General features: G+C 71.2%; 46 protein-coding genes and 1 pseudogene (2 of these 47 running past the window's edge). 18 read left to right on the forward strand and 29 right to left on the reverse strand.

The genetic code is table 11. The annotated features are described in order from the left end of the window. A protein-coding gene (locus HCJ94_RS07875) for a phage tail protein (RefSeq protein WP_168000302.1) crosses the window boundary here: on the forward strand, positions 1-761 show its 3' portion. 1303 nt of this gene lie to the left of the window's left edge; 761 of the gene's 2064 nt are visible here — the last part of the coding sequence; its start codon lies beyond the left edge, outside the window; the stop codon is at positions 759-761. Between the two features lies 1 nt (position 762). Continuing rightward, positions 763-3321, forward strand: a complete 2559-nt coding sequence (locus tag HCJ94_RS07880) for a DUF6519 domain-containing protein (RefSeq protein WP_168000303.1) — start codon at positions 763-765, stop codon at positions 3319-3321. Between the two features lie 164 nt (positions 3322-3485). Here the strand turns inward: HCJ94_RS07880 and HCJ94_RS29565 are convergent, their stop codons facing one another. Next, positions 3486-6479, reverse strand: coding sequence for an eCIS core domain-containing protein (locus tag HCJ94_RS29565; RefSeq protein WP_205800881.1), 2994 nt, complete (start codon positions 6477-6479; stop codon positions 3486-3488). A 591-nt stretch (positions 6480-7070) separates the two neighbouring features. On the opposite strand from HCJ94_RS29565, the gene HCJ94_RS07890 reads away from it, so the two are divergent. Next, positions 7071-8849 (forward strand): hypothetical protein, encoded by a 1779-nt coding sequence (locus tag HCJ94_RS07890; protein ID WP_168000304.1) that lies wholly within the window; start codon positions 7071-7073, stop codon positions 8847-8849. On the opposite strand, the gene HCJ94_RS07895 is transcribed toward HCJ94_RS07890, so the two are convergent. From HCJ94_RS07895 to HCJ94_RS07925, 7 genes are all read right to left on the reverse strand, one after another. Continuing rightward, complete coding sequence (locus HCJ94_RS07895) at positions 8814-9878, reverse strand: MFS transporter (RefSeq protein ID WP_168000305.1); 1065 nt, start codon at positions 9876-9878, stop codon at positions 8814-8816. The genes HCJ94_RS07890 and HCJ94_RS07895 overlap by 36 nt on opposite strands. Further along, positions 9878-11293: an NAD(P)-binding domain-containing protein gene (locus HCJ94_RS07900; protein WP_168000306.1), complete on the reverse strand. Its 1416-nt coding sequence runs from the start codon at positions 11291-11293 to the stop codon at positions 9878-9880. Before HCJ94_RS07900 ends, HCJ94_RS07895 begins: the two co-directional genes overlap by 1 nt. A 76-nt stretch (positions 11294-11369) precedes the next feature. Further along, positions 11370-11864, reverse strand: a complete 495-nt coding sequence (locus HCJ94_RS07905) for a GNAT family N-acetyltransferase (protein ID WP_168000307.1) — start codon at positions 11862-11864, stop codon at positions 11370-11372. Next, positions 11864-12190, reverse strand: coding sequence for an ArsR/SmtB family transcription factor (locus HCJ94_RS07910; RefSeq protein ID WP_373684213.1), 327 nt, complete (start codon positions 12188-12190; stop codon positions 11864-11866). Before HCJ94_RS07910 ends, HCJ94_RS07905 begins: the two co-directional genes overlap by 1 nt. A gap of 11 nt (positions 12191-12201) precedes the next feature. Continuing rightward, entirely contained in the window at positions 12202-12486 is a 285-nt protein-coding gene (locus tag HCJ94_RS29570) for a hypothetical protein (RefSeq protein ID WP_205800882.1), read from the reverse strand. Further along, the gene (locus HCJ94_RS07920; protein WP_168000308.1) at positions 12483-12731 is read right to left on the reverse strand and encodes a hypothetical protein; all 249 of its coding nucleotides are present in this window, start codon (positions 12729-12731) and stop codon (positions 12483-12485) included. The genes HCJ94_RS29570 and HCJ94_RS07920 overlap by 4 nt, the downstream gene beginning before the upstream one ends. Before the next feature lie 14 nt (positions 12732-12745). Beyond that, positions 12746-12895, reverse strand: coding sequence for a hypothetical protein (locus HCJ94_RS07925; protein WP_168000309.1), 150 nt, complete (start codon positions 12893-12895; stop codon positions 12746-12748). 85 nt (positions 12896-12980) lie between these two features. Here HCJ94_RS07925 and HCJ94_RS07930 point away from each other — a divergent pair, with 85 nt between their 5' ends. Further along, the gene (locus HCJ94_RS07930) at positions 12981-13364 is read left to right on the forward strand and encodes an ArsR/SmtB family transcription factor (RefSeq protein WP_168000310.1); all 384 of its coding nucleotides are present in this window, start codon (positions 12981-12983) and stop codon (positions 13362-13364) included. Between the two features lie 283 nt (positions 13365-13647). Here HCJ94_RS07930 and HCJ94_RS07940 read toward each other — a convergent pair whose 3' ends face one another. The 5 genes from HCJ94_RS07940 to HCJ94_RS07960 all read right to left on the reverse strand — a co-directional run bounded on the left by HCJ94_RS07940 (position 13648) and on the right by HCJ94_RS07960 (position 19455). Next, positions 13648-14625, reverse strand: coding sequence for an SCO6745 family protein (locus HCJ94_RS07940; protein ID WP_309227184.1), 978 nt, complete (start codon positions 14623-14625; stop codon positions 13648-13650). 86 nt (positions 14626-14711) lie between these two features. Continuing rightward, positions 14712-15005, reverse strand: a complete 294-nt coding sequence (locus HCJ94_RS07945; protein WP_168000365.1) for a GNAT family N-acetyltransferase — start codon at positions 15003-15005, stop codon at positions 14712-14714. Positions 15006-15998: 993 nt separating this feature from the next. Further along, positions 15999-17756: an acyl-CoA dehydrogenase family protein gene (locus tag HCJ94_RS07950; RefSeq protein WP_168000311.1), complete on the reverse strand. Its 1758-nt coding sequence runs from the start codon at positions 17754-17756 to the stop codon at positions 15999-16001. Between the two features lie 23 nt (positions 17757-17779). Beyond that, positions 17780-18331: a PadR family transcriptional regulator gene (locus HCJ94_RS07955; RefSeq protein WP_168000312.1), complete on the reverse strand. Its 552-nt coding sequence runs from the start codon at positions 18329-18331 to the stop codon at positions 17780-17782. A gap of 365 nt (positions 18332-18696) precedes the next feature. After that, entirely contained in the window at positions 18697-19455 is a 759-nt protein-coding gene (locus tag HCJ94_RS07960; RefSeq protein WP_240944036.1) for a (2Fe-2S)-binding protein, read from the reverse strand. Positions 19456-19750: 295 nt separating this feature from the next. Here HCJ94_RS07960 and HCJ94_RS07965 point away from each other — a divergent pair, with 295 nt between their 5' ends. Next, positions 19751-19966, forward strand: a complete 216-nt coding sequence (locus tag HCJ94_RS07965; RefSeq protein WP_168000314.1) for a CbtB domain-containing protein — start codon at positions 19751-19753, stop codon at positions 19964-19966. A gap of 16 nt (positions 19967-19982) precedes the next feature. Continuing rightward, the gene (locus tag HCJ94_RS07970; protein ID WP_168000315.1) at positions 19983-20732 is read left to right on the forward strand and encodes a CbtA family protein; all 750 of its coding nucleotides are present in this window, start codon (positions 19983-19985) and stop codon (positions 20730-20732) included. 168 nt (positions 20733-20900) lie between these two features. On the opposite strand, the gene HCJ94_RS07975 is transcribed toward HCJ94_RS07970, so the two are convergent. Next, the gene (locus HCJ94_RS07975; RefSeq protein ID WP_168000316.1) at positions 20901-21743 is read right to left on the reverse strand and encodes an alpha/beta fold hydrolase; all 843 of its coding nucleotides are present in this window, start codon (positions 21741-21743) and stop codon (positions 20901-20903) included. A 4-nt stretch (positions 21744-21747) separates the two neighbouring features. Then, a complete protein-coding gene (locus HCJ94_RS07980) occupies positions 21748-22029 on the reverse strand; it encodes a dihydrofolate reductase family protein (RefSeq protein WP_168000317.1) in 282 nt (93 codons plus the stop codon). 379 nt (positions 22030-22408) lie between these two features. On the opposite strand from HCJ94_RS07980, the gene HCJ94_RS07985 reads away from it, so the two are divergent. After that, a complete protein-coding gene (locus HCJ94_RS07985; RefSeq protein ID WP_309227185.1) occupies positions 22409-23023 on the forward strand; it encodes a C39 family peptidase in 615 nt (204 codons plus the stop codon). Positions 23024-23200: 177 nt separating this feature from the next. Here HCJ94_RS07985 and HCJ94_RS30735 read toward each other — a convergent pair. Continuing rightward, positions 23201-23512 (reverse strand): annotated as a pseudogene (locus HCJ94_RS30735) (ImmA/IrrE family metallo-endopeptidase); the annotation flags it as partial. 331 nt (positions 23513-23843) lie between these two features. On the opposite strand from HCJ94_RS30735, the gene HCJ94_RS07995 reads away from it, so the two are divergent. From HCJ94_RS07995 to HCJ94_RS08010, 4 genes are all read left to right on the forward strand, one after another. Beyond that, on the forward strand, positions 23844-24299 hold the full coding sequence (locus HCJ94_RS07995) for an ASCH domain-containing protein (protein WP_168000319.1): 456 nt from the start codon (positions 23844-23846) through the stop codon (positions 24297-24299). Between the two features lie 96 nt (positions 24300-24395). Then, entirely contained in the window at positions 24396-25583 is a 1188-nt protein-coding gene (locus tag HCJ94_RS08000; protein ID WP_205800884.1) for an AAA family ATPase, read from the forward strand. Positions 25584-25615: 32 nt separating this feature from the next. After that, positions 25616-26230, forward strand: a complete 615-nt coding sequence (locus tag HCJ94_RS08005) for a hypothetical protein (protein WP_168000321.1) — start codon at positions 25616-25618, stop codon at positions 26228-26230. A gap of 782 nt (positions 26231-27012) precedes the next feature. Continuing rightward, positions 27013-29178 (forward strand): hypothetical protein, encoded by a 2166-nt coding sequence (locus tag HCJ94_RS08010; RefSeq protein WP_168000322.1) that lies wholly within the window; start codon positions 27013-27015, stop codon positions 29176-29178. 199 nt (positions 29179-29377) lie between these two features. On the opposite strand, the gene HCJ94_RS08015 is transcribed toward HCJ94_RS08010, so the two are convergent. From HCJ94_RS08015 to HCJ94_RS08035, 5 genes are all read right to left on the reverse strand, one after another. Continuing rightward, positions 29378-30523: an LLM class flavin-dependent oxidoreductase gene (locus tag HCJ94_RS08015; RefSeq protein ID WP_168000323.1), complete on the reverse strand. Its 1146-nt coding sequence runs from the start codon at positions 30521-30523 to the stop codon at positions 29378-29380. Positions 30524-30898: 375 nt separating this feature from the next. Next, on the reverse strand, positions 30899-33637 hold the full coding sequence (locus HCJ94_RS08020) for an AAA family ATPase (RefSeq protein WP_168000324.1): 2739 nt from the start codon (positions 33635-33637) through the stop codon (positions 30899-30901). Between the two features lie 5 nt (positions 33638-33642). Next, positions 33643-36369 carry an AAA family ATPase gene (locus HCJ94_RS08025; protein ID WP_168000325.1) on the reverse strand — a complete coding sequence of 909 codons (2727 nt, stop codon included), beginning with the start codon at positions 36367-36369 and terminating at the stop codon, positions 33643-33645. Between the two features lie 110 nt (positions 36370-36479). Then, positions 36480-39338: an ATP-binding protein gene (locus HCJ94_RS08030; protein WP_168000326.1), complete on the reverse strand. Its 2859-nt coding sequence runs from the start codon at positions 39336-39338 to the stop codon at positions 36480-36482. 196 nt (positions 39339-39534) lie between these two features. After that, positions 39535-41601 carry an ATP-binding protein gene (locus tag HCJ94_RS08035; RefSeq protein WP_168000327.1) on the reverse strand — a complete coding sequence of 689 codons (2067 nt, stop codon included), beginning with the start codon at positions 41599-41601 and terminating at the stop codon, positions 39535-39537. A 194-nt stretch (positions 41602-41795) separates the two neighbouring features. Here HCJ94_RS08035 and HCJ94_RS08040 point away from each other — a divergent pair, with 194 nt between their 5' ends. From HCJ94_RS08040 to HCJ94_RS08060, 5 genes are all read left to right on the forward strand, one after another. Continuing rightward, the gene (locus HCJ94_RS08040; RefSeq protein ID WP_168000328.1) at positions 41796-42620 is read left to right on the forward strand and encodes an SGNH/GDSL hydrolase family protein; all 825 of its coding nucleotides are present in this window, start codon (positions 41796-41798) and stop codon (positions 42618-42620) included. A 238-nt stretch (positions 42621-42858) separates the two neighbouring features. Further along, complete coding sequence (locus HCJ94_RS08045) at positions 42859-43692, forward strand: alpha/beta fold hydrolase (protein WP_168000329.1); 834 nt, start codon at positions 42859-42861, stop codon at positions 43690-43692. A 44-nt stretch (positions 43693-43736) separates the two neighbouring features. Next, the gene (locus HCJ94_RS08050) at positions 43737-44546 is read left to right on the forward strand and encodes an alpha/beta fold hydrolase (RefSeq protein ID WP_168000330.1); all 810 of its coding nucleotides are present in this window, start codon (positions 43737-43739) and stop codon (positions 44544-44546) included. Between the two features lie 242 nt (positions 44547-44788). Further along, entirely contained in the window at positions 44789-46828 is a 2040-nt protein-coding gene (locus tag HCJ94_RS08055) for an ATP-binding protein (RefSeq protein ID WP_168000331.1), read from the forward strand. Further along, entirely contained in the window at positions 46828-48780 is a 1953-nt protein-coding gene (locus HCJ94_RS08060) for an ATP-binding protein (RefSeq protein WP_168000332.1), read from the forward strand. The genes HCJ94_RS08055 and HCJ94_RS08060 overlap by 1 nt, the downstream gene beginning before the upstream one ends. Before the next feature lie 134 nt (positions 48781-48914). Here the strand turns inward: HCJ94_RS08060 and HCJ94_RS08065 are convergent, their stop codons facing one another. After that, the gene (locus tag HCJ94_RS08065; RefSeq protein ID WP_168000333.1) at positions 48915-49616 is read right to left on the reverse strand and encodes an alpha/beta fold hydrolase; all 702 of its coding nucleotides are present in this window, start codon (positions 49614-49616) and stop codon (positions 48915-48917) included. 589 nt (positions 49617-50205) lie between these two features. On the opposite strand from HCJ94_RS08065, the gene bla reads away from it, so the two are divergent. Together bla and HCJ94_RS08075 are read left to right on the forward strand one after the other, a co-directional pair. Continuing rightward, positions 50206-51045, forward strand: a complete 840-nt coding sequence (gene bla / locus HCJ94_RS08070) for a class A beta-lactamase (RefSeq protein ID WP_255480985.1) — start codon at positions 50206-50208, stop codon at positions 51043-51045. Between the two features lie 162 nt (positions 51046-51207). Further along, complete coding sequence (locus tag HCJ94_RS08075; protein ID WP_168000335.1) at positions 51208-51486, forward strand: SCO0607 family lipoprotein; 279 nt, start codon at positions 51208-51210, stop codon at positions 51484-51486. A gap of 104 nt (positions 51487-51590) precedes the next feature. Here the strand turns inward: HCJ94_RS08075 and HCJ94_RS08080 are convergent, their stop codons facing one another. The 7 genes from HCJ94_RS08080 to HCJ94_RS08110 all read right to left on the reverse strand — a co-directional run. Continuing rightward, positions 51591-52136: a hypothetical protein gene (locus HCJ94_RS08080; protein WP_168000336.1), complete on the reverse strand. Its 546-nt coding sequence runs from the start codon at positions 52134-52136 to the stop codon at positions 51591-51593. A 47-nt stretch (positions 52137-52183) separates the two neighbouring features. After that, positions 52184-53485: a hypothetical protein gene (locus HCJ94_RS08085; protein WP_168000337.1), complete on the reverse strand. Its 1302-nt coding sequence runs from the start codon at positions 53483-53485 to the stop codon at positions 52184-52186. Next, a complete protein-coding gene (locus HCJ94_RS08090; protein ID WP_168000366.1) occupies positions 53482-54309 on the reverse strand; it encodes an ATP-binding cassette domain-containing protein in 828 nt (275 codons plus the stop codon). Before HCJ94_RS08090 ends, HCJ94_RS08085 begins: the two co-directional genes overlap by 4 nt. Then, positions 54299-55201, reverse strand: coding sequence for a hypothetical protein (locus HCJ94_RS08095; RefSeq protein ID WP_168000338.1), 903 nt, complete (start codon positions 55199-55201; stop codon positions 54299-54301). Before HCJ94_RS08095 ends, HCJ94_RS08090 begins: the two co-directional genes overlap by 11 nt. Next, positions 55198-55737, reverse strand: a complete 540-nt coding sequence (locus HCJ94_RS08100; RefSeq protein WP_168000367.1) for an RNA polymerase sigma factor — start codon at positions 55735-55737, stop codon at positions 55198-55200. Before HCJ94_RS08100 ends, HCJ94_RS08095 begins: the two co-directional genes overlap by 4 nt. A 169-nt stretch (positions 55738-55906) precedes the next feature. Further along, positions 55907-57034 carry an alpha/beta hydrolase gene (locus tag HCJ94_RS08105; RefSeq protein WP_168000339.1) on the reverse strand — a complete coding sequence of 376 codons (1128 nt, stop codon included), beginning with the start codon at positions 57032-57034 and terminating at the stop codon, positions 55907-55909. 141 nt (positions 57035-57175) lie between these two features. After that, positions 57176-57671 carry the 3' portion of an alpha/beta fold hydrolase gene (locus HCJ94_RS08110; protein WP_168000340.1) on the reverse strand. 251 nt of this gene lie beyond the right edge of the window, so only the last 496 of its 747 coding nucleotides appear in the window; the start codon falls outside the window, past its right edge; its stop codon occupies positions 57176-57178.

Raw genomic sequence — 57671 nt, forward strand, 5'->3', positions numbered from 1 at the left:
CCCTGCAGCTGACCGACGTGCAGATCGAACTCTCCGGGTTTCTCCTCGCGGGCGCGCTGCGGATCGGCGCGCAGCTCGCCGGCGTCGACCTGATCGGGATGACCGGCGACCCGACGTCCGGGCACGGGATCGACGTGGATCCGACCGCGTGGACGGTCCGGCTGACCGCGACGCGCTGCCTGCTCGGCCCGATCCGCGCCGACCTGTCCGCGTACCCGGTCCAGCTGACCGACTGCGTCGTCGACGGGCGGGGCGCGGCGCTGATGCCGTGCGGCGGCGATCCGGGCGGCGACCCGACCCGCGCCGCGGTCGCCGCCGCCGACCGGTTCCCACCCGACCTCGTGGCAACCGGGGTCACCTTCGTCGGGCCGGTCGGGGCCGACGAGGTGTGGGTGACCGACTGCCTGTTCACCGGCGGGCTGCGCACCACCGTCACGTCCACCGGCTGCGTGCGCTACTGCCACCTGGGCGAGCACGACTCGCCGCAGGCTCACCCGCCCGCGTACCACTGCCTGACCGGGCCGTTGCCGCGCTTCGGCGGGATCGGCTTCGACTCGGCCGGCTACTACGCGCCCGTGGTCGACGCCCCGTCGGCCCGCCCGACGCCGGCACTGCTCACCGGCGCGAGCGACGGCGGCGAGATCGGCGCCTACCACCACGCCCGTCGCGGGCCAGTGGCCGTCCGGCTGGCGCAGCGCCTGCCCGAGATGACCCCGTTGACCGTGCATCCGCACCTGAGCGTCGCGCACCCGGAGGAATGACATGACCGGAGACGTCACCAGCGTCCCGTTGCGCGCCACCGACCGGTGGACCGCGGCGCTCATGCAGCAGGGCCGGGTGCTGCTCGACACCGACTGGAACCTGGTCGTCGGCGGCCCCGCCCGGGACGCCCGGCAGCTCGCCCACGACGCGATCGGCCCGGCCGGCGTGCCGGTCGGCAGCACCGCCTTCAAGGCGGAGTTCGTGGGCGGGGCGTTGACGGTCCGCGCCGGGACGATGTGGATCGGCGGGCTGCTCGCCCGCAACCCCACCGACCTGGCGTACGCGGCACAGCCGGAGATCGCCGCGCTGCCCGCGTCCGGCCTGGTGAACGTCTACCTCGACGCGTTCGTCGAGGAGGTGCAGGCGGCGGAGGACCCGAGCCTGCTCGACCCGGCCCTCGCCGGGGTGGACACCACCACCCGCACCCGGGTGGGCTGGCGGGTGCGGGTCGCCCCCACGACGTCCGCCACGTGCTCGGCCGCCGGCCTGCCCGCACCGGTGTCGACCGGGCGACTGGACGTCTCGCGGACCGCCGCGCCGGTGTCGCCGGACCCGTGCGCGCCCCCGGACGACCCGCGCAGCAAGCTGCCCGACGGGCTGCTGCGCATCGAGGTGCTCGACGCGGGCACGGAGAAGACGGCCCGGTTCGCCTGGTCGTACGCGAACGGCAGCGACGCGGTGGCGGCGAAGGTGGCCGGCACGGCGGTGGACCTCGCCCCGTCGCCCGCCGTGACGTTCGCCCCCGGCGACCTGGTCGAGGTGTCGACGCTGGGGCGGCGGGCCGACCGGCGCGACCACGGCGCGCTGTTCACCGTGGCGGCGGTGGCGCCGTCGGCCGGCGGCGACACGGTCACCCTCGGCACGGCCAGCCCGCTGGCCGGCGACCCGCCGGGCACCTGCCTGCGGCGCTGGGACGGGCAGGTCGTCGGCGCGGCAACCGCGGTCCCGCTGACCCTCGGCGGGGCCGACGTCGGCATCGCGTTCACCGCCCGCCCCGGCGCGTACCAGGTCGGCGACTGGTGGGGGGTGCGGGTACGCGGCAGCGCCGCGGACGCGGTGGAGACACTGACCAACGCCCCGCCCGACGGCGTCGTGCACACCGCCGCGCCGCTGGCCGTGGTGGACCTGACGAACAAGACGGTGCTCACCGACTGCCGGCCGACCTTCCCGCCGCTGACCGGCCTGCGCGGCGGGACCTGCACGGTGACCGCGTTCCCGGGTGACGACCTGCAGGCCGCCCTGGACGCGTTGCCCGCCACCGGCGGCGAGCTGTGCCTGGCCGCCGGCACGTTCCGGGTCGCCGCCCCGCTGACCGTCAAGGGCAAGCAGCGGGTGGTGATCACCGGGGTCGGACCGGCCACCGTGCTGGTCGGCGAGAAGCACGAGGCGGTGCTGGTCGCGACCCGCTGCCCGGACATCGAGGTCACCCGCCTGCGGGTGGAGTCCGGCCGGGCCCCCGGCACCCCGCCCGGCGAGGAGCACCTGCTCGGCGCGTTGACGTTCCTGGGCTGCGACGGGGTGCGGGTGCGCGACTGCGAGGTGTGGTGCCCGGACTCGTCCGGACGGGCGCAGTCGGGCATCTACGCGGCGCCCGACCCGGAGGGCAGGCGTCCCGGCGTGGTGGAGGTGCGGGGCAACCGGTTGGAGATCGGCGACCACCAGGCGGGCGTCATCGTCGCGTCGGCGACCGAGAGCACGGTGGTGGACAACACCGTCGTGCTGTCGGCCGGCAAGGCGACCGTGGCGATGACCCGCCTGGTGGCCCGCGAGCTGGGCCGGTTCGTCGCCGGCCACCTGGCCGTCGACCCGGCGGCTGGCGGCGGCGCGGCGGTCAAGCTGGCCGACGAGCGCACGGTACGGATGGGCGGCCAGGCCGCGCTGCGCCGGGTGGCCGCCGACTGGGCGAAGGCCACCTCGGCCCGGCGGCTGACGTCCGCTGCCTCGCTGCACCAGGGGCTCGCGCGGTTCGTCACGGCCAGCGCCACCGAACCGCACCAGGCGGCGGTCGGCTCGGTCAGCGCCCGGTTCCTCGCGGCGGCGCTGAAGGACACCCGGGCGGTCGGGCAGGGCATCGTGGTGGCCGGCGACCGGGCGAACCTGGTCCGGGTCGAGGGCAACGAGGTGACCGGGGCGCTGCAGGGCGTCCACGTGGCGCTGCGGGCGGCCGGCGGGGGCCGGCGGGTGCTCGGCCAGGTGGTGATCGGCAACAACACGGTGTCCTGCGCGGTGCCGTTCTTCTGGGGCCGCCAGCGGCACGCCTTCTACGTGGGCAGCTTCAGCAGCCTGACCATGCTGGACAACCATGCCCGGTTGCAGCGTACGGGCGACCAGACCGACGGCACGCCGGTCGACGCGGTGCGGGTGACCGGCCAGCTCGGCGCGTTCCTGCAACTGCGCGGCCTCGACGCGTCCGGCCCGTTCCGGGCCGGCGTGGTGCTGCGCGACGAGGGGGCTGCCCAGCGGGTGTCGCTGCGCTACGTCAGTGACGTGCTCAACCCGCTGGGCGTCGGGGTGCACGTCGAGTCGGGCTCGTTCCTCATGGACCGTTGCATACCCTGACCAAGGGGGATATTCTCGGAGGTCCAGGCATGCGCCAACCCGCGGTAGGGGCAGCCGAGGCCTTGCGTCACGGATGAGGGGTTCGACACCCCGTATGGCTGGACAGCGCGGATGAGAAGGCGCCGACGAGGTCGGCGCCTTTCGTCTGCCCCTGGTCAACCGGCTCACCAGCCGGTGATGGTGCCCCCGCCGGTCGGCGAGTAGTCGGCGTTGAGCTGGCGGATGCGTACCCGACCGGCGGCGAACGCGGCCCGGATCGCGGCCTCCAGCGCGGGGTCGCCCAGGTTGAGCCGACCCGGTGCGATGGCCGCCTGCAGCTCGGCCATCCAGGTGGGCTTGATGGTGGTCGCCGGCGTCGGGAAGCTGCCCACGGTGGACAGCTTCACGTCGGTCGCGATCAGAGTCACCTGGCCGTTGGCGTCGATCTCGGCGGTGTAGAAGTCGCCGCCGGGCACATTCGAGCCGGTCGGTCCCTGCAATCCGATCTCGCCGCGAGCGAGGGCCTGCCGCCAGGCCGCCGCCTCCCCCTCGTCCGCCCGGATGCCGGTGATCAGCGAGCGGGCCGTCTGCGCCGACGCGGACCGCTGCCCGAGCACCGTGCCGGAGAACGGGTCGACGACCTGCCGGGCCGGGTTGGGGATGAACGCCCCGGTGGAGACCCGGATGGTCACCGCCTGCTGCGGTTGCTGCGCCGGGGCGGGCGCCTGCTGCTGAACCGGCGCCGGGGCCTGTTGCTGGACGGGGGCCTGCTGCACCGGGGCCTGCTGCTGCGCCGCGGCCTGGCCCTGCTGGACGACCCCGCCCTCGATGTCCCGCACGGTGATCGTGGTCGGGGCGGAGGACTCGCCCACCCGCAGCGACGGCCCGACGTTGCCCAGGCCGATCATCGCCGCGCCCGCGTACGCCCGCACGCCGCCCATGAACTGCCGGCCGAGCTGGAAGGCGCGCTGCTGGGTGGGGGTGACCGTGGTCGGCTGGCGGCCGGCGAGCCCGCCGACGGTGAGCCCCAACGCGCCGGCCTGCAACGTCTGGCTCCAGTCGCCCCCCGACTGCAGGTACGTCCCGCCGGCGCCGGCCAGGCTGGGCAGCCCCACGCCGACGCCGAACCGGGCGGCCGGGTTGGTCAGCCACTGGGAGCCGGTGCCGGCCGCACCGCCGAACATGCCGAGCCCGGCGCCCCAGGCTCCGGAGCGCAGCACGAACCCGGCCCGACTCTCGCCCTGCGGCACGTCGCTGAGCGCCGCGCCGGTCATCGAGCCGATCGCGTTGCCGCCGCCACCGGCGAGCGCACCGCGCCACAACTGCCCGCCGCGGGTCAGCCCGGCCGCGCCCACCCCGAGGTTGCGGGCCAGCCCCAGGCTCGCCCCGCCGCCGACGCCGATCGCGAAGCCCTGCTCGCCGACCCGTCGCCCCTCGCTCAGGCCGGTCCGCAGCGCCGCCTCCCCACCGTGGCCGGCGGCCAGCTCACCGCCCGCCCCACCGGCGAACCCGAGCAGGAAGCCCTCGCCCCCGACGACCGCCCCGGTGCCCACCGCGGTCATGCCGGTGGCGAGCAGGCCGGTCGCGCCGGTCCCGGCGACGCCGGCCGCGACCACCGGGGCGGCGAGGATCGCGCCGATGGACAGCGCCACCGCGAACGCCAGGTTCCGGGTGATGGTCAGCCCGGTGACGATCGAACCGGCCGCCGCGATCGCCCGGTCGATGCCCTCGAGCACGACGGTCTGCGCCTGGTCGGCCTTCTCCACGGCGGTGAAGACGGCGTCCGCCATCTCGGTCAGCGAGCCGCGTTGCTGGGCGTTGCGGTAGCGGCTGAGCGCGATGTTGGAGTCCGCCATCGGGTCGAGCATGCGCCGCTGGACGTCGACCGGCTCCTCGCCGCTGACCACGCTGACGAAGAAGCCGACGACGTACTGGTCCTCATAGTTCAGTCGCATGTGCTCGCGCATGCGGTACTCGGTGCTGTCGTTCATGTCGCGCGCCCGGCGCGCCGCCTCCTGCAGGGCGGCGGTGACCTCGGCGCGGACCCGGTCGGCGAGTTCCTGCGGGAAGACGAGCATCTCGCCGTCGTGCATGACGTACGCCATGCCCGGCTGCTCCTGGTAGGGCCGGATCGACTCGATCAGCCGGATGTTCGCGAGCACGCCGGACCGGTCCGCGCCGGCCGCCGGGGACAGGGCGCGGGCCAGTCGCTGCTGCTGCCGCTGGGCGCTCGCCCGGCCGAGTTCCGCGCCGAGGCCGGGCTCCAGCGTGGCGAGCTCCTGCCGCAGGATCGACCGGGTGTCCCGGCTCAGGTCCGGGCGCTGCAACCAGGCGGTGATCAGGTCCACCTCGGCCCGGATCTCGGCCGGGTCGGTGAGCTGTCTGCTGTTCCGCTCCCGCAGGATGCGCGGCATCTCGGCCTGCTCGGGCAGCTCCGGCTGGGCGGGCGTCTGCCCCGCCCGGCCGCGGCCACGGCGTCGCGGTGGCGGCCGGTCGGCGGCCCGGATGGCGGCCTGCCGGCGGGCGAGTTCCGCCTGCAGGGCCTCCTTGGCCTCCATCATCCGGTCGGTCTCCTGCGAGCCCACGATCTGCCGGTTGAGCCATTCGTCGACGGCGCGCAGCTCGTCCACCAGCTCGGTGAACCCGTAGTGCCGAACATCCGGGGTCGTGTGCAGCCAGTCCTCGGGCGCGAACGCGACGTACGCCGTGCCGGTGGTGCGCAGCGGCCCGAGCGCGTCGAGGTCGCGTGCGGCGTGGTGCGCCTGCGCCTCCGCGTCGTCGGGTGCGGCATCCCCGTCGCCGGACTGCTGGGCGGCGTGGATCAGCTCGTGGGTGAGTAACGCGTCGGGGACCGCCTGCCCCGGCCCGACCGCGATCCCGATGTCCCGCCCGACGGTGAACGCGGCGGCGCGGGCGGCCCGGGCCGCCGTCCGCACGTGCGGACCGGTGTGCACCCGTACGCCGGCCAGCGACACGCCGGTCGCGGCCTCGACGGACGCGCGGACCCCGCCGTGGACGGGCCGGGCCGGGTCGGCGAACGCCCGCTCGATCGCGACCCGGCCGAACTCCGACCCGGCGACCGGACGAGGCGACGCGGACGGGCGCTGGTCGGTGGTCGGAACGGTCTTCGCCGCGGGCGGTGCGGCGCTCGGGGCGGCAATGGCATGGGCTTGGCTCACCGCAACTCCATCCGTCCCTGCCCATCATGCCGGCGCGCCGACGGTCGAACAAGGACCGTTCGGGCTGGTGAGCATCACCGCGCCAGCGGACCCGGCGGGACGTACACGCGGCTCGAAAGCGGGGCCTGTGGCGCCGGGTGCAGGGGGTTCACCGCACCCGGCCGATGATCCGGCGATGGCCGACGCCGCGGCGACTCCGGGTGCGCCTCCGGACTCCGGGTTCCCACGGACTACGGCCGTGCTGGCTTCTCGCTGCCTCGCTGCTGGCAGCTGGCACTTGCGGTCGACGGGACGAAAGCAGCCGATGTCAGCTTCGAAGTGACCGGTCGGCGTCGCCGCCTGGAGTCGACGGTGCCGTTACCGGTTGTGGCCATGCCGCCGCGGGCATCGCCCTATGGGGACTCGAAGCCGTCCCGAAAGGTGCGCGGCCAACAAGGGCGAGGTTGACTTTCATGCTCGTGCACGAAGCATTCCCAGGCGGCCTTCTGCTGGAGGGACGCTCAATTCGGCACCGTCCTGAGAGCGGGCGGTCCGACGTAGAATCCGGCATTCCGGTGGCAACTAGCCCATAAGGTACGTAACCTGCCCGACATGGTCTTTCGCACCTGGCGTAACCTGCTGCTCACAGCGGTCGGGATGGGCATGCTCGCCGGTGCCGGTCAGCTCGGCATCGCGTTCGGCTTCGGCATCGTCCAGCTCACCGGCGCCACCGTCAACCAGTGGCCGGCCCAGCTCGTCTGGGTGGGCTGGTTCGCGGCGCACGCCGCCGTAGCCGGCACCGTCGTCACCGCACGCCTGGCCCGCCGGTACGGCGTGTCGGCGAGCACGGGCAGCCTGGTGGCCGTCGCCGCCGCCGCCGCGCTGGGCGCCACCGTCGTGGCGCCGCTCTGCATCCGGCCGGCTCAGGCCGCCGAGCGGTTCTCTGTGGACCCGATCTTGGCCGTCGGCATCTGCACGCTCCTCGGTGCGCTGGTCGGCGCGGGTGCCGCGATCGCCGTACTGGTGAAGCCGCCGCTGGGCTGGAACATGGCGGCGGTGGGTGGCGCGATCTGGCTGCTGGCGCTGGTCTCGGTCGCCCCGTCGCTCGCAACCGCCGGCCCGTTGCCCGCCGTACGGCTCGGTGTGCTGGAGCCGGCCGGGCTCGACGCCGACGTGGCGCAGCGGCAGGCGATCCTGATTCTGCCGGCGGTGGCCCTGCTCATCGGCGCGGCAACCGGCGGGCTGGCCCGCTGGCGCGGGCATCCGCCGCTGGTCAACGGCGCGACCGGCACGGTCGGCACGGTGCTGGTCGCGTTCGCCTACCTGACCGCCGGTCCCGGCGACGCCGTCGACCGGTACCAGATCACGCCGTACTACGGCGCGCTGATCGCTGTCGCCACCGGTGTGCTCGGTTCGGTCGCCGCCGCGTTGTTCCGCTGGCCGCTCCTGCCGGGCACCGCCGAGGCGCGGGTCATCGAGCCGACCGACATCCTCCGTCCGCTGTCCGCCGGCCCCGCCGGGCCGCACGCCATGACGCCGGCCGCCGGTGGTACGAGCGACGAGCCGGAGCCCGTCGCGCTGGCCGGCACGGGGCCGGTCGCCGGCGCGACCGCAGCGAAGCCCCGGCACTCAGCCGAACCGCCGGGCTTCGGTGCGCCGGCTGGCGACCGGGACGTCGCCGCCGTACCGGCCGACCTCGACGACACCCCAGAGACATCGGCCGATCTCGACGACACGCCGCAGGCACCGGACACGGCCCCCGCGACGGCGGCCCACCTTCCCGCAGGACCCGGCGGGGACGGCTCCGGGACGGCGGAGGCGGAGGCGGACAGCACCGAACCCGACGGAGCGCCGCCCGACGGGGCACTCGCCGCCCCGGGGACCCGCCGGATGTACCAGCCGCCGAAGTCCGGACACCGGACGCCGGTTCGGGCGACCTGGCCGGTCGTACCGGCGCGGCGGGTGCCGCCACGGACCGAGCCCGCTCCGGGCATCGAGGCGGCCCACCCGACCGGCACGGAGGAGATGTCCGAGCTGGCACTCCGACCTCGGCAGCGGCCGCCCCTGCCCGACCTGGACCGGGCCGCGAACTGGGACGCCCTCGCGACCGCCCGGCGCGCCGGGCCCCGGACCACCGCCGCGCCGGCCGCCCCCGCGTCCGTCGTCGAGGCGGGACGGGCCAGCGGGCGGCTGGGCCTGTTCCGGCGCAACAAGTCCCGGGCCGACGGCGGCGGCGCGGGCACCCCGGCGGGCGGGGAGCCGCTGCCGACGCAGGACGAGGAGTTCGTCGACTGGGTGACCGGGCTGGGCAAGCCGCTGGCGGACAACGAGCCGGATCAGGGCAGCGGTCGCCCCTCACTCCGCTCCACCGGCCGCCACCACAGCGACTGAGCACCCAGGCCTGCTCTGCGCGCCTGCCGGCGGTGTGGGGGTCCTACTCCCCCGCTTGATCAGCATGCCGACCGCTGCAAGAAGGCACGCGGACGCAATGACTCCGAGCAGCGTGTCGTAACCCTCGTGGGCGAGGACGGTGGCGGCGACCAGCGGTGCGGTGGCTTTGGCGATGGTGACGCAGGCGGCGAGCCGACCGGCGATGGTGGCGTGGGCGGTGGTGCCGTAGCGGTCGGCGAGCAGGGCTGGGGTGGCGAGGCTGGCGATGCCGAACCCGAGTCCGAAGCCGGTGACCGTGACGATCGCGCCGATCGGGGTGCCGGCGAGCCCGGGCATGGCGAGGACGGCGAGGGCGACAGATTTCCGCTGCGTGTTGCCCTGCCGCTCAGGCGCCGACAGCGCGGCAGGCGGGGCCGGAGGTTTGCGGATGGTGAGGACGTGCAGGGGCACCGCCACCACGCCGTAGGTGGCGGCGAGGACGAGCAGGGTGCCGCGCCAGCCGAGGTGTGCGTCGAGGAAGCCGGTGAGCGGCATGAAGATGGTGCTGGCGATGCCGGCAACGATGGTGACGGCGAGCAGCGCGGTGGCGCACCGCTCGGGGGTGAACCAGGTGACGATCACTGCGAAGGCAGGTTCGTAGAGCACCATGGCGCCGGTGATACCGATGCCGATCATGACGGCGTAGAGCTGCCAGACGGTCTGGACTTGGGACCAGGCGATCAGCAGGATCGTGGCGGTGACGGAGCCGGTGGTCATGAGGGCGCGTCCACCGTGGTGGTCGAGCCACCGGCCGACGGGAACGGCCATCAGAGCGCCGGCGAGGACGGAGGCGGTGAGTGCGCCGGTGACAGCGGTGGCGGAAGCGTCGAGCGTGGTCGCGATCGGACGGAGCAGAACTGGGTAGCCGTAGTAGAGGGTGCCGTAGCCGATGGTGGTGGTGATGGCGAGGGCGGCGACGATGCGCCGGCCGTGGGCGTGGTGCCCGCCGACCTGTCGGCCGGCGGGCACCGTGGCGAGGTTGGTGGTCATCAGCTGCCGCAGCAGCCGCCGGTCTGGCCGCCGGCGGGTGCGACGTCGAGGCTGATGAGGTTCAGCGGTGCGGACAGCAGGCCGCCGGCGACGGCGGTGGCCAGGCCCTTGCCGACCGTCTCCGCCGGGGTCGGTCCGCAGCAGGTGTCGGTGCTGGTGGAATCGCCGGGGTTGCTGTTGCAGACGCCGGTCTCGGGCAGGTCGAGCTGGACGTCGCGGGCGGCGTCCCAGTCCCCGGCGAGGGCGGCGACGACGGAACGGACCTGCTCGTAGCCGGTGGCCATGAGGAACGTGGGCGCGCGGCCGTAGCTCTTCATGCCGACGGCGTAGTAGCCGACCTCCGGGTGTGCGAGCTCGTCGACGCCGTGCGGCGGAACGGTGCCGCAGGAGTGCTCGTTCGGGTCGATCAGCGGTGCGAGGGCGCGGGTGGCGCCCATGACCGGGTCGAGGTCCAGGCGCAGCTCGGCGGCGATCGAGTGGTCGGGGCGGAAGCCGGTGGCGGCGACGATCCGGTCCACCACGATCGACTCCTCACCGCGGTCGGCGTGCCGCACGATCACGGCGACCCGGCCCTCGGTCGGGGTGATCGCGTGCACCGAGAAGCCGGTGAGCAGCCGGATCCGGCCAGAGTCGACGTGGTCGCGTAGCCGGGAGCCGAGCGCGCCGCGAGCGGGCAGGGCGTCGGCGTCTCCGCCGCCGTAGGTGCGGGCCGGGCTCGCCGAGCGGATCGCCCAGGTGACCTCCGTGCCCGCCTCCTCGGCGGCCAGCTCGGCCAGGGAGAGCAGGGTGTTCGCGGCGGAGTGGCCGGCGCCGACGACGAGGGTGTGCCGGCCGGCGAAGCGGTCCCGGTCCGTACCGAGGACGTCGGGCAGGGCGTGCTCCAGGTACGCGCCGACCTTCTTCTCTCCGCGGGCCGGCAGGCCGGAGGCGCCGAGGACGTTGGGGGTGCCCCAGGTGCCGGAGGCGTCGATGACCGCTCGAGCCAGCAGCTCGTCACCGGCGGCGAGGCGGATGAGGAACGGTGTCTGTTCGCGGCCGGCGCTGCGCAGCCTGTCCAGGCCGAGCCGGCTGATCGCCTCCACCCGCGCGTCGTAGCGCAGGTGGGGCTTGAGCTGCGGCAGCTCGGCCAAGGGCTGCAGGTAGTCGGCAACGAGGTCCGCGCCGGCGGGCAGGTCGTCCTCGGCCGGGGCGACCCAGCCGGCGTCGTCGAGCAGCCGGCGGGCGGCCGGGTCGACGTTGTACCGCCACGGGGAGAACACCCGCACGTGCCCCCACTGCCGCACCGCCGCGCCGGCGGTGGCACCGGCCTCCAGGACAAGGAAGGGCAGGCCACGCTCGTGCAGGTGGGCGGCGGCGGCCAGACCGACCGGGCCCGCGCCGATCACCACGACGGGCAGCTCGTCCAGGACACTCATCGGAAAACTCCTCTGCGTTGAAAGATATCGAATCAAGAAGGTGCAGTTGTGCTGGGGCGGGCGGAGCCGAAGGGGTTCAGATGAGAGGGCTGCGGCGCTCGAGCAACACGACGTCGCGCCACCGCCCGTGGTGCCGCCCGACCCGCTCGCGGATGCCGATGACGCGGAAGCCGGCCCGCTGGTGCAGGGTGAGACTGGCGGCGTTCTCCGGGAAGACTCCGGACTGGATGGTCCAGATGCCGGCGGCTTCGGTGGAGGCGATCAGCGTATCCAGCAGCAGCCGGGCCACCCCTCGGCCCTGGGCGGCCCGGTCCACGTAGACGGAGTGCTCGACCACCCCGGCGTAGACCGCCCGGCTCGACGTCGGCGAGACCGCTACCCACCCGACCACGGTGTCATCCGTGTCGACGGCCACGAGGCGGTGGTCAGGCAGCTTGGCCGCGTCGAATGCCGTCCAGGTCGGTGCGGCGGTCTCGAAGCTGGCGTCGCCGGTGTCCAGGCCGGCCTGGTAGATGGCGAGGACATGATCGGCGTCGTCCGAGGCCATCGGGCGGACGGTGATGTCGGCCATCAGCAGGCTCCGATCGGGTTGGGGGCCGGGCGGCCCAGGACGACGTCGGCGGCGGAGGGGAAGCAGCCGACGCAGGCGTCGTTGATGCGGTAGTGGCGGGCGGTGCCGGCCGGCTCGACGAGCACGAACCGCACCTCGGTGAGGATCTTCAGGTGTTGGGAGACGGTGGATTGGGCGAGCCCGACGGCGGTGACGATCTCCCCCACGCTCATCGGCCGGGCGTGCCGGGCGAGGTACTCCACGATCTGCACCCGGGTCGGGTCCGCCAGGGCCCGGAACCACGAGGCGTAGGTCTGGGCTGTCGCCCGGTCGAGCAGGTCGCCCACCACCACTCCTTCTATCGTCTATCGCCGATTGGCGATGAAAGCCTAGCAGGCGCTACCCCGGCGAGGTGGGCGGTCGCGACGACGAGGCGAGCGACCGCGGTCAGGGTGGCGGGGTGGACGCGGTCGGGAGTGTCCGCGGGGCTGTGGTAGCCGCCCATCCCGGCTCCGATGCCGACTGCGGCGAGACCTGGCCGTCCTGCCATGCGGTCGGAGGCGAGGGTGGCGACGGTCGCCGCCATCCGGTCGGCGCTGACTTCCCGGAGCAGCAGGCCCGCGAGATCGTCTGGGGTGGTCATCCGCAGCATCCCTGTCCCGTGGCCACCGCGTCGGCCCTGGCCTGTGTGCCGCAGCACGAGCCGGCGGCTTCCGCGGCTTCCTGGGTGCCGCAGCACGGGCCGGCGCTCGCGGCCTCGCCGGCCGGCGGCAGGATGGAGCCCACGGCCTGGGCGGGGCTGCCGCAGCAGGCGCCGGAGCCGGTGACCTGCAGGGCGGCGGCCGGATCGCCCGCGAAACCGCCGGTGGTCTGGGTGTTGTCGCTCATCACAGGCCCTCTCCTCAGCGGGGGCTGATCAGCGTGTAGACGGCGGTGCGGGCACGGTCGTAGCGGCGCTGCGCACGCTCGGCGGCGGTGGACACCTGGGCGCAGGAGTCGCAGAACCGGACTCCAGCGCGAAGGGCGGATGAGCGGCGGGTGGAGCCGAACATGGTGATCCCCTTCCTCCGGACGCCTGTCTTGACGTCCGTCTAAGCAGAGGTTGCACGTTGATTAGAGACATGTCAACCTAGAGGCATGTCAAAGCAACAGGCGCCGCTTACCCTCGTCGACCTCAACGCCGACACGCCGTGCTGCCCCCCGCTGGCGCAGCGCCGGGTTCCGGCCGAGACGGCCGCGTTGCTCGCTCCCGCGTTCAAGGCCCTTGGCGACCCGGTGCGGCTGCGGTTGATGTCGATGATCGCCTCCGCCGAGGGCGGGGAGGCGTGCGTGTGCGACCTGACGCCGGCGTTCGACCTGACCGGGCCGACGATCTCGCACCACCTCAAGACGCTGCGCGAAGCGGGCCTGGTGGACGCTGAACGGCGGGGCACGTGGGTCTACTACCGCGCCCGCCCGGGAATCCTGCGCCAGCTCGCCACCCTGCTGTCGGTCGAGCCGGCCCCCTCGTCGCAGGGGTGAGCCGCCGGGCAACCCCCGTGCCTACCGGCGCCGGTGGCGGATCGCGATCAGCGTTGAGCGCCGGATCCCGTGTGCGAGGCGACGTCCGCCTTCCGCTGCCGGCGTTGACGAGGCCGTCCGGACACATGAGCGGCGAGGGCAGTCATGACGTACGCGGCGTCGCGACCGACGCCGCGCAGGGTGTTCGAGGCGAATGATCGCTGGAACTCCAACCCGAGATGAACCAGCCCTGGGTGAGTGGTGGAGATCCCGCCCACCTGCTGGGGCGCGCCACCAGCCGGGCTCACGTCGAGGAGGGCGCCACCGGGTCGGCACGCGACGGCACGGCCTTGTCGACGTTGAGCAGTCCGGCGTCGACCACGGCCCGGCTCATCGGCCGGGTCAGCTCGGCGAGGCGGGCGCACCCGTCGGCGCCGAGCACCGCGTACGCCGGCGTAGCGAGCCGGTCGGTGGCCGCCTCGATCCACGCACGCTGCGCCCGTCCGCTGTCGCTCAGAACGGGCTCGTCGCCCTCGATCAACCCGCGCCCACGCAGCCGCTCGACCGCGTCAGCCCACTGCTCGCCGTTCCAGCCGCGGGTACGTTGCAGAAAGCGAACCGGCACCTCGCCGGACGCGGCGTGCAGCACCAACGCCTCCAACCCGGTGAGCCCCGCGAGCACCAGGGCGGCCACGTGCCCGTCGCCGCGGAACTCGCGCAGGAGCGTCTGGGCATGCCAGAGGATCAGGTGCGGCTGCTCCGGCCACGGCAGTGCGGCGTGGGCAGCGAACAGTGGCCGCCCCTCCGGGTAGGCGGTCGCGGACTCGGCAGCGCGCCGCGCCAGCTCGGCGGCCTCGACCATCTCCGGGCCGTGCACCGCGTCGCCGAGCGCGCGGGTCAGGGCCGAACCGGCGGCCTCCAGCCGGGCGGCCAGCACGGCCCCTGGCGTCGCCCGCTCCCAGGCGGCTGGCAGCACCCGGGCGACGAGGTCCGGGTTGAAGTTGAAGAAGGTGGCGACGACCGGGCCGGGGCCGACCGGTCCCAGGGCAGCTGCCCGGGAGGCGAAGTAGCCGGCCGGTTCTGGAATGCCGAGTGCGGCGTACCGCTCGTGCGCCTCCGGCACAAAGTAGATCATTCCATGCAGGGGCTCGGTCACCCGCCAGGCGCGACGCACCACGGCCGGGTCGAGCGCCAACGGCTTCTGCCCGCTGGGATCCACCACGTCCATCTCCGCCATCTCGCTGCCCTCCGCCGACACGGTTACCGGCCGGTAGCTTCCCACGCGGGCGCGTGACTGTCACCCACAGTCCCGCCCCTCCCTCGCCAGCCCGCAAGGAGGCGTCGTGAGGTCGCCGACGTCACCAAAGGTCACGGCGCTGTCCCCGGTCCGGCCTTTCCGCAGAGGTCGAGGACACCGACGGTCTGACCACCGCTCTTCTCGCCGGTCGGCCGGAAGCCCAACCTGCGGTAGAAGCTCTCCGGTCCTCCGGCCCGGGGCTCCCAGGTGACGTACGCCCGGGTGTCGCCCCTGGCGCGGATCTCCTGGCATACGGCTTCGACAGCGAACCGGCCGTTGCCGTGTCCCTGGGCCTCAGCCGCGATGTTCAGCCGCCAGAGGCCGGAGCGCAGGTCGTCGGCATTGCGATCCGGATCCCACGGGATGTACCGGGGGCGATCGAGGTCGGTCGGACGACGCCCTAGCGGTAGCGCGCCGCCAGCGGCGCGACGATGGGGTCGGGGCGTTCACCTTCGTCGCCGGTATCGGGCCGGCCCTGACCTTCGTTCGCACCCGGTCATGAGCGACCGCGCGCGGACCGCTGCGCGATGCAGTCCGGGGCAGGGCCACCGAGCCTCTCGCCCCAGCTCAGGCCCAGGGCGGCGGCTCATGGCGGGACGAACGAGAAGTCCCGGTGGGTTCTCCGGTTCAGCGGAATGCCGACCTTGACGCGGCCTTCGATCTCCCCGCAGCTGATGCCCAGCCCCCTGGGCGATGAGCCGTTCGGGGCGAAGGGGTACGGGCTCGTCGACGACGACCGAAACCTGGACGGGCCAGGGGCTTTCGGGAGGTGACGGGGCGAGCAGTTCCCAGCATGAGTCCCACCCCAGGGCGAACCGGTTGCGCCGGGCGATCAGCGGGTCGAGAAGGACGCGGGCGACGAGGAGCCGGATGTCGAGAAACTTGCGGTTGGCATTGACGCGGAACTTCCGGTCGTCGGTGCTGGCGAGGCCGGAATGGCAGTGGAGGCAGTGGAACGGGAGCACGGGCAGGCGCGCGCGCCGAAGGGTCCAGGACAGCACGATATGGGGGCGCGTAGACATGGTTCTCTCCGAAGACCTGACGGAAGGCATGGGAAAAGAGCCGACGGCGACGTCGGCGACCGATGCACGGGAAAGGTGTCAGGTCTAAAGAGCAGGCGGCGTCACGCGGGGTGAAGTCCTCTCGTGGGTCAAAGAAGAAGATCCAGTTAAAGGTAGGGCGGGACGGGTTGGCGAGCCCACCCATTTTGTCTTGGTGCTGAGCACTGAGGGGCGCGGTCGGCGAGCTGGGCGTCGACCAGACGTCGACCAGGCGCCCGGGTCAGGAACATCAGGACCCAAGCCACTGAGGACCGCGAGAATCCACCCCAACTCGGCTTTGCGAGCTACCCAGCCCCGTCACGCCTTGGTCTTCGGGTTCTGTCTGAGGTTGCGGGCCGGCTGCATCTCGTACGCGCCGGAGAGCGCCTCGACCTGCGCCCAGACGGCGGCGGTGCGGGACGCGTCCGGAACCGGGCGGCGCAGATGCGCCACGGCCCAGGCGGCCTGCGCCTCGGTGGTGGCCGGCTTGCCGTACAGCTCCGTCGCGAAGGCGGAGAAGTCCCCGACGAGTACCGCGAAGATCTCATCGAGCAGGTGGCGATCCAGGGCGGTCAGCCCGGCCTGCTCCAGGATCAGCTGACCGTAGACGACCAGCGCGAAGAGCTGGCCGAGGGTGAGCAGGAAGTCCAGGTCGCGCTGCTGATCCTCGTCCGGGGCGTGGGCACGCAGCAGTGCGCAGAGTCCGTCGGCCTGTTCCCGGAGCACCGCGACGTTCGGGATCTCGGCGTACGCGTCGTACGCGCTGCGCCAGTCGTGGAACCGGATCGCCCCGAGGCCGCGGGCCGGACCCTGCCGGAAGAGGAACTCGTCGTCGGCGGGGTCCTGGCGGGTGGGTACCGGCGCGAAGTCGGCCGGTTGGAACAGGTAGTTCGGCATGAACTTCAGGATCAGGGCGAGGTTGACGTGCACGGTGCCCTCGAGCTTCGGCAGGCCGCGGATGTCCTTGGCGGCCTTGTCGAAATAGGTGTCCGCCTCGAAACCCTTCGCGGCGATCACATCCCACAGCAGGTCGATCACCCGCTCGCCCTCGGTGGTGACCTTCATTTTGGTCATCGGGTTGAACAGCAGGTACCGCCGGTCGTCGGGGCCCGCTGACCGGAAGTAGTCGGTGGCACGGTCGCTGAACAACTTCATCGCGACCAGCCGGGCGTACGCGTCGGTGAGCTCGCGCCGCACGTGCGGGAAGTCGGTGACCTGCTTGCCGTAGAGCACCCGCCGGTGCGCGTGGGTGACCGCCTCGTACATCGCGTGCTCGCAGATGCCGATGGAAGCGGTGCAGAGGTTGAACTTGCCGACGTTGACGGTGTTGAGCGCGGCGTCGAACGCGGCCTTGCCCGTGTGCAGCACGTCCTCGCCGCGTACCGGGTAGTCCTCGAGTCGGAACTCGCTGACGTACATCTGCCCGTTCACGACGTTCTTGACCAGGCGGTAGGCGGGGTGGCGGCTGTCTGCGGCGAAGAAGACGTAGCCGTCGGGCCCCTCGATGTCGGTGCGGCGGCCGAAGACGGAGACAAGGCCGGCGACGTTGCCGTTGCCGATGTAGTACTTGCCGCCGTTGGCCCGGAATCCGTCCGCGCCGTCCGGAGTGAGGATCATGTCGGTGGAGTAGATGTCGGCGCCGTGGCTGCGCTCGGACAGGCCGAACGCCATGACATGACCGTCGGCGAGCAGCTGGGCTGCGCGGGCGCGGGCGGTCGGGTTCGCGCTCTGCCACACCGGCCCGAGACCCAGGACGGTAACCTGCCAGGTGTACCAGTAGCCGAGACCGTAGAAGCCGAGGATCTCGCTGAGCGCTGCGTTGCGCGCGGTGTCCCAGCGCTTGCCCGCGGCCCCGCCACCATCGGCTGCCGGCGTCAGGAACGTCGCGAACAGTCCCTCCTTCGCGACGAAGTCCAGGAAGTCGCCGTACCAGACCCGGTCGTTGTAGCTGTCGACAAGCGCTTTCTTGCCCCGGTTCTCGAAGAAGTCGACGGTGGCGCGGAGCAGCCTGCGCGTCTCGTCGTCGAGGTGTGCGGGGTCGTAGGTGCGCGGGTTCAGCAACAACGAGTTGGCCATGGTGGCATTGCCTTCCTGGGGAGTCAGCGGCCGAGGCCGCGGAGGGTTTCGAGGACGTCGTCGAGCCAGTCGAGGACCATCCGCTCGTACGCGACGCCGCCCCGCAGCACGACGTGCTGCAACCGCTGGCCTGCGTCGAGCTCGCCGGCGTCGAGAAAATCACGCCGCTCACCGGCCAGGTAACGGGTGAGTGTGGCTTCGTGGTCGGCGCGGTACCGCTCGACCTCGACGATCAGTGCGGCCCGGCCGGCATCGTCGTCGAACGCTGCGCCGCGGATCTTCACGGCCAGTTCGTGGCGGACCGTCTCTGGCTGGACGGGCTCCCGAAGCCACCTCGTGAGCACCCCCCGGCCGGCCGCGGTCACGGAGTAGTGCCTCTTGTCCGGGCGCCCATCCTGGCCGATCTCCTCGGCGGTGACCCAGCCGTCGGTCTCCATCCGCCTGAGGACGCGATAGATCTGCTGGTGGGTAGCGGTCCAGAACCGGCCGATGGAGCGCTCGAACCGCCGGGCCAGCTCGTAGCCGGACCCGGGCTGCTCCAGCAGCGAGACGAGAATCGCGTGTTCCAGTGCCACATCGCCGATCCTGCTATGCAACTCGTTGCATAGCAATCCCCGGCGACATTCTGGTGCTGGCCGCCGCGCCGCGGGTGCGTGTGGTGTCCGCTCGGGCGACCGAAAGTGATCACGTGCTGGATCTTGTCCGAGGGGGACGTCGACCGGGAATTCACGATCGCCGTTCGTGGCGAACGACAACCCGCCCGGGCAACCGGATCGGCCGACTGCCGACGCCGCTGCCCGGCTCGTGTTCGAGGGTCGACGACACTTACCCGATGCCCACACCGTCCGGCTCACGGCAGGTGTTTCCACGCGACGCGGATCGTGCGCTGCAGACGTCGGTGACCGACTTCCACGGCGGGGAACACATCCGTCAGGGCGTCCTAGGAGGATGCGACTCCCGGTTGCGTCGCTGTGTGCCGCCGAACGTCTTCGTGACTGAGGACGCAGTCGCTGCATGTGCCGCCGCCCGGGATGCGGTAGAACAGGCAGCACGAGCGGCGCACGAAGAACCGGCGCGGCTGGCGGGGGTCGGGATGCTCCAGCCGGCCGGTGCCGAGCAGCGGCGACACGGCCAGGACACGCTCGGCAAGGTCCGCCGTGCGGCCGGCGAGCTCCGGCCGGACGGTGGTCAGCATGCCGACCGCCCCGCCGAGCGCGGATCCGACGTTGCCCCACAGCACCTTCTCCGACAACCGGTACCGCTCGGCGAAGACGGCGAGCGCGGGCGCCGCAACACCGGCCACGATCTGCTCGGCGAACTGCGCCGCAACGGTCTCCGGCGACGGCAGCGGTCGTGGCGGTTCCCCGGCCGAGGTGGCCAGCGGCCAGGGACCGCCAGCGACCGGTTTCCACCACAGGTTCGCCACGGTCAGCGCCGGAACCGCACCGGTGCGGACCGCCGAGCCGAACGGCGGTGAGAGCAGCCGGGCGAACAGGCCGAGCGACACCACCGACGCCATGACCCGCGGGTCGAGCCTGTCGGCGGGCAGCCCGGTCCGCTCGGCCATCATCGTGCGGGCGGCCGCCACCCGCTCGGCGACGACCTGCGGATCGGACACCAGGTCGTCGAGCGGCCGCCAGCCGTCGCCGTCTCGCCACGACTCAAGTGCGAAGAACGGCCCGAGTCCGCCATCGTCCACATCGGCTCCCACCCACCGGCCGCTTCCGGCGGACCATCGAACCAGCTGCGTGCGCACCGTATCGAGGGCGCCGGAACGTCATGCACCAGATGTCGTACCAGTGTCGTGCACTTCACATCGATTGACAGCGTGGCGCGCCGACCGTAGCGTCCGGGGACAAGCGTGACGGTGGATGGAAGCCGGTGCAAGCCCGGCGCGGTCGCGCCACTGTAACCGCCACTTGGCGGGAGCCAGACCCATCCGCCGGCATGGACAAAGCTCATGGGACGCGTAATCCCGTAGGAGGCTACACATCATGGCAACCATCTCGGCTGCACCCACCCCGGCGACCGTTCCAGTCGCTATCCCGCTCCGGCAGATCCTGCCGTGGGCCGCCTTCGGCGCCGTGCTCGCCGTGGTCCTGCTCTACTTCGTCGGCACCGAGCAGGGCATCACCTCGGTCGTTTCCGGCGAGACGGTCCACGAGTTCGTCCACGACGGCCGGCACCTGCTCGGCTTTCCCTGCCACTGAAGCGGCGGATCCGATCATGCTGTCCGCTCGTACCCTGCTGATTCGCGGAATGGTTGTCGGCGCAATCGCCGGCGTCGTCGCGTACCTGTTCGCCACCCTCTTCGGCGAAGGCCCGATCAGCGACGCGATCGCCTTCGAGGAGGCGCACGCCGCTGCGCTGCCCGCCGGTGAGCACGAACACGAGGTGGTGAGCCGCACCGTGCAGAGCACGATCGGCCTCGCCACCGCCTCGATCATCTACGGCATCGCGCTCGGTGGCCTGTACGGGATCGCCGTCGCGATCGCCGCCGGCCGGGTCGGCCGACTCAGCGCCCGCGCCACCGCCGGCCTGGTCGCCCTCGGCGGGTTCGTAGGTGTCGCGCTGGTGCCGTTCCTCAAGTACCCGGCCAACCCACCCGCCACCGGCAACCCGGACACCTTGCAGCAGCGCACCGGCCTGTACTTCCTGATGATCGTCATCGGAGTCGCCGCCGTCCTCGGCGCCGTGCTCGTCGGCCGGTCGCTGCAGCCGCGGCTGGGTACATGGAACGCCTCGACCGTGGCGCTCGTGGGCGCCGCCGTGCTCGTCGGCGCGATCCTGTATGTCCTGCCGGCGGTCAACGAGGTCCCGGACGGGTTCTCCCCGATCCTGTTGTGGAGGTTCCGGCTCGCCTCACTCGGCACTCAGGCGGTCACCTGGGCGACGCTTGGACTGCTGTTCGGCTACCTGACCGAACGCAGCCAGCGCCGCCAGCCGGTACCGGCCGTACAGCCGGTCGCTGCATAGCACCACCAACGCCTCGTCGGGGCGGCGCCTACGCAGCCGCCCCGGGGCCAACCCGCGTGCACCACGGAGCGACGCAGACGATGGCGCCCAGGCCAGGTTTTAGATCATCTTGCGATACACGCCCCGACGTCGTTGTAGCCGCCGGCGAGGGGGACGTCCCGCCGTCCTCTATCCGAGCGTGAGCATCGCCTCGGTGACCTCGCCGACGGCCGCATCGGGGATCGCGGTGGCAGCTTCCTCGAGGACGAGCAGCCGTGCCCCGGGGATCTCGCGCGCCATCGCCTCGCCGTTGCCGACGGGGAAGAACCGGTTACGGCGGCCGTGGACGACGAGCGTGGGAACCTCGATCTCAGGCAGGCGCTCACGCCAGCGTGGTTTGCAGTCGAGCCTGGAAAACACCATGCCCATCTGGTTCGCCATCTGGACCGGTGGTGCGGTCCCGGGCGTGCGGTCCCAGATGCGCGCAGCGATTGCGCGCGCGGCGACGGGGTCGTCGCCGAGGATCTCCGCGCCGGCGGCGGCGAACTCCGCAACCGCCTCGCGGTCGGTCCAATCGGGCATCGGACGCGCGAACAGCCGCCTCATCGTCGCCTGGTCATGGTCGGGGAGGTCGTCGTCGGGCGGGCCAGGGGCAACCGCGCGGGTGCCGACCAGGGTGAGCGCCGAGAACGCGCCCGGATGGTCGAGCACGGCCACCTGGGCGACCATCCCGCCGACGCCGATCCCGGCGAGGTGCGCAGGCCCCCCGCCGAGCGCGTCAGCAAGGGCCGCCGCGTCGGCGGCGAGGCCGCGCAGGGTGTAGGCGGGCGCCTCCGGGTCCCTCGTTGTCGACTCCCCGCTATCGCGCAGGTCGTAGCGCACCACACGGCGCCCGCCGGCGGCGAGGCGCTCGCACAGCGCGTCGGGCCAGGAGAGCATTGTCGTCCCGCCCGCGAGCAGGACGAGTGGCGCGCCGTCGTCACCGAACGACTCGATGCCCAGGACGATGTCATTGGCGTTGACAGTGGTCATCGGATCACCGGGAGACGTCGTAGGTCAGGTGCGTCGCGGTCGATGTCGAGATCACGCTCCGCTGCACCAGCGTGCGCGGCGCTCCGCCGGTGGACAGTGGTGTCCCGGCGCCCAGCACGACGGGCGCGAGGTGCAGCGTGAGCGCGTCGACCAGCCCGGCGTCGAGCGCCGAGCGCCGAGCGCCGAGCCGATCGCCGCCGGTTCCCAGACCGTTGTCCGGGCTGGGGTCGGGCCCGGTGACGAAGCCGTCGAGAGAGACCGAGATGTCAGCGATGATTCGAGTCATGCCAGGGCAGACCGGATCCGCCGCCCAAACTCATCGCTGGCGCGGCCACAACCACTTGGAGCGCTCACCACAGGCCGGCTGATTGGCGGGCGCGGCCACCGGTGTCTCCGCTGCCCGATAGGTCCCGTTTGGCCGTTGGCGGCGGCGCTGATTCTCCTCCTACTCGGGCACGGACGCAGTGTTTTCGCCGAACCGGGTCGGGTAACCGTCGCTCGAGAGCCCGGGAGGCCGGTACGGCAGCCCGGGCGTGTGTCCGGGGCACCGACGGTGCGCCGCGGGCGTCCTCCGTTCCCCGCGGTGCATGCGCCTTCGATCTGGAGGCGCCGAACCCGATGGGAGCTTCACGATGAACTCGATTGCCCGCAGGAGCGCTGTGTCCGTGGCTGGTCTTCTGGTCGCCGGTGGCGTCCTCGCCGGTGCGGGGACGGCCGCCCAGGCCGCCCCGACCGAGAGCACGCTGACGGTGGCACCGCCCCCCGCACCTCCGGCCGAGGACAAGCGGGTGCTCGAGCACGACTACCAGCGGCAGCCGAACGGCTACTACTGTGCGCCGGCGGCGACCCGGATCGCCCTGACCACGCAGGGCGAGGCCCCCAGCCAGAAGGAGGTCGCCAGGAAGCTCGGCACCACCGTGGACGGCACCGACTCGGTGGACCAGACCACGCGGGTGCTCAACGAGGTGACCGGCGGTGGCTACGAAACCACCAAGATCAGCGAGGAGACCGCCAAGCCGGAACAGGTCGACAAGCTGCGAGCGGACGTGATCGAGGCGGTTGACGCCAAGCGCGGCGTGGTGGCCAACACCATCGGAACCGGAGTGGACACCACCGGCGAGCCGCATCCGTTCCCGGGCGGGCACTACGTGAGCGTGGTCGGATACCGCGACGGCGGTGAGGAGATGAAGGTCGCCGACCCGTACGACCCCGAGCAGCACTACTGGATGAGCGACGACAAGCTCGGCGACTGGATCGCCCAACGGGGCTACTCCAGCTGACCGCCGGCGTGCCACACGTGGGCCCGGGCCAGAGTAGGCCGGGCCCACGGGCCGTGGCACATACGGCCCCTGCCGCCGCCACGGGACCTCAACGACACGCCCAAGGCCGACCACAAGCTGGAGGTATACCGCAGCCTCGGGCCGCACCTGACCTTCCAGCCGGAAACACAAACGGTGCGGCAGGTCGGGCAGGATGCTGTCGCGTGGGGTTAGGAACTCTGCGGCGAACGCGTCGGCCTCACGCTCGTGCTGCGTGTCGCCCGCGGCGGTGTCGCCGTGCAGGACGAGGTGGGCCAGTTCGTGCGCCGCGGTGAACCGCCATCGATACACGTCGTCGGTGCGGTTTGCGGTCAATACCATGATCGGCCGTAGGTGCGCGATGGAGAACGCGTCGACTTCGCGGTCGGCGTGGTTTGGCGACGGCGCGTCGACCACGATGCCGTGTGCCTCCAGGTGCCGGACCAGGTGTGGGATGGGTCCGGCACCCAGTCGCCAACACGCACGGCAGTACCGTGCCGCATCCCGCTGCGGTCATCGCCTGCTCCCAGTTGGATGCCGTTGTGACCGGATCTCCGGGCGAGCTGCACCACCGCTTCCAGCACCTGGGTGTCTGGGACAAGGCGACTGTGGTTCGCCCAGCGCGTGACGGTCGTTGCCAGGCGCTGCGGTTCACGAACACTGAGGTTTTCCCACGTCCGGTCTCGCGTGAGCGGTTCCGGAGACTGGCGCGCGAGCATGGAGCGTCGGGACAGCCACCTCAAGGGCCACTGCCGATCCCGGTCGGCTTGTTCGCTGCACTGTATGCGGAAGGCCGTACCCGATGACAACCCCGCGCACTTTGCTGCTGTCGCTTCGCCCCCGCTTCGCCGAAGCTATCCTCGCCGGCACCAAGACGATCGAAATCCGGCGTCGCCCCGTCAATGCGAGGCCGGGCACGCCGGTGATCCTCTACGCCAGTTCACCGCTCATGGCAGTCGTGGGGACAGCTCGCTTGGACCGAGTCGATGCTGAAGACCCAGAAATCGCTTGGCAGCGGAATCAGCGGACCCTTGGGCTGTCCCGGCAGGAGTATGAGGCCTACCTCGCCGGGGTGACCTGTGCGTATCTCCTGCGCCTGCGGCAGGTGAACACGCTCAACGAGCCGCTGCCGCTGCACCGCTTACGCAGGGACGCACCCTTTCAGCCGCCCCGGAGCTTTCGCTACATCGCCGCATCCGACCCGACCACTCTGAAGGACCTCGTCCCGGCTGACTCGAGAGCGCCATCTTCCGTGTGAGGGCCAGACGGCAGCCGGTCGCGCCGCCCGCGCCGACGCTGATCAACCAGGTACGCTGCGGGCGTGGCTGTCCGGCGTCCCCCGTATCTTCTCCGGTTGAAGGTTCTCAACTACCGGAGCCTCCGCGACGTCGAGGTTCACCTGAATGCCTTGAACGTCCTCGTCGGTCCTAACGGCGCAGGCAAGTCCAATTTTCTCGATGTAATCGCCTTCCTCGGTGATGCCACCCGCGATGACCTTGCCCCGGCGCTCGATCGTCGCGCAGGCTTCGATCGTGTGGTGTTCCGGGCCGCAAAGGGATCTCGGCAGTCAATCAGTATCGAAGTTGAGGCTGCCGTCACCAAGAACAGCTCGCTGCGGGCGACCGACACCTACACGCTGAAGTTCTCCTCAGACAGGTTGAGGTCAGGTCGCAGCGACAAGGAGCGGTACTACCTCCGTCGAGCTGAGAGCTTCGCCTTCAAGAGGACAGCCGGTCCTGGCCGGCGGATCACGGTCAAGGGCGGAAAGATCACCTTCCACAAGCCGGAGGGCGGCGAAGACACCGCGAGCCTGCGGGAAGGTTCCCTCGGTTTGTCGACCCTGCCGAAGCTCAGCCCAGAGGACGGCGGTGAACAGGTGGAGGCGCTGGCGAACCTGTTCGCCAGCTTCCGGGTCTTCGACGTCGACGTCGCCACCGCGCGCCGGCCGTCACAGGAGCGCGCGAGCGAGAGCCTGCTCAATGACGCGAGTAACCTCGCCGCGTTCCTCGCGTTCCTCGCTGACCGGCACGCCGACCGGTTCGATGCACTGCAGCGCGACGCCCGCGCGTTCATTCCGGGCCTGGAACGTCTGGAGTTCACACCTATCGGCGGAGCCGGGGAAGGTACCGTCCTCTCCCTGGTCGAGCGGGGCTTGGCCGGGTCAACCACGTTGCAGGAAGCGTCTTATGGATCAATCCGAGCGCTCGCGCTACTCGCGCTGCTCTACGATCCGTCGCCTCCACGGTTGACGTGCATCGAGGAAATTGACCACGGCCTGCACCCACACATCCTGGACAGGCTCGTTGAACTGTTGCGTGAGGCGTCCAGCCGTACCCAGTTCCTTATCGCGACCCACTCCCCCGCACTGGTGAATCGGCTCACGCCCGAGGAACTCATCGTGTGCGAGCGAGGCGAGGATGCCGCGTCGCGGATACCCGCAATCGCCCCTGAGACCGTCAAAGCCATGGAGCAGGAACTGCACGGCGAGCTGGGGCTGGGCGAACTGTGGTTCTCCGGCGCCCTCGGAGGCTGCCCGGAATGACGGCGAGGCGGGGCGGGCAACGCTCAGTGGTAGTGATCCTCGGCGAAGACGACAACGACCGCAAAGCGGTTCAGGTCTTGGTGGCCGCGCTGCGCCCAGACATCCCGCGTGGAGCCTTGAAGCCCCTGCGAAAGCCGATGGCGCTGGTACGTAACGTGCCGCCGCAGCGGCTGCCGAGTCAGGCGAACAAGGCTGGCGCCCTGCTACGCGCCGTCAACGTGAAGACCCCCATCCGCGCGGTACTCATGCATGAGGATGCCGATGAGGTGGAGCCGGCACACGAGACGTTGATCACGAAAATCGAGAGCAGTTACCGATCGCTCCCCTGGCCCGTCCTCGCCGTGGTGCCGGCCTGGGAGATGGAGACATGGTGGTTCCTGTTTCCCGACGCCGTCGCGGCCGTCCGACCGACCTGGCGGCGGCCGGACCAGTTCGCCGGCCGGGACGTCGGCAGGATCCGCAACGCAAAGGAAGAGCTGAAGAAGGCGGTCACGCCGCAAGGGGCAAGGCAGTCATTCCAGACCTACACGGAGGCAGACAGTGTCGCCATCGCGGAGAAGGTCGTGGCGCTCGGTCAGCTCACGCCACCCTGGTTCGCCCGCAGTGCCAGCTGGGCCGCCTTCCTTGACAAGATTGGGCAGCTGTAGCCATGTCAGGCTGAAGGGCAGGTGTCTTCACTGCTTACGAGCGCTCCGGCCGATGCTGCCGACGCGAAAGGAGCGGGGCACGCTGAAGGCACAACACCAGGAATGGCTCTCCCGACTGCAATCCGGACTTTGATCCCATCAGGCCGTCGTGCTCGACCAGCGGTCAAGGAGCGGCAGCCACCGCGAACTTGACCGATCTTGGTCGCCGGAACGCCGAAGAGGGCCGATCCGAATTGGGCGCGCCGAGCGGGAGGGTCGCCAGCGCGGGAGCGGTGCGCCCGGGCCGGCGGTGTGGCCGACGCGACAGGGAGACCCATCAGGGCAGTCACCGGGCTGATATTGAGCGCGACCAGCGACACGGTGAGCGGTGGCTGATGCCGGCCGTGGAGGCCTGGCACCTGGGCGGCCCTGCCGACGGCCGCCTCGCCCCGTCGAGGTCGACGCTGCTCCACGCGGTGCTGCGCCAATGATGACACGTAACGATATCGGCACAGAATCGGTGATTCCGGTCTTTTTACTGTCCTTCCCGCCGAACCCGACAGGCCCGGCGTGTCATGCCAGACCGGTTGCACCTACTCGGACAGTCCCTCGCCGACGGCCAGGCCTACGGACGCATTCGCGGGGTATGCGGGGCAGGCGCGAGGTAGTTCAAGACCCGTACGCGTGTGTCCCGCCTACTCGAGGTCAAGATGCCGCATTCCCAGCCACCAACTGTCCGAAGCTGGCCGTCGCGAGGCACCTCGGACGCGAACAGCAACATTGTCGAACTCAGGGTGCACGGAGTGTCCGGCGCCGAGGCGGACGGCATCCTCGATCGACCCCACGTGCACCGAGTGGCCGGCGACGAGAAGGGCGGCTTCTACCGGCCTCGGGCCGGATACGGCGATTCACGGGGCGCCTGTGGGGTGGTCTTGGAGGCGTACCGCTGGAGTGAGCTACCTTCCGGGGCCGCGGCGCGGGCGCTCTCGCTGGTGTTCCTTCTCCCCTTCATGCTCTGCAATTCGGCCATCTGGATGCGACCACGGGCGCCGCGTCCCGGTGCAGCCGTTTGGGTGCTCTGTCGGCTGCTCGGTTTGACCCTGACCGCCTTGTACACATTGTCCTTCGTCGGTGTGGCGCTTGACCTGCTGGCCTGCAAGTGCATGTCCTCAAGCAGTTGTCTCGGCGGCCGCAGCTGGATGTCCTGGCTGGGTGGTCAAGCGATCGGTCTACGCTTGGCGCTGCTCTCTCTCATCCCGGTCGCTGCGATCGGGATCCTGTGGCGCCTCGGCTCGCAATGCGGCCACTGGTCGGAGAACTTCTCCCCGCCGGAGGGCATGGCGCAGCGCCGGTCGCTCAGCTCGATCGGGCGGCAGGAGGCGCTGCCAGCAGTGGCCCGTCTGCGGTTGATTCACGTCGCAGCCGCGCTGACGGTGCTCGACCTGAGTCTTCTCGCGGCGCGGTGGGCAGGTCACGGGCCCAGCGCCGGCAACGGCGTGCTCGCCGCCTGCGGGACGGGGGCCATCGCCGGCTGCGTGATCCTGTTGTCACTACCGAACGCGCTCGACGCCCCGCGACCGTCGCGGCGTGTCGACGTCGGGGTGGTCGCCCTTCAGGCCACCGCCTACGGTCTGACGGTCATAGTGCTCGCGCTCACGCTGTTCGACAATGGTGACTGGCCGGCCGAGGCCGGACTACCCGGCCACGCGTCGGCGGTCGTCCTGCTATTCGTGACGCAAGGTGTCCTGCTGGCGCTGCTGGCGATCGCCGCATTCCTCGGTCGCCGTGCCGATCCGGAGACACGGGGGGCCCTGCACGGGCTGGGCGCCCCGGTGTTCGCGTCGTTCGCGGTGGGCTTGGCTGTCGTCTTCGCGACTGAGCTGAACTTCCGGGTCTCCGACTATCTGGACCGCGATGGCTACACCCCCGAGGTTCTGCCAACCAGTCCAGTGCTGCCCTACAAATGGACGATGTTCGGCTTCTTCCTGTCCGTCATCGCAACGGCCCTGGTGGGCGGTGCGCTGATGATGCTGTCGCGGCGGCGACGTATGGAATCGGCGGACGAGCTCGTATCGAGGGACTTCCCCTCGAAATCGCCGCAGACGGAGGGACGCAGAAAACATGCGCGACGAGCGATCGCTCGGGCGCTGTTCACCGAGAGGCTGGCGACGCTCACGGTGACAGCGTTCTGCGTCGCCGCGGTGAGTCTCGGGGTGAGCGGGCTCGGCCTCGCGGAACTGCAACCAAGCGTCGCTGCTGAGGAAATGGCCAGCATACCCCGGGACTTCGTCAACGCCGGGACGCAGTACGGGAGCTACCTGATGGCGCTCGTCTTCATCGGCCTGCTGATCGGAGGCGTGTTCGCGTACCGGACGATCGCCTTCCGGCGCTATATCGGCATCCTCTGGGACCTGGGGATGTTCTGGCCGCGCGCCGCGCATCCCTTCACCCCGCCCTGCTACGCCGAGCGGGCGGTACCTGAACTTGCCCGAAGGGTGACCGCCCTGGTGGAACGAGGAGATCGGGTCCTGATCGGGGCGCACAGTCACGGGTCGGTCCTCGCCGCGGCCAGCCTCTTGCAACTCGAACCGCATGTGCTGCCCAAGGTGGCACTACTTACCCACAGCTCCCCGCTGAGGCGGTTGTACGCGGTTCTTTTCCCGGCCCACGTCGGCACCGACGTCCTCAGAGAGTTGGGCAGCCAGATCGGTTGGCGATGGGTCAATCTGTGGCGCGTGACCGACCCGATCGGAGGCTGGATCTTCTCGCCCGACGGACGAGAAAGTGCGCCTACGCCGCTGCCGGCGGAGGCGACTGTGGACCGGCGCCTCACGGATCCGAGATCTCTCGTCATCGAGGGCGAAGACACCGTCTCGCCGCCCATCCAGGGCCATCGGCCCTGCGTCTCGGACGACCGCTATCAGGCGGCGGTCTGCTACCTGGCGCATCGACTCCGCACAGATCAGTGACCTTCTGCCATCCGAGATACCAGCGCGGCCTCCTCGAATGGCGTTCTGGTGGCAATCTACGGCGGACAGCGGCAGCTTGGCTCCACCGGAAAACTCGCCGTAACTCCTGTCCCTGGTCTGTGGTCGTGGACGAATCACACCGGCGCTCGACAGGTGGAAGGCTCTGATGAGCAAGCCGCTGGGCGAGCTTCCCGGGTTGTCATCGCGCCTCCTCCTGCCGGGCCTGCCCGGTGACGTCGTCGCCGGAGGCGTGGACCGTCGCGTGCCGCGCCCCGTCACGGTCCGCGACTCGGCCGGCGTGGGTCGGCGCCTCCGGCACGTCGGCGGGGCGAAGCGCTGCGAATTCCTTGCGAAGAACCGGCACGACCTCCTCGCCGAGCAGGTCGAGCTGCTCGAGCACGGTCTTCAGGGGCAAGCCGGCGTGGTCGATGAGAAAGAGCTGGCGCTGATAGTCGCCAATGTACTCGCGAAAGCCGAGGGTGCGGTCGATGACCTGTTGTGGGCTGCCCACCGTTAGCGGGGTCTCGCGGGTGAACTCCTCCAGCGAGGGCCCGTGCCCGTAGACGGGTGCGTTGTCGAAGTAGGGGCGGAATTCACGGACCGCTTCCTGGCTGTTCCTGCGCATGAACACCTGCCCGCCGAGGCCGACGACGGCCTGCTCAGGCGTACCGTGGCCGTAGTGGGCGAAGCGTTCGCGGTAGAGTCGGACCATCCGACGGGTGTGCTCCTTGGGCCAGAAGATGTGGTTGTGGAAGAAGCCGTCGCCGTATGATGCGGCTTGCTCGGCGATCTCGGGGCTACGGATCGAGCCGTGCCACACGAACGGCGGAACACCGTCCAACGGTCGCGGGGTCAAGGTGAACGACTGCAGCGGGGTACGGAACCTGCCCTTCCAGTCCACGACGTCTTCGTCCCACAGCCGGCGCAGCAGTGCGTAGTTCTCGATGGCCAGCCGGATTCCGTTGCGGATGTCCTGACCGAACCAGGGGTAGACGGGGGCGGTGTTGCCGCGGCCCAACATGAGGTCGACGCGACCGTTGGCAAGGTGCTGCAGCGTGGCGAAGTCCTCGGCGATCCTCACCGGGTCGTTGGTGGTGATCAGTGTGGTTGCCGTGGACAGGATCAGTCGCTCCGTCCGCGCCGCGATGTAGCCGAGCGTCGTGGCGGGCGAGGAGGAGACGAACGGCGGGTTGTGGTGCTCGCCGAGGGCGAAGACGTCCAGGCCAACCTCCTCGGCCTTCGTGGCGATCGCGACGACCGCCTTGATACGTTCGGCCTCGCTGGGCGTGCGGCCAGATGTGGGGTCGGTCGTGATGTCACTGACTGAGAAGACGCCGAACTGCATGAGATTCTCCCGGTCGAACCTTCGATGAACAGAAACGTACTGCTTCGTGAGGGCCTACCGTCCGCCACCACCGTCCCGGTCTCGCGTCCTGTGCGGGCATCGCGTGTGCCGGCAGGCTACGCGCCGCTTCGAGGATGTTGGTCGCCTGCGCCTGTCGGGATGCGGGGACGGCGCGGTGTAGCCTGTCAGCCGTCGGCCTCGCGAATGGGTCGGGCGGGCGATGCACCACGGCATCGATCGCCTCGTCCATCGCGCCCCGGTGACGACGAGCCCAGCACCGGCTACTCCGGCCACCGCGCCGACCCGTCACCATGCCCGCCCGTCCCATCGGCCCACCGGACAGTCAACTGCCCTGGCCATCGCCTTGATCAACAGTTAGCGAGGGACGGAGACCGGGCCGGACGTCCAGCCACCTTCCTCAAGCGCCGCCGCCAGGTCGGCGCGGGAGGCGACACCGATTTTCGGAAAGAGCCGGTACAGGTGGGAACCAACGGTGCGCGGCGACAAGAACAAGAGCTCCGCGATCTGCCGGTTGGAGTGCCCCTCGGCCGCCAGCCGGGCCACCTGCAGCTCCTGGGCGGTGAGCACGGCCTGGCCGCCGGCGCCGCCGATTCGGACACGTTCGCCGGCGCCGCGCAGCTCGCGGCGCGCTCGCTCGGCCCACGGCTCGGCGCCGAGTTCCTCGAAGGTACGTCGAGCGGCGCGCAGGGGCTCGCGGGAGTCGACGAGGCGGCGCTGACGGCGAAGCCATTCCCCGTACGCGAGCTGCGCGCGCGCCTTGTCGAACGGCCAGGTCTCGGAGCCCGGGCTCAGGGCGTCGGCGAACGCCTCCTCGGCATCGGCGTTGTCGGCCAGCACCGCGCGGGCGAACGCCAGGTCCTGCCGGATCTTGCCGGCGACGCTTCCCGACCCGAACGCCAGCAGCGCTGCCGCGTCCGCCCGCCCCTGCTCGATCTGGCCGCTGTGGACCGCCGCCTCGGCGAGGTAACCGACGGCGGCGAAGCCCATCATGGGATAGTGCCGCGCGCTGGCCGGGTCGACGATGGTCCGCAGGTGCCGGTACGCCTCCGCGTAGCGACCTGCGGTCAGCGCCGCGGCGCCCCGGACCAGGACCGTGCCGGCGCCGGCGAGGCCCGGTGGAAGGGGTTCGCCGTCCCCGGCCGGCTCGACGTCGCCGCGAAGGGCGGCGATCAGCCGGAGCGGAGCCTGCGCCAGCGTGGTGAAGTGTGGTTGGCCGAGCTCCTCCGCGACCGCCACGGCCTCCGCGGCATGCGCGACGGCGGACTCCCACCGGCTCAGGTAGGTGTGCACCCACGACTGGCCGGTGAGCGCGTGAACCAGCAGGCCGTACTGGCAGTGCTGACGGAGGCCGGTGATCGCCTCGGCGTAGAAGGGCTCGGTGAGGTCGTATCCGCCGACCGCGATGGCCGCGTCGCCGAGGGACATCGCTGAGACCGGGTCCGGCTGGTTCGACGCGCTGATCCGACCGAGGCGATCGAGCACCTCACCGGCGTACTCGAGGGGGGCCGTGAGCGCGAGGATCGCCAGGCGCTGCGGATCGTCGGCGTCCAGCCCGAGCCGGTCGACGGTGGCGATGACGACGGACCGGTCGATTCCGTTGGGATCAGCCCAGTAGTAGTGCGCCGCGGCCGCGCGCAGCAGTCGCAGCGCGAGTGCGGTGTCCTTCTCGAACGATGCGCGCTCGATCGCGTCGAGGGCACCACCGATGCGATCGACGCGACCGGTGCTGAGGTCGACGAGTGCGCGGATCCATGCCAACCGGCTGGCATCGTGGCCAGTCGGTGACGCCTCGGTGGCCCGCTTGAGCAATGACGCCACGGCATCGGCCCGGCCGAGGTCGACGGCGAGTTCGGCGGCCCGCAACAGGTGGGCGGCCCGCACGGCCGCATCGGCGCTCAGCTGGGCCGCGCGCTCCCACGCGGCGAGAGCGGTCTGCGCGCCACCCCGCCGGTGTGCCCGTCGGGCCGCCGCGTCCAGCTCCTCGGCCACTCGGTCGTCGTGGCCCGGTGCGGCCGCCGCCCGGTGCCATGCCCGCCGATCGGGGTACGCGTTGAGCACCGCCGCGAGGGCGGCGTGTGCCGCCCGTCGTTGCGCGGGGCTGGCCGCCTGGTAGATCGCCGAACGGACCAGCGGATGGCGGAACACAAGTCGCTTCTGGTCGCACCGAAGAAGCCCCGCGTCGGCCGCCGGCACCAGGTCCGCGACGGTCGCCGGGACCCCTAGGCGGGCCGCGCTCTCCAGGATTTCAGCGATGGAGTCCTCGTCGTTGACGGCGGCGAGCAGAAGCAGGGTCCGGGTGAGCTCGGGAAGGTCGACGGCCCGCGCCCCGAACGACTGCTCGAGCCGGGTGGTGAGGGGCGACCACGTCGGCAGGGCGGCCGCGCCGGGCGGACGGCGCTCCCAGGCGGCGGGCAGTTCCAGGAGCGCCAGCGGATTGCCGGCCGCCTCCTGCAACAGGCGGGCGCGGACGCTACGCGTGAGCGCCGGGGCGACGGCATCCAACAGCAGGGCGGCGTCCGTGGCGGGCAGGGGGTCGAGCCTCAGCTCGGGGACACCGACGTCCTCCAGGAACGGCACCGGGTAGCGGTCTCGGACGGCGACCAGGAGCACGATCCGGTCCCTGGTCAGGCGGCGGGCGACGAACGCCAGCACCTGGCCGGTCGGCGCGTCCAGCCACTGTGCGTCGTCCACGATCAGCAGGACGGGTGCGGTGTCGGCCGCCCGCGCCAACAGCCCCAACGTGCCGAGCGCGATCAGGAACGGGTCCGGCGGCGGAGCGTCGATGAGGGCGAAGACCGTGGAGACGGCCTGGCGCTGGGGCGTGGGCAGGTCATCGAGCCCGGTCAGGAACGGCTGCAGCAGCTGGTGCAGCCCGGCGAACGGCAGGTTCGTCTCCGCCTGGACGCCGGTGACGCGCACCGCGGGCATACCGAGCCCGACCGCGTCCCGCTCCGCGGCGTCGAGCAGCGCGGACTTCCCGATGCCGGCCGGTCCCTTCAGCAGCAGTGTGCCGCCGTGCTGCGCCGCACGGCCAAGTAGGTCCCGCAGGGCGGCCATTTCGCGGGAACGGCCCAGTAGCCGACGCGGAGTCATCGGGCTCACCGCCGCCATCCCTCCGCGGCCAGCGCTCTTTCCAGCTGCTCCCGACTGCGGACACCCAGCTTCGGATAGGCGTTGAACAGGTGCACCCCGACGGTCCGGTGTGACAGGTACAGCCGTTCGGCGATTTCCCGGTTCGTGAGCCCGGCGGCGGCCAGGCGGGAGATCTCCAGCTCCTGTCTGGTCAGCCGCCATCCGATCTCGGCGGAGGGCCGGAGTTCCCGGGGTGACCCCACTCCCCCGGCCGCCCGCAACTCGGTCTCCGCCCGGCGCCGCCACAGTTCGGCACCGGACGACTCGAACGCGGCCAGCGCCACCGCCAGGTGTGCCCGGGCGTCGCCAGCCCGCCCGGTACGCCGCAGCCATCGGCCGTAGCAGAGGCGGGTCCGGGCCGCCTCGAAGCCCAGGTACTCGTCGCCCGCCTCGGCGACCGCGCGCCGGAACCAGGCGGCGGCCGCGTCGGGCGGCCCGGTCTCGGTCGCGAGCAGCGCACGGGCCCGGAACGTCAGCAGCCGCAGCAGCGGCGCGTCGAACCTGCCGGTCGTCGCGGCGAGGCGCTCCACCACCGGGCCGGCCTCGGCAGCGAGTCCGGCCAGGACCGCGGACTCGGCGAGTTCAGCGATCAGCCGTTCCGCGATGGTCGGGTGGTAGGCGGCCGTGCCCGGCGTGACGACCTCGGAGAACATCGCGTACGCCTGGTCCGCGCGACCGTGGGCGAGGGCCACCATGCCAGCCGTCCGGGACAGCCCGGCCCGCACGAAGGCCGGGAACGCCGGCCGGAGTCGGCACCGGGCACGGTCGAGGGCGTCCGTGGCCTCGGCGGTCTCACCTCGCCACGCGTGCACATGGGCGGTGATCAGGCAGGCAGTCACTTCTTCGAGTCCTCGGTCCAGGTCGGTGGCGATCCCGGACACCTCCCGCGCGGCCTCGGCCGCATCGGACAGCCGGCCGGTCGTCACCTGCATCTGCGCCAGCCCGGACAACGACGTGAGGAGGTCGGCCGTTTCACCGGCCGCCCGGAACCTCTCCACCGCGTGGCCCCAGCGTCGCAGTGCGGCCGGTATGTCGTGCAGCCGGTCCGCGGCCAGGGCCGCGGTGAGCAGGTTCGCGTGGGACGGCTCGGTCCACCCGCGTAGCGCCGGCGCCAGCTCGCCAGCGTATCGCTGCGGTGCCAGCAGGGCCAGAGCGAGAACGCGCAGCGGATGGCAGGCCGGCAGGCGCAGGGCATGGACGGCCTCTTCCAGATCGACGCCGAGCTGTTCGGGCGGTACGTCGACGGCGAACTCGACTGCGGCACAGGCCAGCATCTGGCCGGCCGCCTCCACGTCAGTGGAGGCAGCTCGGTACGCCAGGTCGATCAGTTCGCGGTGCGCTCGACCGGTCAGCTCTGCCGCTGCCCGAAGATGCTCGACCTCGGTCCTGCACAGTGCGCCCAGCAGCGCCGGGTCGTCGGTGAGGCGGCGCCCCTTGGCGAGCAGCCGGGCCACCTCGGGCCGGCCGGTGCTCCGGGCCGCCTCGGCGGCCCTGGCGAGGCGGCGGGCCCGGTCGCCGGCGTCCGGGGTCAGCTCGGCGGCCCGGAGGAGGGCGTCGGTCGCGTTTCCCGCCACCGCCTGCAGGGCCGCCGCCGCCGACTCGTCCTGGCCGATGGTGCCGGCTGCCCGGTGCCAAGCGGCCCGGTGCGGTTCGGCGGAGAGGATCTCGGCCAGCAACCGGTGTACGGCGATGCGGTCGGTTAGCGGAGCGACGTCGTACAGCGCCGACCCTAGCAGCGGATGCGTGAACGTGACCTGGCCAGAGTCGACTGTGACAAGGCCGTTCTGCTCCGCCGCCGCCAGGTGCTCCGGCGCCAGTCCCAGGCGCCGTGACGCCGCCGCCAGCTCGGCCGGCGTGAGCGCCTCGGCCGCGGCGACGAGCAGCAGCAGGCGCGCCGGAGCTGGCAGCGTGGCCGTCTCCGCCGTGAAGGCCCGGCGCAACCGGGCGGTGAGCGGAAGGCGGCGGGGTGGCGCCGAGGGATCCTGAGCACCCTCGGCGACCAGGGCCCGATGCAGCTCGATCAGGGCCAGCGGGTTACCGCCGGCCTCGGTCAGCACCCGGTCCCGCAGCCGTCCCGTGAGCCGAGGCCGCCGCTCGTCGAGGACGTGTTCCGCCGCGTCCGGCGAAAGCGCGGACAGAGTCAACCGCGGCAGGGCGGCACGGTCGAGCGGATGGTCCCCGCGGGTACGGCAGCCGATCAGCAGCACGATCGGGGTGGTGGTCAGCCGCCGCGCGATGAAGCACAGGATCCGCACGGTCTCCTCGTCCATCCACCGCACGTCGTCGACGACGAGAAGGACCGGTGCCCGCACGGCGAGGCGCTGGAGCAGTCCGAGGACCGCCAGCGACGTCGCGTACGCGTCGCCGGTTCCCGCGTCCTCGGCTCCGAAGGCAGCGCGGACGGCCGACCGCTGCGGGCCAGGCAGGTCGTCGGCGATGCCGATGACCGGATACAGCAACTCGTGCAGGCCCGCGTGGGGCATCCGGGATTCGACGGGGGTGCCGGCACAGCCGAGCACCTGATAGCCCTCGGCTTCGGCCATCTCGACGGCGGCGCCGAGGAGTGCGGTCTTCCCCGTCCCGACATCGCCCTCCACGACGAGCGCGGCGCCCCTGCGGCCCGCCTCTCTCACCAGCGCGGCGACGTGGGCCAGCTCGATCTGACGACCGACCAACCCTCGAACGGCCGACATGCTGCTGGCACCGGTTCCCACGAGCCCCCCTCGTGACTTGCCTGCGGTCAGCCTGCCGTTGAGGCGTGGCGGAGACATCCGTCATATGACGACTGTTGGCCGTGGGAGGGCTACCGGTCGGCGCGGATCCGCTCGGGATACCGCAGGAAGGCCGCGTGGGCGATCTCCACCCGGCTGCGCATCCCAAGTTTCGTCAGGATTCGGGAGATGTGCGTCTGCGCGGTTCGCCGGGTGAGGAAAAGGCTCTGCGCTATGTGCGGCGTCGATCTGCCTTCGGCCACCAGCAGAGCGACCTTCAGCTCCGTCGGGGTGAGCGCCTCCCAGCCGTGGGTTGCCCGCGGCCCGCGCCTGCCGTGCGCGCCCCGACGAACCCCCAGCTCGCGCAGCCGGGCCTCCGCGCGGCGGACGTCCCACACCGCCCCGAGCTCGCGGTAGGTCTCAGCCGCCTCGTGCAGGGCGCCGCGGGCCTCCGGGTCATCGCGTCGAGCCAGCACCACCGCGAGATCCTCCAGGCTGCCGGCGAGCTCGACCGTCGTACCGCTCTCACGGTAGTGGGACACCGCGGTACGCAGCGACTCGGCGTCGCCGTCGTACAGTCCACGGCAGCGGTGGTGGGCCGCGGCGGCCCGGGCGGGTTGCTGTTCCGCGTCCGCCTCGGCCCCGCTGACCCGCAGGGCCACGAGTGCGGTCGTCCGGTCGTCCACGGTCAGAGCCAGGCGGACCACGTCGGGCAGCCACTGGTGGGTGAGTGTCATCTCCCCCGGGCCGCGTTCGAGCACGGGCGTCAAGAGTTCGAGCGCCCGGCGCGGGTCGCCCTGCTGTTCGGCGTCGACGGCCTGGGCGGCACGGAGAAAGTCCAGGTTCTCCCGGTCCGCGACCGTGCTGACCGGCAGGTTGAGGCCCGCCCGGACGTACGCGGCGGCCTTGCCGCGTTCGTACCGGCGCAGCGCGATGAGGGCCGCCACCCCGTGCCGGAGCAGCGCCGGGCCTCGTTCACGCAGACCCTGGTAGGTCATCGCGGTGGGGCTCCACTCCGCGTCGCCGAGTTCAGCGAGAGCGTCGTCCCAGCGTCCGAGCCAGTACATCAGGACCGCGGCGGTGACGTCCGGTAGGCCCTCGTCCGTCTGTCCGGTGCGGTGGGCCAACTGCCGCGCCTCGCGCAGCGTCGCCTCCGCCTCGGGCCACCGGCTGAGGTTCTGCAGTGTGAAAATCCGGCCGTGCACGGAGAACGTGCGTAGATCGGCGTATTCGGGGGCAAGTCTCAGGATCTCCAGCGCCCGGTCGACGCACTCCAGCGCCGACAGGTGTTGGCGGCGCACGGAATGGTTCGTCCACAGGTCCAGCAGTGCGTAGGCGGTCGCGAACGCGTCGCCCGCCGAACGGGCGACCCGCAACGCCTCCCGTGCTGTGTCGTCGGCCGTGTCCAGGGCTCCCGAATTCGCCCGCAGGATCATCGCCAACGACGCCAGCAACCGCGCACGCCAGGTGTCCGACATACCCGGCTCGTTCAGCGACTGCCGCAGCGTCGCCTCGGCGTCCTCGTTCCGGCCGCCCGCCAGGAGGGCTCGCGCGAGGATCCAGTGCGTGGGTCCTCGGTCGGTGGCGACCAGGGCCTGACGGGCACAGCGGGCGGCCTCCTCGTGCTCGCCCACGCCCAACAGCACCCGCGCGAGGCTTGCCGTCAGTCCCGCGCGATCACTGTCGTCCGGCAGGTCGTGTTCCAGCTCTCGGCGGAGAAGTTCGGCGGCGATCCGGGGAGCGCGGGCGGCCAGGGCCGGCGTCGCTTCCAACAGCCACCCGCGGGCCCACCGGTCGCCGGACACACCGGCGGCGAGAAGCTGCTGGGCCACGCGGAGGGTGCCGGTGCCGGACCGGGCCAGCGCCCGGGCCGCGTCGCGGTGCAGCGCCGCCCGGAGTGCCGCCGGCATACCGTCGTAGAGCGCCTGCCGGACCAGCGGGTGCCGGAACGTCATCCGCTCCCCCGCCTCGACGATGATCCCCGCCGTGACAGCCTCCTGCAGGTCGGTGGCGAACTCGATCGCCGGCCGCCCGAGTACCGCCGCGACCTCGGTGACGGCGAACTCGCCACCGAACAGCGCCGCGATCCGCAGCACATCCATGGTGGCCGCCGGTACGAAGCTCAACCGGGTGCCGAGCGCCGCCGCGAGCGACGTCGGCACCGCACCAGACGTCGGGTCGCGTAGCTCCGCCCGGTCGCCGATCTCCAACAGCCGCTCCCGGACCAGCACGTCGATGAGTTCGCGCACGTAGAGCGGATTGCCATTCGCCTGCTCGGCGAGTCGTGTCAGCGCCGGCCCCGGGCGGGCGCCGACGATGCCGGACACCAGGCCGGAGACCTGCGCCCCGGTCAGCGGCCCGAGCGGGACGGTGGTCGCGCCGACCGAGCGAACCACCGATCGCAGCTGTTCCAGCTGCGGCCGGCGGGCCACCGGCCGCGACGACAAGATCAATAGCAGCGGCATCTGCGTCGCGGCCGGTACAAGCCGCTGGCACAGTGCCAGCGAGGTGTCATCGGCCCAGTGCAGGTCGTCGAGCACCAGCAGTGTCGGTGCCGCGGTGCAGAGCTCGTCGATCAGGCCGATGAGCATCTCGGCGGCGGCGCTCGCGGTGTCACCACCGAGGAACAGCTCCGGACGGCCCGCGCGGACGAAGTCGGCGATCCCGGCGCGGCGCGGGTCCGCGGACGAGGGGTCCACCGCCAGGCAGTCGAACATCACCCGTAGCGGCAACGGGTGCGCGAGTTGGTCGGCGGTGGCGGACAGCACCTCGCAGCCGTCCTCCCGGGCGCTGGCCGCAACAGCCGCGACCAACGCGGACTTGCCGATCCCGGCCTCACCCTCGATCCAGACCGCGGTACCCGAGCCGCCACGAAGCCGCTGAGCCGCGGCGCACAGCAGCGACACCTCGGCCTCTCGGCCCACCCAGAGGTCCGGGCGCTGCAACGACATCGCGCTGAGCTCCTTGTTCCTTCGTCCGTTCGCCGCCGCACCCTTTGGCGGGAGCGTGCTTGATCGACGGTACGAACCGTACTGCGAAGCGTCACGGCGGCGTATCCACAGGTCGGGCAACCTTGGACACAGGTTCTGGGTGCAGCCCGCGATTTGTGCCCTTCCGGCGCCGAAGTCCTGAAACGGCCGGGCGCGGCTAGTCCGCCGGAGGCAGCAGGCTCGGCCCGGAGTTCACGTCCCACGTCCACAGCCGCTCGGCGACGAATCGCACACCGCGTTGCAGGTGCCGGCGGTAGGTGCTCCAGGGCAGCATCAGCCGCGCCGCTGCCGCCTTCTGCGTCGTCACCCGGTCGAAATAGGTCGTGCTCACGACCTCGCGCAGGATCGCCCGGCGCGGGTCCTGGCCGAGCTCGTCGACGGCCCGGCTGAGCAGGCCGCGCAGCACGGCGACCGGGGTCGTGGCGGCATCGGTCCGGTTTGCGACCAGACGCGTTGCCAGCAGCCGGTTGGTCGCCAGGCCGTCGGCGTGGTGCCAATCGCGTAGTGCCTCGCGGACTGCCGCCTCGAAATCATCCCGGGACAGGATCACAGCGGCCGGGCCGGACAGGGCCGGCGGTTCGAGCGGCGCGTCGATCGCTCCGGGCGCGGTGTGCGTGAACCAGTCAGTCAGCGGCAGGAGACGCCAGTCGAAGGCGTAGATCGTGAACGCCCGGCCGTCGACGACCGGCGTCTCCGGGACGTGTTGCTGCCCGAGGTGCGTCATCAACGGATCCCAGACCTCAGGGTTGGAGTACACGACGAACGTCCAGGACAACCGCGGGGTACGGACGAAGCCGACACAGATGTGCAACTGCATGAGCTGCATGACCAGCGACCGCTGGTGGTAGGCCTGCGGGTCGATGAACGAACGGGCGATGAGGACCTGCTCGCCGGGCCGTGGTGGGCTGACTCGTTCCGCGTGCGCGCAGGCCGTGGCGACGACCGGGTCGGCGGCCTTCTCGTCGTCGTTCAGCCGGGCCAGCCGCAACCACGCGAGGTACGCGACCAGCTCGCCGGTGCCCGACCGGCGGTAGGCCAGGAAGTCCCCGGGCCGGCGGGCATACCAGAACTCCAGCAGCGCCGTGGCCTCGGGTCCTTCGCATTGCTCGGTCATCCGGCGCATGGCCGGCAGGTCTGCTGGTGTCACCGCATCCTCGTACACGTCACCCTCGACGCCAACTGAGGCGTAGTAGGGCGCTGCGGCCCCGTAGCGCTTGAGGTATGTCAGGCCGCGCATGGCCGTCACCACCTGAGCCTCGGGGACCGTCTGTACCTGCTCCAGGAAGTAGGACCCGATCGTGGCGTGCAGGTCCGCGTAGCGCTGGGCATCGCGCCATCGGAAGTCCGCGTCCACGACCTCCTTCACCAGACTGTGCAGGAACACCCCCGAAGGAGCGAGCTGGACGAACGGAAGGTCACACAGCCAGTGCAGTAGCGGCCCGGAATCGTGCTCCCCCACGACGGCCCGCAGCAGACCCTCGGTGACCATGAACGAGTGTGCCGCGACCCGCAACGCGGTCAGGTGGGCCGCCGACGGCACATCGTCGAGCAGTTGGCGCATCAGCGTGGTGACGGCGTCCGGTGTCGGCTTCCAGCCGGTTTCGCCGTACCGACCCGTGTGGCCCCGGGCAGCCGCCAGTGCCAGCGCCAGCGGATACCCACCCGCGAAGTCCAGTATCGCCTCCCGAGCCGGCTCCGGGACACCGCGGATCCGCAGGAGTTCCGCCGCGTCGGTGCGGGGCAGCTCGGCCAGCGGGACGACCCGCAGGGCCACCCCCCACGCCGGGTCCGCGGTCCAGTCCGCGGCAGGGGGGCGCCGCCCGGCGAGCACGGTCAGCACACCGTCCGGCAGCCGCGGCAGGAACCTCTCGCGCAGCCAGGTCTCCAACCCTTGGCAGTGCTCGTACGCATCGACGAGCAGAACCGCACGGCCGCCCGCGATCGCCGTTGCGGCCGCCTGTTCGAACGAGCGAGGTGCGGGATCGAGCAGGCGGCCGTCCAGGTGGACCACCGGATGGCCGGCGTCCCGGCAGGAGTCCGCGAACCGGTGAAGCAGGGTCGACTTGCCGATACCGGCCGGCCCGTGAATGAAGACGACCGCCGGACCCGGCGGCTCGGCGGCGAGCGCGGAACCCAGGATGGCGAGCTCCGTCGCGCGCCCGACGAACGCCTGCCGGCGCGCGTGGCCCAGTTGTCCGGCCAGCGTGTTCCCGTCGCTGTTCATTGTCTCGATCCTGCCATGTGGCGGGCCTGGGCAGGGCCCGCGAACGAGTCGGACGTCCACGGGACCGGTCTGCGCCATGCCTGGACGGCGTCCATGGACAGCGATTGAGCGCTGGCTCCCGTTGCCGATGAGCAGGCGTCGACGCACAGGATGACCGGCGCATCGAGACGGGTGCGTCAGATTGAGGAGACGACTTGACAAGACGTTGGATCGCGAGTTCCGTCGCGGCGGCGGTGGCGCTCACCGCAGCGGTCTGGGTAGCCACGAACGACACGAACGCCCAGGCCGCGGACGCCCGCAACTACGTGGTGCTCGGCGACTCGTACGCCGCGGGCGTGGGCGCCGGGAACTACCGGGACACGACGTGCCGGCAGAGCGCGGACGGTTCGTACCCACATCTGTGGGTGCAGGCACGCACCCGCGCGGCTTTCGGACCCAGGATCACCAACCGGTCGTGCAGCGGCGCCACGGTCCAGACCGTGCGCGACACCCAACTGGGTGCGCTGGACGCGAGCACCGGTTGGGTGACCGTGACCGTCGGCGGCAACGACGTGGGCTTCGCCGCGACGCTTCAGCAGTGCCTGCTCGGCACCGACGCGACCTGCCACACGGCGGTGCAGCGCAGCGTCGGCGTGATGCAGTCGACCCTGCCCGGCGCCCTGGACAGCCTGTTCGCCACCATCCGCAAGAAGGCACCGACCGCCAAGGTGTACGTCGTGGGCTACCCGCGGCTGGTCGCCGCGGCCAGTCCGAGCCGGTCCTGCGGCTCACTCACCGACAGCCGGCGCGCCGGGCTGAACAGCGCCGCCGACACACTGGCTGAAGTCACCCGGCAGCGAACCGCCGGCCGTCCCGGATTCACCTTCATCGACGGCAGGGCGATCTTCGCCGGACGCGAGGCGTGCACCAGCAGCCCGTGGGTTCACCCGCTGCGCACCGATGCCGTGGTGGAGTCGTTCCACCCGAACCGGGCTGGTTACCAGGCGTACGCCGCTCGCCTGCATGCCGTTACCGGTTGACCGCTTCGCTCTAGCCTGAGGTCCTGAGGGTGGGCGGTGGCTGACGACGCCACCGCCTACCAGTTTCATCAGCAGCCTGGCCGAGGCTGGTACGCCGGCCGTGTTCGACGTGCGGTGCGGTCATCGCGGCCGGGCGTACTTAGGGCTGCGCCCTCGCGTGACGCTAGATGGCCCACGTACGCCCTCCTAACGTCATCGACGCCCGGGGAAACCCGGCGCGTTCGAGACGGAGGACAACATGGCCACCATCGTCGTCGGCACCGAGAATTCGACCGACATCGAGCTGTACTACGAGGACCACGGCACCGGACAGCCGGTCGTTCTCATCCATGGCTACCCGCTGGACGGCCACTCCTGGGAGAAGCAGACGGCCGCTCTGGTCGGCGCCGGCTACCGGGTCATCACCTACGATCGGCGGGGCTTCGGCCGGTCCAGCAAGGTGATGGCCGGGTACGACTACGACACGTTCGCGGCGGACCTGGACGTCCTCCTGCGGACGCTGGGCCTGCACGACGTGGTCCTGGCCGGCTTCTCGATGGGATCCGGGGAGGTCGCCCGCTACCTGGGCACATACGGGTCGGAGCGGGTCGCGAAGGCGGCCTTCCTGGCCGGCCTGCCGCCGTTCCTGCTGCGTACCGACGACAACCCGGACGGTGTTCCGCAGGGCGTCTTCGACGGCATCAGCGCGAAGGCGACCGAGGACCGCTACTCCTGGTTCGAGGGATTCTTCGCCGACTTCTTCAGCACCGACGTCACGCTCGGGTCCCGGATCAGCGAGGCGGCGTTGCGCGCCAACTGGATCACCGCCGTCGGATCGGCGCCGGTCGGCGCGTACGCGGTCGTGCCCACCTGGCTGACGGACTTCCGCGCGGACGTCGAGAAGATCGATGTCCCGGTCCTGATCCTGCACGGCACCGACGACCGGATCCTGCCCATCGACGCCACCGCCCGCCCGTTGCGCCGGCGCCTGGCCGACGCCACCTACGTGGAGATCGAGGGCGGCCCGCACGGCCTGCTCTGGACGCACGCCGACGAGGTCAGCAAGGCCCTCCTCGACTTCCTCAAGCGGTGACGGTCACCGTCGCGTCCACGATCAACGCCACCTGAGGAGACGTCATGCGCTTCCGAATCCGGAAGGCCGTGGTCCTGGCCATGACACTCGCCCTCGCCGGGGGTGCGTCCGCCGTGGGCGCACACGCCGCGACCGCCGGCGACAGGGACAAGCCGAAGCCGACGATCGTGCTCGTGCATGGCGCGTTCGCCGAGTCGGCGAGCTGGAACGGTGTCGTCGAGCGGCTTCACCGGCGCGGGTACCGGGTGGTCGCCCCGGCCAACCCGCTGCGCGGGCTGCACACCGACGCCGCGTACGTGCGGACCGTCGTCGACTCGATCGACGGGCCGGTCGTGCTCGTCGGCCACTCGTACGGTGGCGCCGTGATCACCAACGCCGCCACCGGCGACCCGGACGTCAAGGCACTGGTCTTCGTCGCGGCCTTCGCGCCCGAGGCGGGGGAGAGCGCGCTCGAACTGTCCGGTAAGTTCCCCGGCAGCACGCTGGGCGGCACGCTGGCACCGGTGGCGCTCGGCGACGGCACCTCCGACCTGTACATCCGGCAGGATCTGTTCCGCGGACAGTTCGCCGCCGACGTGCCCGCGCGTGAGGCGGCGCTGATGGCCGCCACCCAGCGGCCGATCCGCGACAGGGCTCTCACCGAGGAGTCCGGCGTACCGGCCTGGGCCGGGATTCCGTCCTGGTTCCTGCTGGCCGGGGCTGACCTCAACATTCCCGTCGAGGGCCAGCGCTGGATGGCCGAGCGGGCCGATGCCCGGGCCACCGTCGAGATCCGCCGGGCGTCACACGCGGTCGGCGTGTCCCAGCCCGGTCCCGTCGCAGATCTGATCATGCGAGCCGCAACCGCACGGTGAGCACTTCGGGGGCTTTCGCCGGACCGGCACGACACCGGCCGGGCGAAAGCCCCCACCCGTTCGGCACCGGAACCACCTCGCCGGCCGTGCCGCCAGGGGCAGCAACAGTGGGCGACAAATAGCCGTTGTTGAGCACTCGTTGGACCTTGGATTGAGCACTCCGGCGTTGACACAGTCTCTGGCCGGGGCGCGTGCTCCGGCGCCCGAGCGGACTGTCGAGAGAACCGGGAGGTTGCGTGACCATGACGAGCGAGTCGGCGACACTGGGCCGCACAACGGGCGAGACACTTGCCGACCGGTTGCGCCAGATCCGGGCCGCGACGTTCGTCGGCCGCGACGACGAGATCGCGATGTTCCGATCGGCGCTGGATCGACCGGCCGAGACCGCCGGTTTCGCCGTGCTCTACGTCTGGGGGCCCGGCGGCATCGGCAAGTCGGCGCTGCTGCGGCGCTTCGCCGACGAGGCCGAGGCGGCCGGGCGGGACGTGACCCGGGTCGACGGCCGGATGATCGAGCGGTCACCCGCAGGGTTCGAACGCGCGGCGCAGGCCGCCAACCTGCCGGGCCGGGTGCTGCTGGTCGACACGTTCGAGGCGTGTCAGGGCATGGAAGGTTGGTTCTGGGACACGTTCCTGCCCGGTCTGCCCGCCGACGCGCTCGTCGTGCTCGCGAGCCGGGAACCGCCGGATCACCGCCGCCGCACCGACGCGGACTGGGCGGCAGCCGTACGGCTGCTTCCACTCGCCAATCTTTCCCGTGCGGAAGCGGCCGCCCTGCTGCTCCTGCGCGGTGTCGCGGAACCACTCAGCGACACGCTGTACGCGTTCACCGAGGGGCACCCGTTGGCGCTGATCCTCGCCGCCGAGGTGGCGTCGAGGCACGACGGCGAGCCGGAACGGTGGACGCCGCACGAGCCGGCCATCAGGACGCTGCTCGACCGGCTCGTCGGTAACCTGCCTTCGGCGGCGCACCGGCGGGCCCTGGAGATCTGCGCGCACGTCTTCGTCACCCGAGAGGATCTCTTGCGCGAGGTCTTCGGCGAACAGGCGGCCGAACTGTTCGCCTGGCTACGCGACCGGCCGTTCATCGAGGCCGGTCCAGAAGGGCTGCGTCCCCACGACCTGGTGCGCGATCTTCTCATCGCCGATCTGCGCTGGCGCGATCCCGGAGGGTGGCGCGTCATGCACAAACAGGTCAGCTCCTACTTCGTGGAACGCGCGCTCAACGCCGTCGGCTCGCAGGTGCTGCCGACCCAGCTGGCGCTGAACTACCTGCACCGCCACGGTGACGTCATGGCGAAGTACATCACCTGGCGGGGGCGGGGCGAGGTCTACGAGGACGCATACCGGCCCAGTGACCGGGAGGCCGTGCTGCGCATGGCGGAGCGGATGGACGGTCGGCCGGGCGCCGCGCTCGTCGCACACTGGGTTGATCGACAACCCGACGCGTTCCGTGTCTGCCGCCTCGCGGGCACCGGGCAGACGGTCGCCTTCGTCGCCTGGCTCCGCCTGGCCGAACCCGACGAGACGGACATCCAGGTCGATCCGCTCGTCGCAGCGATCTGGCAGCACGCGCGAGAAGCCGGGATGCCCCGTCCCGGCAACAAGATCGCGGTGCAACGTTTTGTCAACATCGACGGAGAACACCCGACGTCATCGACAACGATGGACCTGATCTACATGCGCGGCGTCGCCATCTGCCTGCGGGAACCCGGTCTGGCCGGCACCTACATCCACATGCCCAATCCGGACTACTGGGCACCCGTGCTGGAATACGTCGGCCATGACCGACTCAGCGGCGACCTCTCCTCGGTCTTCGTCCACGACTGGACGGCGATGCCGGTCCGGCCGTGGCTCGACATGCTGCAGAACCGGCTGCTGCACGGCCCCGAGCCGGCCGAACACCGGCCACAACTCGCCCCGCTCACCCGCGCCGAGTTCGACCGCGCCGTACGGGACCTGCTGCGCACCTGGCGCCATCGCCCGTCGATCGCCGTCAATCCACTGATCAACAGCCGCCTCGCCGGCGACGACGAACTCGCCGCCCGGGTCGAGAAGCTACGGACGGCCGTGGAGGACGCAGTCGACGCCCTCCAAGGCACGTCGCGCGGAGACACCTTGCACCGCACGCTCGCCGCGACGTTCTTTCACGGCACGCACACCCAGGAGGAAGCTGCCGAACGGCTGAAAGTTCCCTTCGGCACGTACCGCCACCGACTGTCGGCTGCCGTTGACCAGGTCGTCGAGGAGCTCTGGCGCCGCGCCACGGGAGCGGACTCCTGATGGAGGTGCTCATCGGGCGGCGAGCCGAGCTCGACCTTTTCCGGTCCGCCCTGACCGCTGGTGCGGGTGCCCGCACAATTCATTTCGTCCACGGACCGGGCGGCATCGGCAAGTCGGCGCTACTGCGTGGCTTCGCCGAGGTGGCCCGGCAGGCGCAGCGTCCCGTCCTGGAAATCGACGGGCGGACGGCGCCGTGCACCCCGGCGGCATTCAGCGTCGTGGCCGGGGTCGGTGACCCGTCGACCGTCCTCCTCCTGGACAGCTTCGAGCGCTGCCACCGACTGGAGGACTGGTTCTGGGAGAACTTCCTGCCCCGGCTGCCGGCCCGCACAGTCCTCGCCGTGGCCAGCCGTACCCCACCGGACCCGCGCTGGAGTCTCGACCCTGGATGGAGCCGTCTGCTCAACGTCATCACGCTCGGCGAGCTCGAGCCGGAATCGGCCGTCGAGGTGCTGCGCGCACACGGCAGCCCGGACAGTCGAGCAGCCGGTACCGGGAATCCGTTCCTGCTGACGACGGCGGGTGAAGCGGACGAAGACACCCTGCTGCGACACCTCACCGGAGACGTCCCGTCCGGGCGGCATCGGGCGGCGCTGGAGGTCTGTGCACACGCGCGAGCGACCTCCGAGCCACTGCTTCGGGCGGCGCTCGGCACCGACGGTGCGGAGGTCTTCTCCTGGCTGCGTGCGCAGCCCTACATCAAAGCCGGCCCCGGAGGGCTGGTCCCGCACGAAGCGGTGCGCCATGCGGTCCGCACCGGCTTGCGAAGGCGGAATCCGGATGGATTCGCGGAGCTGCACCACCTGATCCGTCGGCACCTGCTGGCCCGTATCCGCACAGCGCCAGCGACCGAGGTGCCGCATGCCACCGGCGACCTTCTCTACCTGTACCGCGGTGATCAGGGGACCGCGCGATGCGGTGAGGAGTTCGAGGCCGAGCTCAGGCTGATCGAGGAGATGCCCTACCAACCCGACTACCGCGGCGACATCCTTCGGCTGGTCCGCATGGCCGAGGGTGCGGAGTCGGCGTCGATTGCCGGGTACTGGCTGGCCCGTCAGCCGCATTCGTTCCGTGTCCACCGGTTGCGCCGTACCGGCGCCGTCGTCGGATTCTCCGCCTGGCTGCGCCTCGAACAACTCGGCGATTCCGGGCATCCGGACGGTGCCGACGTCGACCCGGTCGTGGCTGCGGCGTGGCGGCACGCGCGCATGACCGGGCCGCTGAGCCTGGGGGAGCACCTGGGCATCGCCCGTTTCTCGGTGACCGAGAGCGGCCACCGGCACGCCGCCGCGTCCATGACCCTCGCCCGGTGGCGCTCCGTCGGGGAGATGCTGCGGGCGAGGCGGGCTCCGCTGTCCTACGCGGTCGTACCTGACCGAGGTCAGGACGAGGCTCCGTTCGACGACCTCAATCTGTTGCGGCTCGACGAGCGGCCCTACCTTGGCGCACACGGCTTCGCGCTGTTCGGGTGCGACTGGCGTGTCCAGTCTGCCGAGCAGTGGCTTGAGGTGCGGAGCAAGGCGATGCTTGCCGGCGCGCCGGTGCCGCAGGCTCCGCAGGCGCCGCGGCCCGGCTGCCGCGACCTCGTCGTGTTGTCGCGCACGGAGTTCGACGTCGCGGTCCGGGATGCGCTGGGAAGGATTCGCCACCGTGCCAGCCTTACCGACAACCCACTGCAACGCAGCCGCCTGATCCGTGTGGACGGCGCCGACCTCACCGAGTTGCTCACCCTGACCGCCGAGTCGCTGCGTGAGCAGCGTGGCGGTGAGGCCCGCTACCGGGCACTGGCTACCACCTACTTCAGGCGGGCGCCCACGCAGGCCGCCGCGGCGGCCCGTCTGAACCTTCCCTTCGGCACGTACCGTCGTCACCTCGCCTCCGCCGTACGGGCGGTCAGCGACTGCCTCTGGCGGCAGGAGACGCAGGGGTCCGGTGTGACGCACGAAGCATGAAGGGCGCGATCCGCTGGATGCGTCGACGGCGAGCAGCGCTGTTCCTCCTACCGCCGATCATGACCAATGTCCTCGATGGAATCCGGTGCGGTGCCGGCGGTGCCGCACAGCACCGCACCGGGGCACGTGGTGAACTAGATCGACTTGGCAGCGATTTCGATCCACTGGGCGATTGCCTCCGGCTGGGATGCCGGGATCGCGTGCGAGGCGCCGGGAAGTTCGATGCTGGCCCGTGCGCCGGCACGCTCGGCCATGAAGCGGTGGGCCTCCCGTGGGATGTTGAAGTCGAGCTCGGGATAGATGAACCAGGACGGGACGGTCTTCCAGGCCGGTTCACCCGAGCCCTCGTTGAGCGCGACGGTGTTCAGCGGGCGCTGGGTGGCGGCGCCCAGGGCCGCCTGCTCGGCCGGGAGATCGGCGGCGAACTGCTTGTGGAAGTTGTCCTGCCGGATGTACAGGTCCATCGACCCGTCGGGCAGCGGCACCTCGTGCAGGTTGTCGCCCAGCGTGCCGCCCGGGAACCTGGAAGACAGCTCGGCGATGCTCTCGCCGCGCTCGGGAGCGAACGCCGCGACGAACACCAGGACTTTGACGTTGTCGTGGCCCACCGCCGCGTTCGACACGACCGCACCACCGTAGGAGTGCCCGACGAGGACCGCCGGCTCGTCGATGGTGTCCAGGATGCTGGACACGACGGCAGCGTCACCGGAGAGACTCCGCAGCGGGTTGCCGGCCGCGACGACCCGGTGTCCGACCGCCTGCAGCCGCCCGATCACGCCGTTCCAGCTCGCGGACTCGGCGAACGCGCCATGGACGAGAACGACCGTGGGCTTCATCTGGCCTGCTCCTTCGGTGGGACTCCAACGGGTGGACAAGACGGCAGCTTGTCGGCGTACGCCTCACCCGCGTCGCGCGGCACATCAGCCTCGGCGACATGAACCAGCGCCGGCGGCAGAGTGCCCCCGCCACCACGTCCGGCACTGCTCCATGGTGGCCACGGCACACGCTCACCCACCCGCCCCTCCACCGCCCACCTGCCGCTCATCCCTCGGGCACGACCGTGGCGGGCCGCGGCACCGCGAGGAGCGGCCGGTCACGCACGCTCTGCGACGAGCCCGGCCACGGGCCGCTGAACAGTTTCTGAGCACCTGGTGACCTGGTAACCCGTCGGCAGCCGCCGTTACCGTCGTGGTCGACGGCCCGCAGCACGTATGCGGGCGAAGCCCGCTCATGCCGGCTCGCTACCCGCGGCTCATGCCGGGACCAACCCGGCGCGGTCCTCGCACGATGGGCGACATCGTGTGCCTGGGGGACGGTGCGTGTCCCCCCTCTTCGGCTCAGCGTCAGGAGCGAGCCAACCTGGAGGTACGAATGGTTATCGGTCGTCGAAGTCTGCTGGCGGGATCTGTGGGAGCAGGCGTGCTCATGCTGCCCGGCGCAGCCTATGGCGCCCCGCCGAGCGACACGTGGCGGGAGCAGCTGCGCGAACTCGAGCAGGGATACGCTGGCCGGATCGGCATGTATGCCCGACACATGGGCACCGGCCGGACGCTGTGCTACCGGGCCGATGAGCGGTTCCCGCTGCTGTCCACGTTCAAGGTGCTGGTGTCGGCTGCCGTGCTGGATCGCGCCCGGTCGTGTGCGCCGGGCCTGGTGGATCGCCGGATCCGTTGGACCGAGGCGGACCTGGTGGACTACTCCCCCGTGACCGAGGCGCACGTAGCGGACGGGCTGACGGTCGCGCAGTTGTGCCACGCCGCCATCACCCGCAGCGACAACACCGCGGGCAACCTGCTGCTGCGCCAGGTCGGCGGGCCGGTCGGACTGACCGGCTACCTGCGCCGGCTCGGCGACGGGGTGTCGCGGCTGGACCGCTGGGAGACCGATCTGAACGTGTGGGCGCCGGGCGAGCGCCGGGACACCACGACGCCGGCCGCCATGGGTCGTGACCTGGCGGCGCTCACCGTGGGCCGCGCCCTGCACCCGGACGACCGGACCACACTGGTGGACTGGATGCGCGCCACAGTCACCGGCGACAGGCGCATCCGGGCGGGCCTGCCGGCGGGTTGGACGGTCGGCGACAAGACCGGCTCCTCCAACGATTCGTACGGCGCCGCCAACGACGTGGCTGTGGCGCATCCGCCGACCGGCGCACCGCTGGTCCTGGCGATCTACACCCGCCGGGAGACCCAGGGCCAGCCGTACGACGAGGCGATCATCGCCGAGACCGCCCGGGTCCTGGCCGGCGCGCTCGGTGCCCGGTAGCGGCGCAGCCTCCGGCTGGAAGCCGCCGCAGAACTCCCCCGCCCGATCGCACGACACCATGGTGGGGCCGCCACCGTCCGGGCGCAGCGCGCAGTGCCGGACGGTGGCGGCGCCGTCCTCGGCGACAGGATCGATCCCACCGATATGAGGAGGCACAGACACATGGCCAAACGAACGTGTGCCCTGTTTGCCGTGGCCGGCCTGGCGACGCTGTCCCTGGTGGGCGGCTGCGCCTTCCGCGAGGCGGTCTGCGGCTCGGACCACTATCCGGTCAAGGCGGTGAACAGCACCGGAAGCACCTGCGTCAAGAAGGGTGAACAGCCGCCGCAGGGCTACGTCCGGTACCCGGACGGAAAGGTCCCGAAGTACGTCGACGACGAGTGGGACAGGTACTGGCGCGAGCACCGGCTCGACGAGAACGGCAACGAGTCCACGCCGTGATACGCCGCGCGGCATCCACTCGATGATCGGGACAACGGTCAGCTGCTCGATCTCCAGCCGGACGCCCGGGCCGGCCCACGATCACCGGCACGGAACGCGATCGCTCAGGCTGCCGGTCCCCGGCGCACATACGCCGTCACCCCGGCCACCACGAGGACCGCAGCCACCACCCAGGAGACGTTCGGCTGGCCGGGCTGCACCATCCACGCCCACCACGCCGCGCCTTTCGCGGTGTCCCGGGGGGCGGTCGCCATGGACACCAGGCCGTATCCGAGTACGGGCATCCACGCGGCCTGGACCCGGATCACCGTTGCGGACAAGAACGTCATGCCGGAGAAGCCCAGGGCGTTTCGCAGCATGGCCAACGTGGCCGCATCGTCCAGCACGGCGGCTCCGGCCACGGCCAGCGGGAGACAGCACAGCATCATAGCCATCGACGCGTGCGTCATCCGCCGGCCGCGCGTCAACCTCGGCGTCGAACGCTCGAGAAGCACATCCGTCCCTGCCAGGGTGGTGGTCAGCAGGATCGCCGCCAGCAGCGGCGCCAACACGGCCACTGGTACCCACCATCCCACCAGTGAATCGTGGGACGCGAGCTCGAGGGCGGCTCCGACGACAGCCATCGCCACTGCCAGCACGGCCACCGGCACGGACCATCCTCCCCGGTCGGCCAGATATCCGCGAAGCCCGGTGCTCATCAGCTCACCAGCTCGGCGAATGCCGACAGGTCGCACGTCCGTCCGGCCTTCAGGTAGTCCGCCAGCCAGGCGCGGCGCGCCGACGGGTCCCGCTGCAGCCGAACCGCCACCCGATCCTGGCTCTCCGCTCCCTCCGCTGCGGCCTGCGGGCCGAGCACGAGGGCGATCGCGATGCCATATGCGCGGGAGACGGCCGGGGTCCGCTCAGCGCACCAGACGCTGAGGAAACTGTCCGCCAGCTCGGCGCGTAGCCCGTCCGGGTCTCGGACGTCGGTCGTGAACAGCTCGGTGCGCCCTTCCAGGAAGGGGATCGCGAACTCACCGGACGCGTTGGCCGGCCGTTCGGCGGGATGCTCAAGGCCTTGTTCCGCCGCGACACTACCGGGCGGCAGTTCGGCGAGGATGGGCTGCGCCAGCTCGGTGACCTCCGGCAGGAGCGCGGCGTGCACGGCGTTCAGGCAGACCTTCGGTTCGTCGGTGGAGCAGACCTGCGACATCGCATCCGGGTCCGGCTCCGTCCAGGTAGCCGAGTAGGAATTGCCGTTCCACTGCACCGGCAAGGGAGCCAGCTGGGCCGCGGCCACGACAGCCAGCACCGCCGGTACCAGTGCCCAGTGACGACGCCGCGCACTGGCGACGAGAAGGGCGGACGCCGCCAGGCCCACCAGCCAGACGATGGCGAGCGCGGCGACGCTGAGGCGCAGGCGCTGGCCGTCTCCCGAAGGCAGGTTCGAGACAAGGGCCAGCTGAGCGACCCCGTTGTCGAGGTATGTCGGAATCCCGCTGAGCAGGTAGACGATCAACGCGACGACGGGAGCGGACCACCGGTGCGGCACCAGCCGGCCCAGGGCGAAACCGATGGCCAGGCAGGCGACACAGCCGAGGATCACCAGCAGGACGGACACCTGCCAGCGCCCGCCGGCGTACGTGATCGCCGGGAGGACGGTCCCCGTGACCACAACCGCGACCACCAGGAGCCCGCCGATGACAGCGGCGACGAGTGCGCCGAACGACGCCACGTCGCACCGCCACCGCGGCATCGGGACTGCCGCCAGCAACTCCTCGACGCCCAGTCGCCGGTCTCGGCCGCCCACCCAGGCTCCGGCAGCCGCGGCGAGCGGACCGAGCACCAGACCGGTGGTGTTGAGCCACGACACGATGCCGGGTCCGCTGCTCGACCAGGCACCCACCCGGTCGGAGGACAGACCTGCCATGGCCGTCATCAGCGAGCCCACGGCGGCGAGGCTGACGAGCAGGATGAGTCCGGCCCCACGGCGCAGTTCGAGCTTCGCGGCGATCACTGAGCCACCCCCGACGGTACGGCACGACCGTGCAGCGCGGCCGTGTATCCGCGTTCCAGCGCCGATGTCCCGTCCTCCGTGGATCCGAAGGCCGCGCCCAGCCGCTCGAGCTGTGCGGGGTGGGTGCGCAGGACGACGCGGCCCTCGCGGACGAGGATGGCCTGATCGCAGATGGCGGCCACATCGTCGACGATGTGGGTGCTGATCAACACGGTGGTGTCGGCGCCGACCTCGCGCAGCAGACGCCGGAAAGTGATGCGCTGTTCCGGGTCCAGTCCGACCGTGGGCTCGTCGAGCAACAACACGTCGGGGTCGTTGACCAGAGCCTGCGCCAGGCCGGCACGACGCAACATGCCTCCGGAGAGCGACTTCATGCGGGTGTCCGCCCGATCGGCCAACCCGACCCGCTCGATCGCCCGATCCACCGCGGCGGCTGCCCGCCGTGACGGGACCTCCTTCAGCCAGGCGAAGTATGCGACGAACTCACGCACCGTGAACCGCGGATACGACCCGAACGCCTGCGGGAGATAACCCAGTTGCCGTCGGATCTGCCGCCGGTCACGTTCGTGCCGCACGTCACGACCGAGCAGCCTGACCTCGCCGGAGGTGGCCGTCAGGATGGTCGCCAGAACCCTCATCAGGGTCGTCTTGCCGGCGCCGTTGGGACCCAACAGACCGTGCACGCCGGTGGTCAGATCGAGGTCGACGCTGTCGAGGGCGCGGCGTGCGCCACGGCCCCGGCCGTACCGCACGCTGAGACCGCTCAGCCGGATCGTCGAGGCGTGACCAGCGGCCGACGCAGATGATCGTGGATCAGTGGACATCATGGATGACTCCCTTGGGGTGACCAATGTCGTAACGGCCGCGGGTGAGGAACACCACGGCGGCGAAGAACAGGGTGACCAACGCCCATCCCACCTGTGCCGTCGCCGCGAACGCGGGCGTTTCCGCCAGTGGCGCCGCGGCCAGCCGGACCGCGGCGAGCGCGTCACCGCCGGTGCGGACCAGCGGTGGACCCAGAGTCGCGGCACACCAGAGCAGCCCGACGCATCGGGCGGCGCGTTCCACGCCGATGAACGCGCCGCCGGCCAGCGTCGCGGAGGTCAGCGCCAGGCACGGCAGAAGCCACGCGGCGTTCCAACCGGCCTGGCCGCCGGCGGCCACCCGCAGGCTCCCGGCCGCCGAGGCTAGTGGCACGGCGACGATCAGGACGGCGATCGTGCGCCACAGAACGAGCCGCAGCAGCGCCGAGGGTGCCGCGAGGATCGCCTCCCAGCAGGGATCCTCCTCGCCTACCGCCGCCAGAGCCACCCCGGCGAGGGGTATCGCCGGCGCGAGCAACCAGAGCATGCCGCCGTCCCGATCGCCGACGCCCGCGACGAGATCGAGAGCCGTGGCACCGAGAACCGCCACGACCACCGCGATCAATGTTCCGGGCCGCAGAGTCCACCGGAGCCACCCGACGCTGCGCCGGATGCGGGCGGTCCCGCGTTCGGGTACCGCCGTGACGACGCTGTCCCGGATGTTCCCGAGCAGTTCCTGGTCAACCGGCTGGAGCACGGCGGCCAGTTCCGCCCGGCACAGCGGGCAGGCGATGAGGTGCGCCTCCACCGACCAGACGTCGGTACCGTGGGCCCGGCCCGCGGCGTAGGCGGCGAGCAGTGCCGGTGACACATGCCAGGTCCGGGTGCCCGCGGGTTCCCGTCGATCGTTCATGCCAGTGCCTGCCTCAACACCGAGCGGGCCCGGAAGGCCCGCGCTTTGACCGTTCCTTCGGGAATACCGAGCAGTGTGGCGGTCTCCCGGGTGCTGAGACCGTCGAGCACCGTCGCCCGCAACACCGCGAGCAGTTCGGGCGACAGCTGGCGGAGTGCCGCCTCCAGGCCACCACCGAGCACCTCGTCGAGCACCACCGCCTCGGCCGACGGGGCGGACATCTCCACGGTGATCATGGCGTTACGCTCCGCAGCCGAGGAGCGCACGGCGCGCTGGCGATAGACGTCCACCAGACGCCGAGCCGCGATGGTCCAGACCCACCCCGCCACGTCGCCGCGCCCCGTCCACTGGTCCGCCGACCGCCAGACGGCTGCGAACGCGTCCTGAAGCACGTCCGCGACGAGCTCTCGATCGGAACATCGGCCCCGTAACCGCAGGAGGACCATCGGCGCCAGGCGGTCGTAGAGAACGCGGAAGGCCGCGGCATCACCTCGTGCGGAGCGGCGCAGCAGAGCCGCGTCGTCGAGTCCGTCCATGTCCTTCACGCCCTGTCTGACGGCGCTCGACGCCGCCAGGTTCGGCGTTTCCGGCACCGCCACGGTCGCTGCCTGACGTGCCGCCTCGGCTGGGACGGGGAGAGCCTGCCGGCGCCCGTTGTCCAACCGGCCCCGAGGGGCGCGGACGCGGGCCGAACGGTCGGGTGTGCTACCAGGTCGGGGTCAGGTGTTCGGCCCTGGTGGTGACACCGGGGATGGGGCGTTCGCCGGTCAGGATCACGTCGAAGGCCTTGTTGTCCTTCAGCGTCCGCTCGTAGTACGCGGTGAAGAACGCGACCGCGAAGTCGCGCTGAGCCTTGTCGGAGGGTCTCGCCGGATCGTTCGGGCACGTGCTGTCGTCGCCGTTGGCGAAGCCGGACGCGTTCGACCACACGGTGTTGAAGAAGTTGTGGTTACCGCCCACGAGGGTCATCAGGTAGGCCGGTACCGTGTTGCGGCCGCGGGAGTTGTCGAAGTACTGCCGGTCTCCGGTGCCCCAGCAGGTCGCGGACACCACGGCGAACGGAATCTTGGTGATCAGGGTGTCGCTGACGTCACCCTCCACCAGTTCGAAGTAGCGCGAGGCGAGCGGTACGGCGGCTTTGATCTGCACACCCTGCGGCCAGTCGGTGCGGTGCTTGTCGGATGCGTGCCGCATCACCGCCTCGCCGGCGACGGAGTGGCCCATGGTTCCGACGCGGGTGAGGTCGACCCGACCGCGGAAATCGACGCGCGCGGTCCTGCCGGTGGCGGCGTCGACGAACGCGCCGTCCAGCGGTCCGCCGCCGGTAGCGCTGAGCTGCTGCCACATCGCCAGATGCCGGTTGATCAACCGGGCACGCTGGACGGCGATACCCATGTGGTGGTTGATTCCGTTGGCGCTCAACGAGACCACGACGAAGCCCCGCCGGGCCAAGGCGTCGCCGAGGTAGTCGTACCCGCGATAGCTCGGGAAGGCCCGCACGCCAGGCGGGCAGGGCCAGGTTTCCTCCGCCTTGGTGTCGCAGGCGATGTTCTGGCCGTGCAGAATCATGACCAGCGGCATCTTGCCGCTCGGTAGCCGGCGCGGGTAGTGGACGACGGCCTTGATCTCGGACTTTCCGGCCCAGTCGGGCGCGTCGGTGAACGCGGTGTCGCCCAGGTCGTATTCGAGCACGGCCACGGCCCCGGCTCGGTCGCTTCCTGCTGCGGCCGACGCACCGTCGCTGAGGCTGATGATCGAGTAACGTCCGACGACGACCGTCAACAGCATCACCACCACCAGGGCGGTGATACGCGCGGTTTTACCGGTGGTCACGGCGGTCTCCATTCGGTCGGGGTGAGCGGTCGCGGTCGACCGTGTCGGCGCGATGTCAGGAACGTGATGGCGGATGAATCGAGGGGGCACGTCCGGCTCACACCGGTCTGCCCGGCTGTCACGACCCGGGTGCGACATCCCTCAGTCCAGGCTCGTCCAGAAGTCGGTCAGGACGGCGGCGGCCTGGGAGGGGTCCTGAAGCATCCACCAATGCCCGGTTCCCTCGATCACCCGCACCTTGGCACCGAGATCGCGGGCGACGTCGGCGGCGAGCGACCCGTCGTCGAACGGGTCGTCCGGCGCGCTCAGGACCAGTCTCGGTGCGGCGCTGACGGCGATGCCGGCACCCCAGTCGGCGAACGGATTAGGGGTTGCCGACCGGTACAGGTCGAGGATGGATCGCCCCATCTCAGGGTCGAACCGGTCGTGCATGAGCAGAGCGTCGGCCTCCGGTACGCCCATGCTCCGCAGGCTCTCGGCAACGCCGTACGGGTCGGTGTGGGAGGCGCGGAGAGCCTGAGCGATGAAGGACTCCCCCTCGTGCGGGGTCTGCCAGACTTGAGCAAGGTCGTGCCAGACGTACGCCTTGTGAAGGATGCTGGCGACGTCGATGGTCCAGCTGCGCAGCGGCACGTCG

The organism is Micromonospora thermarum (assembly GCF_012034245.1).
Lineage (GTDB): Bacteria > Actinomycetota > Actinomycetes > Mycobacteriales > Micromonosporaceae > Micromonospora > Micromonospora thermarum.

What these genes read in the sequence shown, in the direction of transcription:
- HCJ94_RS07950 (WP_168000311.1), bottom strand. Translation starts at nt 17,756, where the DNA reads ATGGCCAACTCGTTGTTGCTGAACCCGCGCACCTACGACCCCGCACAC.
- HCJ94_RS08035 (WP_168000327.1), bottom strand. Translation starts at nt 41,601, where the DNA reads ATGAACAGCGACGGGAACACGCTGGCCGGACAACTGGGCCACGCGCGC.
- HCJ94_RS29570 (WP_205800882.1), bottom strand. Translation starts at nt 12,486, where the DNA reads ATGACCACCCCAGACGATCTCGCGGGCCTGCTGCTCCGGGAAGTCAGC.
- HCJ94_RS08045 (WP_168000329.1), top strand. Translation starts at nt 42,859, where the DNA reads ATGGCCACCATCGTCGTCGGCACCGAGAATTCGACCGACATCGAGCTG.
- HCJ94_RS07900 (WP_168000306.1), bottom strand. Translation starts at nt 11,293, where the DNA reads ATGAGTGTCCTGGACGAGCTGCCCGTCGTGGTGATCGGCGCGGGCCCG.
- HCJ94_RS08050 (WP_168000330.1), top strand. Translation starts at nt 43,737, where the DNA reads ATGCGCTTCCGAATCCGGAAGGCCGTGGTCCTGGCCATGACACTCGCC.
- HCJ94_RS07895 (WP_168000305.1), bottom strand. Translation starts at nt 9,878, where the DNA reads ATGACCACCAACCTCGCCACGGTGCCCGCCGGCCGACAGGTCGGCGGG.
- HCJ94_RS07930 (WP_168000310.1), top strand. Translation starts at nt 12,981, where the DNA reads ATGTCAAAGCAACAGGCGCCGCTTACCCTCGTCGACCTCAACGCCGAC.
- HCJ94_RS08015 (WP_168000323.1), bottom strand. Translation starts at nt 30,523, where the DNA reads ATGCAGTTCGGCGTCTTCTCAGTCAGTGACATCACGACCGACCCCACA.
- HCJ94_RS07970 (WP_168000315.1), top strand. Translation starts at nt 19,983, where the DNA reads ATGCTGTCCGCTCGTACCCTGCTGATTCGCGGAATGGTTGTCGGCGCA.
- HCJ94_RS08095 (WP_168000338.1), bottom strand. Translation starts at nt 55,201, where the DNA reads ATGAACGATCGACGGGAACCCGCGGGCACCCGGACCTGGCATGTGTCA.
- HCJ94_RS08065 (WP_168000333.1), bottom strand. Translation starts at nt 49,616, where the DNA reads ATGAAGCCCACGGTCGTTCTCGTCCATGGCGCGTTCGCCGAGTCCGCG.
- HCJ94_RS08020 (WP_168000324.1), bottom strand. Translation starts at nt 33,637, where the DNA reads ATGACTCCGCGTCGGCTACTGGGCCGTTCCCGCGAAATGGCCGCCCTG.
- HCJ94_RS07920 (WP_168000308.1), bottom strand. Translation starts at nt 12,731, where the DNA reads ATGAGCGACAACACCCAGACCACCGGCGGTTTCGCGGGCGATCCGGCC.
- HCJ94_RS07995 (WP_168000319.1), top strand. Translation starts at nt 23,844, where the DNA reads ATGACAACCCCGCGCACTTTGCTGCTGTCGCTTCGCCCCCGCTTCGCC.
- HCJ94_RS07880 (WP_168000303.1), top strand. Translation starts at nt 763, where the DNA reads ATGACCGGAGACGTCACCAGCGTCCCGTTGCGCGCCACCGACCGGTGG.
- HCJ94_RS08030 (WP_168000326.1), bottom strand. Translation starts at nt 39,338, where the DNA reads ATGTCGTTGCAGCGCCCGGACCTCTGGGTGGGCCGAGAGGCCGAGGTG.
- HCJ94_RS07980 (WP_168000317.1), bottom strand. Translation starts at nt 22,029, where the DNA reads ATGACTCGAATCATCGCTGACATCTCGGTCTCTCTCGACGGCTTCGTC.
- bla (WP_255480985.1), top strand. Translation starts at nt 50,206, where the DNA reads ATGCTGCCCGGCGCAGCCTATGGCGCCCCGCCGAGCGACACGTGGCGG.
- HCJ94_RS07975 (WP_168000316.1), bottom strand. Translation starts at nt 21,743, where the DNA reads ATGACCACTGTCAACGCCAATGACATCGTCCTGGGCATCGAGTCGTTC.
- HCJ94_RS08055 (WP_168000331.1), top strand. Translation starts at nt 44,789, where the DNA reads ATGACGAGCGAGTCGGCGACACTGGGCCGCACAACGGGCGAGACACTT.
- HCJ94_RS08090 (WP_168000366.1), bottom strand. Translation starts at nt 54,309, where the DNA reads ATGTCCACTGATCCACGATCATCTGCGTCGGCCGCTGGTCACGCCTCG.
- HCJ94_RS08060 (WP_168000332.1), top strand. Translation starts at nt 46,828, where the DNA reads ATGGAGGTGCTCATCGGGCGGCGAGCCGAGCTCGACCTTTTCCGGTCC.
- HCJ94_RS08025 (WP_168000325.1), bottom strand. Translation starts at nt 36,369, where the DNA reads ATGTCGGCCGTTCGAGGGTTGGTCGGTCGTCAGATCGAGCTGGCCCAC.
- HCJ94_RS07925 (WP_168000309.1), bottom strand. Translation starts at nt 12,895, where the DNA reads ATGTTCGGCTCCACCCGCCGCTCATCCGCCCTTCGCGCTGGAGTCCGG.
- HCJ94_RS07905 (WP_168000307.1), bottom strand. Translation starts at nt 11,864, where the DNA reads ATGGCCGACATCACCGTCCGCCCGATGGCCTCGGACGACGCCGATCAT.
- HCJ94_RS07890 (WP_168000304.1), top strand. Translation starts at nt 7,071, where the DNA reads ATGGTCTTTCGCACCTGGCGTAACCTGCTGCTCACAGCGGTCGGGATG.
- HCJ94_RS08100 (WP_168000367.1), bottom strand. Translation starts at nt 55,737, where the DNA reads ATGGACGGACTCGACGACGCGGCTCTGCTGCGCCGCTCCGCACGAGGT.
- HCJ94_RS08075 (WP_168000335.1), top strand. Translation starts at nt 51,208, where the DNA reads ATGGCCAAACGAACGTGTGCCCTGTTTGCCGTGGCCGGCCTGGCGACG.
- HCJ94_RS07965 (WP_168000314.1), top strand. Translation starts at nt 19,751, where the DNA reads ATGGCAACCATCTCGGCTGCACCCACCCCGGCGACCGTTCCAGTCGCT.